Source organism: Catenulispora sp. EB89 (genome assembly GCF_041261445.1).
Taxonomy (GTDB): Bacteria; Actinomycetota; Actinomycetes; order Streptomycetales; family Catenulisporaceae; genus Catenulispora.
Genome location: NZ_JBGCCU010000003.1, coordinates 113993 through 171663 on the forward strand (window position 1 = coordinate 113993; position 57671 = coordinate 171663).

General features: G+C 70.9%; 50 protein-coding genes and 1 tRNA gene (1 of these 51 cut by a window edge). 17 read left to right on the plus strand and 34 right to left on the minus strand.

The features are described 5' to 3' along the window. On the minus strand, window positions 1-650 hold the 5' end (the start) of the coding sequence (locus tag ABH920_RS07415) for a glycine--tRNA ligase (protein ID WP_370348113.1). It extends 733 nt beyond the left edge of the window; 650 of the gene's 1383 nt are visible here — the first part of the coding sequence; the start codon lies at window positions 648-650; its stop codon lies off the left edge, out of view. Between the two features lie 311 nt (window positions 651-961). Between ABH920_RS07415 and ABH920_RS07420 the strand changes: the two genes are divergently transcribed. The 4 genes from ABH920_RS07420 (at window position 962) to ABH920_RS07435 (ending at window position 4553) form a co-directional block, all read left to right on the plus strand. Further along, window positions 962-1909 (plus strand): metal ABC transporter substrate-binding protein, encoded by a 948-nt coding sequence (locus ABH920_RS07420; protein ID WP_370348114.1) that lies wholly within the window; start codon window positions 962-964, stop codon window positions 1907-1909. A 116-nt stretch (window positions 1910-2025) separates the two neighbouring features. Beyond that, entirely contained in the window at window positions 2026-2889 is an 864-nt protein-coding gene (locus ABH920_RS07425; protein ID WP_370348115.1) for a metal ABC transporter ATP-binding protein, read from the plus strand. A gap of 205 nt (window positions 2890-3094) precedes the next feature. Continuing rightward, window positions 3095-4000: a metal ABC transporter permease gene (locus ABH920_RS07430; protein ID WP_370348116.1), complete on the plus strand. Its 906-nt coding sequence runs from the start codon at window positions 3095-3097 to the stop codon at window positions 3998-4000. A gap of 112 nt (window positions 4001-4112) precedes the next feature. Beyond that, on the plus strand, window positions 4113-4553 hold the full coding sequence (locus ABH920_RS07435; RefSeq protein WP_323748192.1) for a Fur family transcriptional regulator: 441 nt from the start codon (window positions 4113-4115) through the stop codon (window positions 4551-4553). 154 nt (window positions 4554-4707) lie between these two features. On the opposite strand, the gene ABH920_RS07440 is transcribed toward ABH920_RS07435, so the two are convergent. From ABH920_RS07440 to leuA, 4 genes are all read right to left on the minus strand, one after another. Beyond that, entirely contained in the window at window positions 4708-5601 is an 894-nt protein-coding gene (locus ABH920_RS07440; RefSeq protein ID WP_370348552.1) for an isoprenyl transferase, read from the minus strand. A gap of 50 nt (window positions 5602-5651) precedes the next feature. Next, window positions 5652-6383 carry a DNA repair protein RecO gene (gene recO / locus ABH920_RS07445; RefSeq protein WP_370348117.1) on the minus strand — a complete coding sequence of 244 codons (732 nt, stop codon included), beginning with the start codon at window positions 6381-6383 and terminating at the stop codon, window positions 5652-5654. Window positions 6384-6468: 85 nt separating this feature from the next. Continuing rightward, window positions 6469-8031, minus strand: coding sequence for a zinc-ribbon domain-containing protein (locus tag ABH920_RS07450; protein ID WP_370348118.1), 1563 nt, complete (start codon window positions 8029-8031; stop codon window positions 6469-6471). Window positions 8032-8124: 93 nt separating this feature from the next. Beyond that, window positions 8125-9858 (minus strand): 2-isopropylmalate synthase, encoded by a 1734-nt coding sequence (leuA, locus tag ABH920_RS07455; protein ID WP_370348119.1) that lies wholly within the window; start codon window positions 9856-9858, stop codon window positions 8125-8127. Window positions 9859-10187: 329 nt separating this feature from the next. Here leuA and ABH920_RS07460 point away from each other — a divergent pair, with 329 nt between their 5' ends. Next, window positions 10188-11255 carry a M4 family metallopeptidase gene (locus tag ABH920_RS07460; RefSeq protein WP_370348120.1) on the plus strand — a complete coding sequence of 356 codons (1068 nt, stop codon included), beginning with the start codon at window positions 10188-10190 and terminating at the stop codon, window positions 11253-11255. A 101-nt stretch (window positions 11256-11356) separates the two neighbouring features. Continuing rightward, window positions 11357-12352 carry a GNAT family N-acetyltransferase gene (locus ABH920_RS07465; RefSeq protein WP_370348121.1) on the plus strand — a complete coding sequence of 332 codons (996 nt, stop codon included), beginning with the start codon at window positions 11357-11359 and terminating at the stop codon, window positions 12350-12352. Between the two features lie 86 nt (window positions 12353-12438). On the opposite strand, the gene era is transcribed toward ABH920_RS07465, so the two are convergent. The 6 genes from era to ABH920_RS07495 all read right to left on the minus strand — a co-directional run bounded on the left by era (window position 12439) and on the right by ABH920_RS07495 (window position 17139). Next, window positions 12439-13566 (minus strand): GTPase Era, encoded by a 1128-nt coding sequence (gene era, locus ABH920_RS07470; protein WP_370348122.1) that lies wholly within the window; start codon window positions 13564-13566, stop codon window positions 12439-12441. A gap of 27 nt (window positions 13567-13593) precedes the next feature. Beyond that, complete coding sequence (locus ABH920_RS07475; protein ID WP_370348123.1) at window positions 13594-13923, minus strand: cytidine deaminase; 330 nt, start codon at window positions 13921-13923, stop codon at window positions 13594-13596. A 58-nt stretch (window positions 13924-13981) separates the two neighbouring features. Beyond that, window positions 13982-14054: transfer RNA gene (locus ABH920_RS07480), tRNA-Gly, on the minus strand. An 83-nt stretch (window positions 14055-14137) separates the two neighbouring features. Then, entirely contained in the window at window positions 14138-15415 is a 1278-nt protein-coding gene (locus ABH920_RS07485; protein ID WP_194915373.1) for a hemolysin family protein, read from the minus strand. A 49-nt stretch (window positions 15416-15464) separates the two neighbouring features. Continuing rightward, window positions 15465-15944, minus strand: a complete 480-nt coding sequence (gene ybeY / locus ABH920_RS07490) for an rRNA maturation RNase YbeY (RefSeq protein ID WP_194915372.1) — start codon at window positions 15942-15944, stop codon at window positions 15465-15467. 4 nt (window positions 15945-15948) lie between these two features. Next, a complete protein-coding gene (locus tag ABH920_RS07495; protein WP_370348124.1) occupies window positions 15949-17139 on the minus strand; it encodes a PhoH family protein in 1191 nt (396 codons plus the stop codon). Window positions 17140-17326: 187 nt separating this feature from the next. Between ABH920_RS07495 and ABH920_RS07500 the strand changes: the two genes are divergently transcribed. Together ABH920_RS07500 and ABH920_RS07505 are read left to right on the plus strand one after the other, a co-directional pair. Then, window positions 17327-18439: a hypothetical protein gene (locus tag ABH920_RS07500; RefSeq protein ID WP_370348125.1), complete on the plus strand. Its 1113-nt coding sequence runs from the start codon at window positions 17327-17329 to the stop codon at window positions 18437-18439. A 34-nt stretch (window positions 18440-18473) separates the two neighbouring features. Next, window positions 18474-19880 carry an adenylosuccinate synthetase gene (locus tag ABH920_RS07505; protein ID WP_370348126.1) on the plus strand — a complete coding sequence of 469 codons (1407 nt, stop codon included), beginning with the start codon at window positions 18474-18476 and terminating at the stop codon, window positions 19878-19880. A 143-nt stretch (window positions 19881-20023) separates the two neighbouring features. Here ABH920_RS07505 and ABH920_RS07510 read toward each other — a convergent pair whose 3' ends face one another. Beyond that, a complete protein-coding gene (locus ABH920_RS07510; RefSeq protein ID WP_370348127.1) occupies window positions 20024-20215 on the minus strand; it encodes a hypothetical protein in 192 nt (63 codons plus the stop codon). A gap of 152 nt (window positions 20216-20367) precedes the next feature. Beyond that, the gene (locus ABH920_RS07515) at window positions 20368-20730 is read right to left on the minus strand and encodes an HIT domain-containing protein (protein WP_370348128.1); all 363 of its coding nucleotides are present in this window, start codon (window positions 20728-20730) and stop codon (window positions 20368-20370) included. A gap of 57 nt (window positions 20731-20787) precedes the next feature. On the opposite strand from ABH920_RS07515, the gene ABH920_RS07520 reads away from it, so the two are divergent. Both ABH920_RS07520 and ABH920_RS07525 read left to right on the plus strand, forming a co-directional pair. Further along, window positions 20788-22275 (plus strand): N,N-dimethylformamidase beta subunit family domain-containing protein, encoded by a 1488-nt coding sequence (locus tag ABH920_RS07520; protein WP_370348129.1) that lies wholly within the window; start codon window positions 20788-20790, stop codon window positions 22273-22275. A 57-nt stretch (window positions 22276-22332) separates the two neighbouring features. Then, window positions 22333-22824, plus strand: a complete 492-nt coding sequence (locus ABH920_RS07525) for a GNAT family N-acetyltransferase (protein ID WP_370348130.1) — start codon at window positions 22333-22335, stop codon at window positions 22822-22824. Here the strand turns inward: ABH920_RS07525 and ABH920_RS07530 are convergent, their stop codons facing one another. From ABH920_RS07530 to hrcA, 4 genes are all read right to left on the minus strand, one after another. Next, window positions 22825-23148: a hypothetical protein gene (locus tag ABH920_RS07530; protein WP_370348131.1), complete on the minus strand. Its 324-nt coding sequence runs from the start codon at window positions 23146-23148 to the stop codon at window positions 22825-22827. A 116-nt stretch (window positions 23149-23264) separates the two neighbouring features. After that, window positions 23265-24008: a 16S rRNA (uracil(1498)-N(3))-methyltransferase gene (locus ABH920_RS07535; RefSeq protein ID WP_370348132.1), complete on the minus strand. Its 744-nt coding sequence runs from the start codon at window positions 24006-24008 to the stop codon at window positions 23265-23267. 55 nt (window positions 24009-24063) lie between these two features. Beyond that, window positions 24064-25185 carry a molecular chaperone DnaJ gene (gene dnaJ / locus ABH920_RS07540; protein ID WP_370348553.1) on the minus strand — a complete coding sequence of 374 codons (1122 nt, stop codon included), beginning with the start codon at window positions 25183-25185 and terminating at the stop codon, window positions 24064-24066. Between the two features lie 70 nt (window positions 25186-25255). Further along, window positions 25256-26287: a heat-inducible transcriptional repressor HrcA gene (gene hrcA, locus ABH920_RS07545; protein WP_370348133.1), complete on the minus strand. Its 1032-nt coding sequence runs from the start codon at window positions 26285-26287 to the stop codon at window positions 25256-25258. A gap of 276 nt (window positions 26288-26563) precedes the next feature. Between hrcA and ABH920_RS07550 the strand changes: the two genes are divergently transcribed. Next, entirely contained in the window at window positions 26564-27415 is an 852-nt protein-coding gene (locus tag ABH920_RS07550; RefSeq protein ID WP_370348134.1) for an MBL fold metallo-hydrolase, read from the plus strand. 10 nt (window positions 27416-27425) lie between these two features. Further along, window positions 27426-28271 carry a DUF3097 domain-containing protein gene (locus ABH920_RS07555; protein ID WP_370348135.1) on the plus strand — a complete coding sequence of 282 codons (846 nt, stop codon included), beginning with the start codon at window positions 27426-27428 and terminating at the stop codon, window positions 28269-28271. Between the two features lie 25 nt (window positions 28272-28296). Here ABH920_RS07555 and ABH920_RS07560 read toward each other — a convergent pair whose 3' ends face one another. The 5 genes from ABH920_RS07560 to ABH920_RS07580 all read right to left on the minus strand — a co-directional run bounded on the left by ABH920_RS07560 (window position 28297) and on the right by ABH920_RS07580 (window position 32989). Beyond that, entirely contained in the window at window positions 28297-28809 is a 513-nt protein-coding gene (locus ABH920_RS07560; protein WP_370348136.1) for a DUF4232 domain-containing protein, read from the minus strand. Window positions 28810-28858: 49 nt separating this feature from the next. Continuing rightward, window positions 28859-29515: an MOSC domain-containing protein gene (locus ABH920_RS07565; RefSeq protein WP_370348137.1), complete on the minus strand. Its 657-nt coding sequence runs from the start codon at window positions 29513-29515 to the stop codon at window positions 28859-28861. A 12-nt stretch (window positions 29516-29527) separates the two neighbouring features. Continuing rightward, window positions 29528-30754: a radical SAM family heme chaperone HemW gene (gene hemW, locus ABH920_RS07570; RefSeq protein WP_370348138.1), complete on the minus strand. Its 1227-nt coding sequence runs from the start codon at window positions 30752-30754 to the stop codon at window positions 29528-29530. Between the two features lie 44 nt (window positions 30755-30798). Next, window positions 30799-31650 (minus strand): SDR family NAD(P)-dependent oxidoreductase, encoded by an 852-nt coding sequence (locus ABH920_RS07575; RefSeq protein ID WP_370348139.1) that lies wholly within the window; start codon window positions 31648-31650, stop codon window positions 30799-30801. 109 nt (window positions 31651-31759) lie between these two features. Next, on the minus strand, window positions 31760-32989 hold the full coding sequence (locus ABH920_RS07580; protein ID WP_370348140.1) for an MFS transporter: 1230 nt from the start codon (window positions 32987-32989) through the stop codon (window positions 31760-31762). Between the two features lie 319 nt (window positions 32990-33308). Between ABH920_RS07580 and ABH920_RS07585 the strand changes: the two genes are divergently transcribed. The 3 genes from ABH920_RS07585 to ABH920_RS07595 are packed head-to-tail and all read left to right on the plus strand — an operon-like array spanning window position 33309 to window position 38395. After that, window positions 33309-33737: a GNAT family N-acetyltransferase gene (locus tag ABH920_RS07585; protein ID WP_370348554.1), complete on the plus strand. Its 429-nt coding sequence runs from the start codon at window positions 33309-33311 to the stop codon at window positions 33735-33737. A 32-nt stretch (window positions 33738-33769) separates the two neighbouring features. Beyond that, window positions 33770-35497: an RNA ligase family protein gene (locus tag ABH920_RS07590; RefSeq protein ID WP_370348141.1), complete on the plus strand. Its 1728-nt coding sequence runs from the start codon at window positions 33770-33772 to the stop codon at window positions 35495-35497. A 6-nt stretch (window positions 35498-35503) separates the two neighbouring features. After that, on the plus strand, window positions 35504-38395 hold the full coding sequence (locus ABH920_RS07595; RefSeq protein WP_370348142.1) for an RNA repair domain-containing protein: 2892 nt from the start codon (window positions 35504-35506) through the stop codon (window positions 38393-38395). Between the two features lie 75 nt (window positions 38396-38470). Here the strand turns inward: ABH920_RS07595 and ABH920_RS07600 are convergent, their stop codons facing one another. Next, window positions 38471-39178 carry a PhzF family phenazine biosynthesis protein gene (locus tag ABH920_RS07600; RefSeq protein WP_370348143.1) on the minus strand — a complete coding sequence of 236 codons (708 nt, stop codon included), beginning with the start codon at window positions 39176-39178 and terminating at the stop codon, window positions 38471-38473. Between the two features lie 37 nt (window positions 39179-39215). Continuing rightward, a complete protein-coding gene (gene lepA / locus ABH920_RS07605; RefSeq protein WP_370348144.1) occupies window positions 39216-41069 on the minus strand; it encodes a translation elongation factor 4 in 1854 nt (617 codons plus the stop codon). 235 nt (window positions 41070-41304) lie between these two features. Between lepA and rpsT the strand changes: the two genes are divergently transcribed. Both rpsT and ABH920_RS07615 read left to right on the plus strand, forming a co-directional pair. Continuing rightward, window positions 41305-41571: a 30S ribosomal protein S20 gene (gene rpsT, locus ABH920_RS07610; RefSeq protein WP_194921886.1), complete on the plus strand. Its 267-nt coding sequence runs from the start codon at window positions 41305-41307 to the stop codon at window positions 41569-41571. 275 nt (window positions 41572-41846) lie between these two features. Beyond that, window positions 41847-43859 (plus strand): protein kinase, encoded by a 2013-nt coding sequence (locus ABH920_RS07615; RefSeq protein ID WP_370348145.1) that lies wholly within the window; start codon window positions 41847-41849, stop codon window positions 43857-43859. Window positions 43860-43935: 76 nt separating this feature from the next. Here ABH920_RS07615 and holA read toward each other — a convergent pair whose 3' ends face one another. The 10 genes from holA to hflX all read right to left on the minus strand — a co-directional run bounded on the left by holA (window position 43936) and on the right by hflX (window position 57306). Next, window positions 43936-44931 (minus strand): DNA polymerase III subunit delta, encoded by a 996-nt coding sequence (holA, locus tag ABH920_RS07620; protein ID WP_370348146.1) that lies wholly within the window; start codon window positions 44929-44931, stop codon window positions 43936-43938. Window positions 44932-45022: 91 nt separating this feature from the next. Further along, entirely contained in the window at window positions 45023-45613 is a 591-nt protein-coding gene (locus tag ABH920_RS07625; RefSeq protein WP_370348147.1) for an HhH-GPD-type base excision DNA repair protein, read from the minus strand. A gap of 144 nt (window positions 45614-45757) precedes the next feature. Then, entirely contained in the window at window positions 45758-47596 is a 1839-nt protein-coding gene (locus tag ABH920_RS07630) for a tetratricopeptide repeat protein (protein ID WP_370348148.1), read from the minus strand. A 132-nt stretch (window positions 47597-47728) separates the two neighbouring features. Beyond that, entirely contained in the window at window positions 47729-47905 is a 177-nt protein-coding gene (locus ABH920_RS07635; protein ID WP_370348149.1) for a hypothetical protein, read from the minus strand. Window positions 47906-47961: 56 nt separating this feature from the next. Then, window positions 47962-50310 carry a tetratricopeptide repeat protein gene (locus ABH920_RS07640; RefSeq protein ID WP_370348150.1) on the minus strand — a complete coding sequence of 783 codons (2349 nt, stop codon included), beginning with the start codon at window positions 50308-50310 and terminating at the stop codon, window positions 47962-47964. A gap of 221 nt (window positions 50311-50531) precedes the next feature. Continuing rightward, complete coding sequence (locus ABH920_RS07645) at window positions 50532-50921, minus strand: hypothetical protein (protein WP_370348151.1); 390 nt, start codon at window positions 50919-50921, stop codon at window positions 50532-50534. Window positions 50922-51128: 207 nt separating this feature from the next. After that, complete coding sequence (locus tag ABH920_RS07650; protein ID WP_370348152.1) at window positions 51129-52253, minus strand: ComEC/Rec2 family competence protein; 1125 nt, start codon at window positions 52251-52253, stop codon at window positions 51129-51131. Then, window positions 52250-53836, minus strand: a complete 1587-nt coding sequence (locus ABH920_RS07655) for a ComEC/Rec2 family competence protein (protein WP_370348153.1) — start codon at window positions 53834-53836, stop codon at window positions 52250-52252. The genes ABH920_RS07650 and ABH920_RS07655 overlap by 4 nt, the downstream gene beginning before the upstream one ends. 4 nt (window positions 53837-53840) lie before the next feature. Further along, window positions 53841-55283: a helix-hairpin-helix domain-containing protein gene (locus tag ABH920_RS07660; protein ID WP_370348154.1), complete on the minus strand. Its 1443-nt coding sequence runs from the start codon at window positions 55281-55283 to the stop codon at window positions 53841-53843. A 514-nt stretch (window positions 55284-55797) separates the two neighbouring features. Next, window positions 55798-57306, minus strand: coding sequence for a GTPase HflX (gene hflX / locus ABH920_RS07665; RefSeq protein WP_370348155.1), 1509 nt, complete (start codon window positions 57304-57306; stop codon window positions 55798-55800). Window positions 57307-57671 lie beyond the last annotated feature (365 nt).

The following is a 57671-nucleotide window of genomic DNA, read 5'->3' on the forward strand; positions in this document are numbered from 1 at the left end:
AAGAACTCCATCTCCATCTGCTCGAACTCGCGGGTCCGGAAGATGAAGTTGCCCGGCGTGATCTCGTTGCGGAAGGACTTGCCGATCTGGCCGATGCCGAACGGCGGCTTCTTGCGGGAGGCGTCGCGGACCGTCTTGTAGGACACGAAGATGCCCTGCGCGGTCTCCGGACGCAGGTAGGCCAGGCCCGCCTCGTCCATGGTGACGCCCAGGTGGGTCTGGAGCATCAGGTTGAACACCTTGGGCTCGGTGAACGTGCCCTTGTTGCCGCAGTTCGGGCAGTTGATGTCGGCCAGCCCGCGCTCGGGGGCCCGGTTGTGCTTGGCCTCGTAGGCCTCGATGAGGTGGTCCTCGCGGAAGCGCTTGTGACAGGACTGGCACTCGGTCAGCGGGTCCGTGAACTCCTTGACGTGGCCCGAGGCCTCCCACACCTCGCGGGCCAGGATGACCGAGGAGTCCAGGCCGACGACGTCCTCCCGGCCGGTGACCATGGCCTTCCACCACTGGCGCTTGATGTTCTCCTTCAGCTCCACGCCGAGCGGCCCGTAGTCATAGGCGGCACGCGTACCGCCGTAGATCTCGCTGGAGGGGAAGACGAAGCCTCGGCTCTTCGCGAGCCGGACGATGGTCTCGATCTTGTCGGCGGCCACAGTCGCTCTCTTTCGTGTTGCCACCGCATCCACGGTGGCGAAGCCCGGCCGGATGCCGGGTTTCGGATGATGGCCCAGCTTAGCGGGTCCGCGGGGGTGATTCTGAATGGTTTCCGGCGCAGGTCGCGGTGGGGGTATCGGGGGGTGGGGCACGCGTCGGCGGATGGCGCGCGGCGGATGGTTCGGCGCGTGGCCGGGGGCGATCCGGGTCGATCGGGATCTATCGGCGCCGAGGGCGGCCCGGGCTGCCGCGACCCGTGTGCTGATCGTGAGAATTGACAATCATTTTCATTTTCAGCGACCATGATCCCATGCCGTTCCGCACCGCCGGGTCCCGCCGCCTGCGGCGCCCGGCTGCCGCCGTGTCGGCTCTGGCGACGGTGCTCGTGATGGCGCTCGTGCTCAGCGGATGTGTGAAGCAGTCGGACCGGTCCTCCGGAGACACCGGCCGGCTGGACGTCGTGGCCGGCTTCTACCCCTTCGCGTACCTCGCCGAGCAGATCGGCGGCGGGCACGTGAGCGTGCGGAACCTCACCAGGCCCGGGGCCGAGCCGCACGACCTGGAGCTGACCCCGTCGCAGGTCGGCGCGGTGAGCAAGGCGGACCTGGCGATCTACGAGAAGGGGCTGCAACCGGCCGTGGACTCCGCGATCGCGCAGAACAAGCCCAAGGCGGCCCTGGACACCGCGACTGTGGTGCGCCTGGAGAACCACGGCGACCTCGGCGAGGGCAACGCGCACAGCGCCGACCCGCACGTCTGGCTGGACCCGGTCGACTTCGCGAAGATCGCCGACGCGGTCTCGGCGAAGCTCCAGCAGATCGACCCGGCCCACGCCGCCGACTACCAGGCGAACCAAGCCGCGCTGGACGGCCGGCTGGCGGCCCTGGACGCCGACTACCGCGCGGGGCTGGCGCACTGCGTGCGCAAGGACGTCGTCACCAGCCACGCCGCCTTCGGCTACCTCGCCGAGCGCTACGGCCTGGTCCAGGTGCCGATCGCGGGGCTGTCGCCGGACGACGAGCCGAGCGCGGCCCACCTCGCGAAGATCCAGCACCTGATCAAGACTGAGGGCGTGACCACGGTCTTCTTCGAGACCCTGGCCAGCCCCAAGACCGCGCGGACGCTGGCGGCGGACACCGGGACCAAGGCCGCGGTGCTCGACCCGATCGAGGGCGTCAAGGACCCCTCGACGCAGGACTACTTCTCGATCATGCGCGACAACCTGGCGGCGCTGCGCACGGCGCTGGGGTGCTCGTGATGGCGCGGCGCCGGGCTTGGGCCCGGACTTCGGCTTGGGCGCCGGGCGGGAGTGGCGCTCGCGACGGCAGTCGCGGTCGGGCTCGCGGACGCGGGCGCGGGCGCGCCACGGCGGCGGTGTCGGCGACGACGGTCGCGGTCAGCGCACCGGACGAAACCCCGGCGCCGGTGGTGGCCGCGCACGCGGTGACCGTCTCGCTCGGCGGCCGCCGGATCCTGCACGGCGTGGACCTGGAGGTACCCGGCGGCCAGACGGTCGCGCTGCTGGGGGCGAACGGCTCGGGCAAGTCCACCCTGGTCAAGACCATCGTCGGCCTGTACCCGGTGGACGGCGGCCGCGTCGACCTGTTCGGCACCCCGCTGCCGGAGTTCAAAGCGTGGCAGCGGGTCGGCTACGTACCGCAGCGCACCACGGCCGCGGCCGGCGTCCCGGCGACGGTCGGCGAGGTGGTGGCCTCCGGCCTGCTCAGCCCGCGCGGCTGGGTGAACCGCCGCACCCGCGGCGACCGCGGCGCCATCCGTGAAGCCCTGGCCACGGTCGGCATGCTGGAACGGATCGGCGACCCGGTGGCCTCCCTGTCCGGCGGCCAGCAGCAGCGGGTGCTGATCGCCCGCGCCCTGGCCCGCCGCCCCGACCTGCTGATCATGGACGAGCCGATGGCCGGCGTGGACCTGGTGAGCCAGCAGGCCTTCGCCGACACCCTGGCCGACCTGTCCTCGCACGGCACCACGATCCTGCTGGTCCTGCACGAACTGGGCCCCCTGGCGCCGCTCATCGACCGCACGGTGGTCCTGCGCGCCGGCACCGTCCGCTACGACGGCGCGCCGATCGAGCACGGCGAGCCCGACCCGGCCCACGGCCAACCCGGCCACGAACACGTGCACCCGCATGCCGCACCCGACGAGGTGCCGGGGACGCCGGAGTGCCCGCCGGGGCACGCTCCGGTGGAGGCGCTGACGCGGAGGGAGGGCGCCGAGTGATTACGCTCACTGGTGGGCGGTATGCCGCCGCGCTCACGACAACAGCGCAGCCCACAAACACGACGCCGCTGCCGACCGCACCGCACATCGCGCTGCCGACCTCGCGATCCTCCGCGCGCCGCACCGAATCAATGTCCGCATCAATGTCCGCGCCGTCGACCATCACAACAGTTCCCACCCGCCCCACCCCGAAGGCAGGCCCCGCATGCTGAGCGACACCATCTTCAGCCTGCCCTTCATGCAGCGCGCCTTCCTCGCCGCCTTCGCCATCGGCCTGGCCGCGCCGGCCATCGGCACGTACCTGGTGCAGCGGCGGCTCGCGCTCATGGGCGACGGGCTCGGGCACGTCGCGCTCACCGGTGTCGGGTTGGGCCTGGTCACCAACACCTCGCCGGTGTGGGGGGCGGTGCTGGTGGCGGTGGCCGGGGCGGCGGCCGTGGAGCTCATCCGGGAGCGGGCCAAGGCCAGCGGGGATGTGGCGCTGGCGATGCTCTTCTATGGCGGGCTGGCCGGCGGGTCGATGTTGATCTCGGTGTCCGGCGGGAACGCGAACCTGAACTCGTACTTGTTCGGGTCGATCCTGTCCACGTCGGTCGGGGATGTGTGGGCGATCGCGGCGCTGGCCGTCGGGGTGCTGCTGGTAACACTCGGGCTGCGCCGTGCGTTGTTCGCTGTGTGCCAGGACGAGGAGTTCGCGCGGGTGGCGGGCTTGCCGGTGCGGGCGCTGAACCTGCTGCTGGCCGTGACCACCGCGGTGACGGTGACCGTGGGCATGCGCGTGGTCGGGGTGCTCATGGTCAGTGCGCTGATGGTGGTGCCGGTGGCGGCCGCGCAGCAGCTGACGCGGGCTTTCGCCGCCACGATGGGGGCGGCCATGGTGGTCGGGGTCGGGGCCGCGTTCTCCGGCGTCACCATGTCGTACTACGCGGACACGCCGCCCGGCGCGTCGATCGTGCTCATCGCGATAGCGGTGTTCCTGGCCGCCAGCGTGGGCGCCGGCCTGGTGCGGCGCAGCCGGGGACGCGGCGGGGCGCGGGCCCGGCCGCGGGCGCCGGGCGCCGACCCCGCGACCGAACAAGAGGTCGGAACCGTCCCGAGCCTGCCACAATGACATCGGGCCGGACATCCGGCGCCCCGCGAACCGCACGAACCGCACATGCCGCACCAGCCGCACCACCGCCGAGACCGCGTCGATCCGCACGCCAACCGCTAGGAGAAGGACAGTGAGTACCGCAGACACCTCCGGCGACCACCACGGCGACAGCGGCCGGGGCCTGCCCGCCCAGGGCCGCTCCACCCGCCAGCGGTCGGCGGTCGCGGCGCTGCTGGACGAGGTCGACGACTTCCGCAGCGCCCAGGACCTGCACGACCTGCTCAAGCAGCGCGGCGAGTCGGTCGGCCTGACCACGGTCTACCGCGCCCTGCAGTCCCTGGCCGACGCCGGCGAGGTGGACGTGCTGCGCACCGGCGACCGCGAGGTGATCTACCGGCGCTGCTCGACCCCGCGGCACCACCACCACCTGGTGTGCCGGGAGTGCGGCAAGACCGTCGAGGTCGAGGGCCCGGCCGTGGTGGAGAGCTGGGCCGCGCGGGTGGCCGCCGAGCACGGCTACTCCGACGTGTCGCACACGCTGGAGATCTTCGGGACCTGCGGAGACCACTGAGCACGCCGCGTTGAGCATGCCGCGTGCTCACGTCGCACGAGCACGCCGCCTCAGCACGTCCCGTCCTCGGCCGGGCACCGCACGGTATTTTGGGAACGCACGAGGGCGCGCCGCGGTCGTCGCATGATCGCGGAGCGCCCTTGTGTCTGTCGCGCTATGCGACCGCGTCGGGGTCCCCGTACTCGGCCTCGTTGTACTCGTACTCCGGCTCCGTCTCCGCGGCGAACTGCTCCTCGTTCGTGATCGCACCGCCATAGCGCCGGTCACGTCCGACGAAGGACTCGCACGCGCGCCACAGGTTGGTGCGGTCGAAGTCCGGCCAGAGGGTGTTGTCGAAGACGAACTCCGCATAGGCCGACTCCCACATAAGGAAGTTGGACGTACGGTGCTCTCCAGAGGAGCGGATGAACAAGTCCACGTCCGGCATATCCGGCTCGTAGAGGTAGCGCGTGACCGTCTTCTCGTTGATCTTCGCGGGATCGAGCCGGCCCGACTTGATGTCCCGGCCCATGGCGGCCATGGCGTCGGCGATCTCCCAGCGGCCGCCGTAGTTGACGCACATGGTGAGGGTCAGGAGCTTGTTGTCCTTAGTGCGCTCCTCAGCCCACTCCAGCTCGTCGATGACGGACTTCCAGAGCCGGGGGCGGCGGCCGGCCCAGCGGATGCGGACGCCGAGTTCGTCCATCTCTCCGATGCGGCGGCGGATGGTGTCGCGGTTGAAGCCCATGAGGAAGCGCACCTCCTCTGGAGAGCGCTTCCAGTTCTCTGTAGAGAACGCATAGGCGGAGATGTGCGTAATACCGCCGAGCTGCACAGCGCCCTCGACGACGTCGAACAGCGACGCCTCGCCGACCTTGTGGCCCTCTATGCGCGACAGGCCGCGCTCCTTGGCCCAGCGGCCGTTGCCGTCCATCACCAGGGCCACGTGCCGGGGCACCAGGTCCAGCGGGAGGTCCGGCGGCAGCTTGCCGTCCTTGTGCGGGAAGGGGTCCCGGTTGACGCCCGGCTGCCGCTTGGCGAGGCGCTCTTCCAGGATCCGTCGGGTCAGTCTCACCGCTCCACCTATCTCGTCTTACGTCTTACGTCGCGTGCTCATGCTCACCGCTCCACCAGCCGCAGGGACCGCAGGCCGCGCTCCAGGTGCCACTGCAGGTAGGCGGCGACCAGGCCGCTGCCCTCCCGCCGGTGCTTGTCGGCGCTGGCGTCGGCGGCCCCCCAGTCCCCCGCGAGCAACGCCCCCAGCAGGGCGAGTGTCTCACGGGCCGGCGCCACCGACCCCGACGGCTTGCAGTCCGAGCACACCACCCCGCCGGCCGGCAGGTTGAAGAACCGGTGCGACCCCGGGTCCCCGCAGCGTGCGCAGTCCTCGAAGGACGGCGCGTAGCCGGCGATGGCCAGGGAGCGCAGCAGGAACGCGTCCAGGACCAGCCCGGCGGCGTGCTCGCCCGAGGCCAGCGTACGCAACCCGCCGACGAGCAGGAGGTACTGCTGCACGGCGGGCACATCATCTTCACTCAACCGCTCGGCGGCCTCCAGCATCGCCTGCCCCGCGGTGTAGGCGGGGTAGTCGGAGACCAGCGTGCCGCCGTACGCCGCCAGCGTCTCGGCCTGCGTGACCAGGTGCAGGTCGCGGCCCTGCTTCTCGAAGATCTGGACGTCGACGAACGTGAACGGCTCCAGCCGCGACCCGAACTTCGACGAGGTCCGCCGCACCCCCTTGGCCACGGCCCGGACCCGCCCGCGATCCCGGGTGAGGAACGTGATGATGCGGTCGGCCTCCCCGAGGTTCCGGGTGCGCAGGACGACGCCTTCATCACGGTGCAGGGGCATTGTCCAAGTGTAGGCGCGGCCACGCACATCGAGGGCCCGCGAGAGGCGAACTGCAACCTCCCGCGGGCCCTGTTGCTGCGGATCGCTAAGGCTGCCGCGGCGGCTGGTACTGCCAGCCGGCCGGACCCTCGTCGGGCCGGGTGACGTGCGTCGGCTCCTCGGCCGGATCGGCGGGCTCGGCCGGCTTCGGCTGCGCGACCTGCGACAGCGGAATGGCCATGGTCTCCATCCCGGACGAGGTGTCGACCAGCGTGGCCGGCGGGGCCGGAATGGTCCCGCGCGCAGAGGCGGGGTCCAGCAGCGTGGGCGGCGGCGCCGGGATGGTCCGCTGCTGCGGCGGGACCGGGATGAGCACGGTCTCCATGCCGGACGGCGGCGGCGGGGCGTCCTGCGCGGCGGTGCCCCAATCCGGAGCCTGCGGCGGGACGGCGGGCTGGGGGCCGGTGGGCGGAGCCGGCTGAGGCGCCTGAACCAGCATGGTCTCCATACCGGAACTGGCAGCCGGAACCTGCGGAGGCACGGCAGGCTGCGCGCCGGTGCCCCAAACCGGAGCCTGCGGGGACACGGCGGTCTGCGCGCCGGTGGGCGGAGCGGGCTGGGGCGCCTGAACCAGCATGGTCTCCATGCCGGAACTGGCAGGCGGAACCGCGTCCTGCGCGCCGGTGCCCCAGGCCGGGGCAGGCTGCGCGCCAGTGGCCGGTGCAGGCTGAGGCGCCTGAACCAGCATGGTCTCCATGCCGGAACTGGCAGGCGGAGTCTGCGGGGTTACTGCGGGCTGCGCACCAGTGGCCGGAGCGGGCTGGGGCGCCTGAATGAGCATGGTCTCCATGCCGGAGCCACCAGCCGGAACCGCATCCTGTGCGCCGGTCGACGAGCCGGGCTTCGGAGCCGGAATCAGCATCGTCTCCATGCCCGCACTACCCGCAGCCGGTGCCTGCGCTCCAGTACCGGCACCAGAGCCCCAAGCCGGAGCCTGCGCCGGGGCCTGCCCCGTGCCCCAAGCCGGAGCCTGCGCCTGGCCGCCAGCCCCCGGCGCACCCGCCACCGCCGCCGGGGCGACCGCGCCGACGATCCCGGCGACGTGCGCCTGGCTCATCCCGAGTCCGGCGCCGACGGTGTCGATCACCGCGCGCTCGGCGGGCTGCACCGGGCCGTCGGCGGCGGCCACCCGGGTCGCGCCGGTGACCAGGGCCTCGCGGCCGGCGTCGGGGAGTTGGCCGGCCAGGCCGGCGAGCAGCTGCGCCAGGTCGGCCGGGACCACCTGCATGTCCTGGGCCAGGACCGCCTCGGTGTAGCCGATCGCGCCGGCGTTGGCGATCTCCTGGACCGCCGTCGCGCGGGCCGCCGGGTGGTCCCAGCCGCCGCGGCGCAGGACGTTGACCATCACCGCTCGGACCGTGTTCTGCAGCAGGTCGGTGAACTGGGCCGCGGTGGGGCGGGAGAGCACGGTGTCGCGGAAGTCGTTCTTGCAGTAGGTACAGCGGATGAACTCGCCGACGGTCTTCAGCGGGATCAGGGGGATGAAGAACAGCGTGAAGAAACGCTGGGCTTTGCGACGTTCGTAGTTGCGGTCCGCACCACAGGTCGGGCAGGAGAACACTCCGCTGCCGATGACCCGGAAGACGGTTTTCCAGCCCCAGATGATCATTGGTACTAGTCCCCTCCGTTCCGCGCGTTACGGAACAGAGGGAATCCTTCCACAACCACCCCGGTCGTTGGATAGGCCGGGTCAGGGGAAACGTCAGCGGAAAGCGCGGTTCACCGCGGAGATGATCGCCTTCAGCGACGCCGTCACGATGTTGGCGTCGATCCCCACGCCCCACAGCACCCGGCTGCCGATCGCGCACTCCACGTACGACGCCGCCTTCGCGTCCTCGCCGGAGGTCAGCGCGTGCTCCACGTAGTCCAGCACCCGCACGTCGATCCCGACGCCGGACAGCAGGTTCGTGAACGCGTCGATCGGCCCGTTGCCGACGCCGTCCAGCTGCGTGGTGTCGCCGTCGACCGCCAGGTCCACGGTGAGCTGGTCCTTCTCCTCGATCGCCGAGGACGCGTGGTGTCCCAGCAGCCGGATCCGGCCCCACGGCGCGGACGGGTTCGGCAGGTACTCGTCCACGAAGACGTTCCAGATCTCCTCCGGCGTGACCTCGCCGCCCTCGGCGTCCGTCTTCGCCTGGATCACCTGCGAGAACTCGATCTGCGCGCGCCGCGGCAGGTCCAGCTGGTGCTCGGTCTTCAGGATGTACGCCACGCCGCCCTTGCCGGACTGCGAGTTGACCCGGATCACGGCCTCGTACGAGCGGCCCACGTCCTTGGGGTCGATCGGCAGGTACGGCACGGCCCAGACGATCTCGTCCACGGTCTTGCCAGCCGCCGCGGCGTCCCGCTCCAGGTGCTCGAAGCCCTTCTTGATCGCGTCCTGGTGCGAGCCGGAGAAGGCGGTGTACACCAGGTCGCCGCCGTAGGGGTGGCGCGGGTGCACCGGCAGCTGGTTGCAGTACTCGACGGTGCGGCGCACCTCGTCGATGTCGGAGAAGTCGATCTGCGGGTCCACGCCCTGGGAGAACAGGTTCAGGCCCAGCGTCACCAGGCACACGTTGCCGGTGCGCTCGCCGTTGCCGAACAGGCAGCCCTCGATGCGGTCGGCGCCGGCCTGGTAGCCCAGCTCGGCGGCGGCCACCGCGGTGCCGCGGTCGTTGTGCGGGTGCAGCGACAGCACGATGGAGTCGCGGCGCTCCAGGTTGCGGTGCATCCACTCGATGGAGTCGGCGTAGACGTTGGGCGTGGCCATCTCGACCGTGGCCGGCAGATTGATGATCACCTTGCGGTCCGGGGTGGGCTGCCAGACCGCGGTCACCGCGTTGCAGACCTCGACGGCGTACTCCAGCTCGGTGCCGGTGTAGGACTCGGGCGAGTACTCGAAGTAGATCTCGGTGCGGGTGCCGTCGGCGCGCGCGGGCATCGCCTCGTGGAACTTCTGGCACAGCTTGGCGCCGTTCACCGCGATCTGCGTGATGCCGGCGGTGTCCTGGCCGAAGACCACCCGGCGCTGGAGCGTCGAGGTGGAGTTGTACAGGTGCACGATGGCCTGCTTGGCGCCGCGCACGGACTCGAAGGTCCGCTCGATCAGCTCCTCGCGGGCCTGGGTCAGGACCTGGATCACCACGTCGTCGGGGATCCGGTTCTCCTCGATGATCTGCCGGACGAAGTCGAAGTCCGTCTGCGAGGCGGCCGGGAAGCCGACCTCGATCTCCTTGTAGCCCATGGCGACCAGCAGCTCGAACATCTTCAGCTTGCGGGCCGGGGACATCGGGTCGATCAGCGCCTGGTTGCCGTCGCGCAGGTCCACGGCGCACCAGCGCGGGGCCTGGTCGACCACCTTCGTCGGCCAGCTGCGGTCGGGCAGCTCGACGGGAGCGAACGGGACGTACTTGTGGATCGGCATACCGGAGGGCTGCTGCGGCTGTACTCGCATCGTGCTCGAACTCCCTGGGTGGTCTCCAACGGATGGGGACGGCCGACGGCGGAAACACAAACTGCCGCGACGAGGGAGCCGGCCTGTGTCGGTGCTTACAGGCCCCCGTCGCGGCTGCTAAGAAGGAGCAGGCCGCACTGGCAGGAGTTGCGCATAGCGTTGCCACGTTATCCCGACCGTCTCACCGGTCGCACTCCCCGTCCGTGATCCGAGACACCAGGGCCCCTCAGCTGCGCTGCCGCACCGGGCTTCACTCGATCAGCGTAATCGCCGCCCGCAGCCCGCGCACAATCGTGACCAAGGTCACGAATCCCGCCATAGTTACCGCTATGACGAGGGCTACGACGAGGACTCCCTTCTGCGGCATCGTCCCGCCGCACCTGCTGTCCCGCCTGGCGGACTCCGACCTCCACGTGGCGGACGCGGCACGCCGCACGCTGACCGCCGACGCCCGGCACCGCCTCACCCGCAGCGCCGTCCCGTGGGTCGGCGAGCGGCACCTGGCGGCGCCGACCACCGTGGAGCGCAGCGACGACCGCTCGATCTTCGACGACCACGACACCGAGAACCTGCCCGGCTCGGAGGTGCGCGCGGAGGGCGGGCCGACGACCGGGGACCCGAGCGCCGACGAGGCCTACGACGGGCTCGGCGCGACCTTCGACTTCTATCTGAAGGTCTACAACCGGTGGTCCGTGGACGGCCAGGGGCTGCCGTTGAAGGGGACCGTCCACTACGGCGTGCAGTACGACAACGCCTTCTGGAACGGCTCGCAGATGGTGTTCGGCGACGGGGACGGCGCGGTGTTCGGCCGGTTCACCGGAGCGGTGGACGTCATCGGGCACGAGCTCACACACGGCGTGACGCAGTACACGGCGAACCTCGTCTACCGCGGGCAGTCCGGCGCGCTGAACGAGTCGGTGTCGGACTGCTTCGGTTCGATGGTCAAGCAGTATCAGCTCGGCCAGGACGCGGCGGATGCGGACTGGCTGATCGGGGCGGGGTTGTTCCTGCCCTCGGTGCAGGGGGTCGCGCTGCGGTCGATGAAGGACCCGGGGACGGCTTACGACGATCCGCATCTCGGGCAGGATCCCCAGCCGGCGGCCATGTCAGGGTACGTCGACACGACTACGGACGATGGCGGGGTGCATATCAACTCCGGGATTCCCAACCGCGCGTTCTACCTGGCGGCTACTGGGATCGGGGGTAAGTCGTGGGAGGGCGCCGGGGCGGTTTGGTACGACGTGCTGACGTCGCCCACGCTGCCGGCCGCCGCGACGTTCGCCACGTTCGGTACGGCGACCGTGCACGCTGCCGAGGCGCGCTTCGGGCGCAGGTCGGCGCAGGCGCACGCGGTGGCGGCGGCTTGGCGGGAGGTCGGGGTTTCGGTTCACAGCTGAGCGCTCGGGGCGTCGGGCTTCGGGCGTCGGGCTTCGGGCTTCGGGCTTCGGGGCGGAAAATCAATCGCTGCCAACGCGGGCCGTGCCTAGCATCGGCTGTGATGACTATCACGATCCGGGAAATCGACCTCGCCGGCGCGGACGCGATGTCCACGCTGCTTCCACTCTTCCGGGCCGCGACGGCGGTCGCCGCGCCGCGCGCGCCGGAACCCTCCGAGTCGTACCTCAGGCTGCAGATCGGCCCGCGCGCGGCCCGCCATATCGCGTGCCTGGTCGCCTATGACGGCGACCGTCCGGCCGGGTTCGCGCGGATGAACCATGGCAAGGTCGCGAACCGGGACATGGTGTACGGCGAGCTGTGGATCCCGGCCGGAGACCGTGACGAGGTGACCGGGGCGTTGGTGGAGGCGTGCCGAGACTACGCGCGCGGGCGGGATGCCACCCGGCTCGTGCTCGACACCAGCGAGCTGTCCGGCTACGACGCCGTCTGCGGTGCCGGCGGCGGCCGGGCGCTGTCCAGCGACTACCGTCGTCAGCTGGATCTCACGGCGATCGACCACCAGCAGTACGCCGCCTGGGCCGCGCCGACGGAGAAGAACTCGCACTACCGGGTCGACATCTGGCGGACCCCCACGCCGGAGCACCTGCTGGGGCCGCTGGTCGTGGCGTACGACGTCATGCGCGACGCCCCGACCGGGGAGCTCGTGATCGAGACCCCGCCACCGGATGTGGATCGGCGGCGGCAGACTGAGGCTGACGATGCGGCAGCCGGGATGCAGATGTATGTCGCTGCGGCGTTCGCCGCGGATGGCGAGAGTGGGAGTGGGAGCGAGATCGCCGGCTTCCACGAGGTGTTCGTCTATCCGGACTATCGGATGGCCGAGGTCGGCAACACCGGTGTGCCGGCGAAGTTCCGCGGGCACGGTCTGGGACTGCGGCTGAAGGCGGCGATGGCGCTGCATCTGCTGGAGTACGAGCCGCATGTGGACATGGTCTCGACGTCGAACGACGCGGACAACGCACCGATGGTGCGGGTCAATGACGCTATGGGGTACGAGGTCGCGGAGGCTTGGCAGGCCTGGCAGTTCGAGGTCTGAGAGCGCTCGTCGATCGCCGGGGATGCTCGCCGGAAGCACCGAGATGCCCGGACCGAAACGGTCCGGGCACCGGGAAAGCCTGACCCCTAGAACCCGAGCTTGGCCAGCTGCTTCGGGTCGCGCTGCCAGTCCTTGGCCACCTTCACGTGCAGGTCGAGGTACACCGGCGTGCCCAGCAGCGCCTCGATCTGGCGGCGGGCCCGGGAGCCCACCTCGCGCAGTCGCTCGCCGCCGTGGCCGATGACGATCGCCTTCTGGCTGGGGCGCTCCACGTAGAGCGTCGCGTGCACGTCCAGCAGCGGACGGTCGGCCGGGCGGTCCTCGCGCAGCGTCATCTCCTCGACCGTCACGGCCAGGGAGTGCGGCAGCTCGTCGCGCACGCCCTCCAGCGCGGCCTCGCGGACCAGCTCGCCGACCATGATCTCTTCCGGCTCGTCAGTCAGCTCGCCGCCCGGGTACAGCGGCGGGGACTCCGGGAGCTGCTTCACCAGCAGGTTCTCCAGCAGCTCGATCTGCTCGTCGCGGACGGCGGAGACCGGGATCACCTCGGCCCACTCCACGCCGACCTCGCGGCCCAGCTCGACCAGGGCCAGCAGCTGCTCGGCGATCTGCTCCTTGGAGGCCTTGTCGGTCTTGGTCAGGATGGCGATCTTCGGCGTGCGCCGGACGCCGGCCAGCTCGGTGGCGATGAACCGGTCGCCGGGGCCGAGCTTCTCGTCGGCCGGGACGCAGAACCCGATGACGTCCACCTCGGCCCAGGTGGCGCGCACCTCGTCGTTCAGGCGCGCGCCGAGCAGGGTGCGCGGCTTGTGCAGTCCGGGGGTGTCGACCAGGACCAGCTGCGCGTCCTCGCGGTGCACGATGCCGCGCACGGTGTGCCGGGTGGTCTGCGGACGCCCGGAGGTGATCGCCACCTTCGCACCGACCACCGCGTTGGTGAGCGTGGACTTGCCGGCGTTGGGGCGGCCGACGAAGCAGGCGAAGCCGGCCCGGAAGTCGTCGGGGAACTCGTAGCGCGGCGGGGAGTCGTCACGGACACCGCGGCCGTAGGCGGTCGGCGCGGGCTCGGAATCCCGGACCCGGTCGGTGGTGACGCGCTTCTCGGCGAGCTTCTGGCTGCGCTTGACGCGCTCCGCCTTCTTCTTGGCCGCCTCGGCGTTCGCCGCCTGGCGGGACCGGGATCGTCCACTCGCGCTGCTCGTCATGCAGACCATTCTCCCTTACTCGGGAGGGTCCGCCGCTCAGAGCTTCGGATCGGCCAGGAACAGCCGCGGCGGGGTGCCGGAGCCCTTGAGGTCGGCGACCACGTCCAGGTCCTCCTGCCGGAACTGCTTCTCCGCGCTGACCAGCACCGCGGCCTCCAGCCCGGTCGCCCCGCCGACGACGGCCATCGCGACCGCGGCCTGCAGCGCGGAGAGCTTCAGCGCCGGCAGCTCGACGGTGGTGGCCACGTAGGTGCGGCCGGTCTCGTCACGAACCGCCGCGCCCTCGGCCGCGCCGTTGCGGGCCCGCTGGGCCTTGGCGAGGGTGTGGAGCTTGGCGTTCTCGGGGTCCAGCTGAGTGTCGGTCATGGGATAACGCTATCGAAAACAAAGAAGGCTCTGGATTTCTCCAGAGCCTTCTTCACCGAGCGGATGACGAGATTCGAACTCGCGACCCTCACCTTGGCAAGGTGATGCTCTACCAGCTGAGCCACATCCGCATTCGTCCACCGGGTTTCCCTGGCGACGAAGAAAACTATAGCCCATGTGCGGGGTGGGTTTGCCACCCGGTTACCGGGACGTGTCAGGCGTCGTCCTGCGGAACGCGCTTCACCAACACGGTCCCGATGCGGCGCCGCCGGCCCTCCGGGGACTCCGCGGTCAGGCGCAGCCCCTCCACCTCGATCTGCGCGCCGGGGATCGGCACCCGGCCCAGGCGCTTGGCCATCAGGCCGCCGACGGTCTCCACGTCGTCGTCCTCCAGGTCCACGCCGAACAGGTCGCCGAGTTCGTCCACGCCGAGGCGCGCGGTGACCCGCGCCGCGTCCGGGGACAGGCGCTCCACCGAGGGCCGCTCCACGTCGTACTCGTCGGCGATCTCCCCGACGATCTCCTCCAGGATGTCCTCGATGGTCACCAGGCCGGCGGTGCCGCCGTACTCGTCGATCACCACGGCCAGGTGGATGTGCCCGGCCTGCATGTCCCGCAGCAGCTCGTCGGCGGGCTTGCTGTCCGGGATGCAGACCGGGACCCGCATCGCGGACTCCACCAGCTCGGTGGTCTCCCCGCTCGGGTGCTCGTGGATCCGGCGCACCAGGTCCTTGAGATACACGATGCCGACCACGTCGTCGGCGTTCTCGCCGACCACCGGGATGCGGGAGAAGCCGCTGCGCAACGCCAGCGACAGCGCCTGCCGCAGGGTCTTGTGGCGCTCGATGAAGACCATGTCGGTCCGCGGCACCATCACCTCGCGCACCAGCGTGTCGCCGAGCTCGAAGACCGAGTGCACCATGCGGCGCTCCTGGTCCTCGATGACGCTGTTCGCCTCGGCCAGGTCCACCAGCGCGCGCAGCTCGGCCTCGGAGGCGAACGGGCCCTCGCGGAAGCCGCGGCCCGGCGTGACGGCGTTGCCGATGACGATCAGCAGCTGCGCCAGCGGCCCCAGGACCGAGGTGAGCAGCGCCAGCGGGCCGGCGAAGCGCAGCGCCACCCGCACCGAGTGCTGGCGGCCGATGGTGCGCGGCATCACGCCGATGAAGATGTAGGAGACCGCGATCATCACGCCGATGGCGGCGAACCCGGCACCCCAGGCGTCGTCGATCCGGCGCATGAACAGCACGGTGACCAGCACCGTCGCCGCGATCTCGCAGGCCACGCGCAGTAACAGGACCAGGTTCAGGACCCGGGCCGGATCGTCGACCAGCTGCTTAAGGCGCGCCGCGCGCGGCACGCCCTCCTCGACCAGCTCCGCGGCCCGCACCCGCGACACGCGGGACAGCGCGGCGTCCGCGCAGGCGGAGAACCCCGCCACCGCGACCAGGACCACGACGGCGACGATCTCCCAGAAGAGCAGGACACTCATGCGGCGCCCCCGGCGACCGAACGAGTGCCCTGCCGATGTCTATGACCGCTCATCGAGCGTCTGACCTGGCCTTCCATCCTCGGAGCAGCTGTTTTTGGAGGCCGAACATCTCGGCCTCCTCCTCGGGCTCGGCATGGTCGTAGCCGAGCAAGTGCAAGATCCCGTGCGTGGTGAGCAGCCGCAGCTCCTCGGCGGTGGAGTGGCCGGCGTCCTTGGCCTGCTTCTCGGCCACCTCCGGACACAGCACCACGTCCCCGAGCAGGCCCGGCACCGGCTCGTTGTCGTCCTCGGCGCGGGCCGGGCGCAGCTCGTCCATCGGGAAGGAGAGCACGTCGGTCGGGCCCGGCTCGTCCATCCACTGGATGTGCAGCTGCTCCATCGCGGCGGTGTCGACCAGCAGGATGGACAGCTCGGCCATCGGATGGATGCCCATCTCGCCCAGCACGTACCGGGCCACCCCGACCAGTTCCTCGGCGTCCACACCCTGCTCGGTGCCGTAGTCGGTCTCGTTGGCGATGTCGATCGACATGGGGTCAGTGCCTCTTCCTGTTGGCGTCCCCACCACGGTCGCGGGCCTCATCATGCTCGGCGTCATACCGTCCGTACGCGTCGACGATGTCCCCCACCAGCCGGTGCCGCACGACGTCGGCACTGGTCAGCTCGGCGAAATGGATGTCCTCCACGCCGGTGAGGATATTACGCACGACCCGGAGCCCGGACTGCGTACCCCCGGGGAGGTCGACCTGCGTGATGTCGCCGGTGACCACGATCTTGGAACCGAAGCCGAGGCGGGTGAGGAACATCTTCATCTGCTCGGGGGAGGTGTTCTGGGCCTCGTCGAGGATGATGAATGCGTCATTGAGAGTACGGCCACGCATATATGCCAGCGGAGCAACCTCAATGACCCCGGCCGCCATCAGCCGAGGAATGCTGTCCGGATCGATCATGTCGTGCAGCGCGTCGTACAACGGCCGCAGATACGGGTCGATCTTCTCGTACAGCGTCCCGGGCAGGAAGCCGAGCTTCTCCCCGGCCTCGACCGCGGGGCGGGTCAGGATGATGCGGTTGACCTGCTTGGCCTGCAGCGACTGCACCGCCTTGGCCATCGCCAGGTAGGTCTTGCCGGAACCCGCCGGGCCGATGCCGAACACGATCGTGTTCCGGTCGATGGCGTCGACGTAGTTCTTCTGGTTGAGGGTCTTGGGACGGATGGTGCGGCCGCGGTTGCTCAGGATGTTCTGCGTCAGGACCTCGGCGGGGCGCTGCCCGTCGACGTCCGCCTCGCCGCTGCGGAGCATCTGGATCGAGCGCTCGACGCCGTCCTCGGTCAGCGGGGCGCCGGTGCGGAGCATCAGGAGCATCTCCTCGAAGAGGCGCTCCACGAGCCCCACTTCGGCGCGGCTGCCGGCGATGGTCACCTGGTTGCCGCGGGCATGGATGTCGACGCCGGGGAAGGCCTTCTCGATCACCCTCAGCAGGCCGTCGCCGGCCCCGAAGACGGAGACCAGGGGGTGCCCGGACGGTATCTCGATCTTGGCCTGGACGACGCCCGGGGCGACCTCTTCGGCACGGGTGGCGCGGGTCCCGGAGACGGGCCTGGAAGGCTCCGAGGACGCGTTCGCCCCGTTCGCCCCCGCGCGGCCGGTTCCGGCCGCCCTCCCGTTGCGGTCCGCGGCGGAGGACTGGCGGCCCTTGCCCGAACGCGGTGCGGTGTTGTCTGCCATAGGAACGGCCGTACGGCCTTTGATCACTCTCCTGTCTTCGTGATGCCTCCATGCTAGCCCGCACCCCCGCGACCAGGGCGGGAGATTTTGCCCGCCACCCCTTTTCGTCATCTTGACGCTATGCTACTCTCGAACCGTTATCGTCAGATGGACGATAACGACGGACGACTTTGAGAAGGCGATGGCGATGGGCAGCGGACGCTGGGACTACAACGCATATGAGGCGGCGGAGGCCTACCGCCAGGCGAACGGCCGAAGCGCCTTCGACTACAACGACCGGGTGCTCAGCAGCACCCCGCGCAACCAGTGGCGCGCGCACCCCGACCTTGAGCCCTACGGCGTGGCGGTCCGCGAGAGCCGGGACAGCGCCGAGCACCCGACCTCGCTGGCGATCTCGGTCCTGTTCGACGTCACCGGCTCCATGGGCGGGGTCCCCCGGGTGCTCCAGACCAAGCTGGCCGACCTGCACGGCCTGCTGCTGCGCAAGGGCTACGTCGACCACCCGCAGATCATGTTCGGCGCGATCGGCGACGCCTACTCCGACCGGGTGCCGCTGCAGGTCGGGCAGTTCGAGTCCGACAACCGCATGGACGAGCAGCTCGGCGAGATCGTCCTGGAGGGCGGCGGCGGGGGCCAGATGCGGGAGTCCTACGAGCTCGCGATGTACTTCATGGCCCACCACACCGCGCTCGACTGCCACGAGAAGCGCGGCAAGCGCGGCTACCTGTTCATCATCGGCGACGAGATGCCCTACCCGAACGTCAACCCGCAGCACGTCTCGCGGATCCTCGGCCAGGGCACCGGCGGCGGCCACGGCACCCGCGGCGGCCGCCCCGGCGAGTGGCCCGGCGAGCGCCCCGGCCGCGGCGGCCTCCCGGCCACCCCGATCGAGGACGTGGTCCGCGACCTGACCCGCAAGTTCGACGTCTACTACATCCTCCCGGAGGGCTCCTCCTACGTCGGCAACGACGAGGTCCTCGGCGCCTGGCGCGCCCTGCTCGGGCAGAACGTCATCCAGCTCGACGACCTGGACGCGGTCTGCGAGACCATCGCGCTGACCATCGGCCTGGCCGAGGACCGGATCGACCTGCACGGCGGTCTGGAAGACCTGCGCGATGTGGGGTCGCGCGCCGGAAGCTCCGTGGAGCGCGCGCTGGGAAGTCTGGACAACCGTCGCGGCGGCGGCCGGCACAACCGGCACCACCCCTCGCCGGACCCGGCCGTCAGGTATCTGCGGACCCAGGGCGCCAACTACACCTACGACTCCGGATACGACAACCGCCCCGAAGGCCGCTGGTAGGCGCTGGTAGACGCGAGCAAGAAAGCACTCTGCAATGGACTTGATCGGTATGAAGCACGCGATCGTGGTGGACCTCGGCTACGGCGACGCCGGCAAAGGCTCGACCGTCGACTGGCTCTGCTCCCCCGGGCACGCCGAACGTTCCGAGCACGCCGCCGCCTCCGGGGCCGCCGATTCCGCCGCATCCGCCGACCGCCGCACCGCCTCACAAGTCCGTGCCGTCATCCGCTTCAACGGCGGCGCGCAGGCCGCGCACAACGTGGTCACCCCCGACGGCCGCCACCACACCTTCGCGCAGTTCGGCGCCGGCACCTTCCACGGCGTGCCGACCCACCTGTCCCGCTTCATGCTCGTCGAACCCTTCGCCCTGGCCGCCGAGGCCGCGCACCTGGCCGAACTCGGCATCCCCAACCCGTTCGCCCTGCTCTCGGCAGACTCCCGCGCGCTTATCACCACCCCCTACCACCGTGCCGCGAACCGCGTGCGCGAGTCAGCCCGGGACCGCACCCCCGGGTCGACCCGCCACGGGACCTGCGGCATGGGGATCGGCGAGACGGTCTCCTTCTCCCTGGCCGTCTCGCCAGATAAGCCACCGCGCGTGGGGGACTGCCGGGACCGCGCCACGCTGGTCAGGAAGCTGACGGCGCTGCGCGACCGGATCGCCGCCGACCTGGAGCTGTCCGGCCTGCACCTGCCCGCGGACCTGCCGGGCCCGGAGTTCTGCGCGGACGTGTACCAGGCGTTCGCGCAGCGCGTGCGGATCGTGGACGAGGAGTGCGACGGCTATCTCGCCACGCTCCTGGAATCCGGGCCCTGCGTCTTCGAGGGCGCGCAGGGCGTACTGCTCGACGAGTGGTACGGCTTCCACCCGCACACCACGTGGTCGACGACCACGTTCGCCAACGCCGAGGAGCTGCTGACGGAGTCCGGCCAGGGCCCCGACAGCACCGTGCGCCTCGGCGTGGTCCGCACCTACAGCACCCGGCACGGCGCCGGACCGTTCGTCTCCGAGGACGCGTCCCTGGCCCCGATGCTGCCGGAGCCGCACAACGAGGCCGGAACGTGGCAGGGGGCGTTCCGGATCGGGCACTTCGACGCGGTGGCACATCGCTACGCGCTCGACGTGTGCGGCGGCGCCGACGCATTGGTGGTCACGCACGCGGACGTCCGAGCGCGCGGCCGCCGCCTGTGCCGGGCCTACCAGGCCTCCGCGGACGTACCCGCGATGGAGAAGCTGCCACGCAGCCTGATGCCCGACCTGGACTACCAGCGGCTGCTCACCAAGACGGTGATGTCCTGCACGCCGGTGTACGAGGACGGCCCGCGCGACCAGCGCGACTGGCCGGACGTGATCGGCGAGGCACTGGCGACCCCGGTCGCCCTGGTGTCCTCGGGGCCGACGTGGCGGGAGAAGGCCGCGCGGCTGCCCTGCGCGAAGTAGTGCGCGTGCAGGGCGGGCGCGCGGCCTGGCGCGCCGACAGCACGGGCCCGGGTGCGCTAGCAGCGCGTGGCCGCGTGCACTGGCAACGCGGGCCGCGGCGCGCCGATTGTGCGGGCCCGGCTGCGCCGACAGCGCTGGGCGCCTCAGGTGTGCAGCGTCACGCAGGCCGGGTCGCCGATGGCCTGGTAGCTGCCGTCGTTCATCTTCTGCCAACCCTGGGAGCAGGCCAGCGTCTGATCCGGCCACGGCTGGTCGGAGGTGCTGTAGCTCCAGTCCTTCACCCAGAAGTGGAAGTGCCCGTAAAAACCGTTCGGCAGCAGCGAGGACCCGCTCATCTGGTCGATGTGCAGGCCCGAGCCGTCAAGTCAGAGGCAGTTCACCCCGTTGCAGTTGCCGTCGCTGGCGACTGCGGGCGCCGCGGGTCCGATCAGAGCGATGGTGATCTTACTCCCCGGAGGGATCCCGATGATCACGAAACCGGCGCGTCTCAGCTCCCGAATGTGCTCAGGAAATCGCCGCCGAGAACATGCGCGTGAACGTGGAACACCGTCTGCCCCGCGTGCGCATCAGTGTTGAACACCACCCGGTAGCCACCGTCGGCGACGCCCTCGGCCTCGGCCACCGCGGCGGCCTCGACCAACAGCGCGGCCGCCAGCTCCGGGGCGTTCGCCGCCAGCTCGACCGCGTTCCGGTAGTGCGCGCGCGGCACGACCAGGTCGTGGACCGGGGCCTGGGGGTTGATGTCCTTGAACGCGACGGTGGTCTCCGTCTCGCGGACCACCGTCGCCGGGATCTCGCCGGCCACGATCTTGCAGAAGAGACAGTCGGGTTGCGGTCGGCCGTCGGCCATCATGTCCTCCTCGGGCGCCCGTCGGTCGGGGCTTTTCCGGCGATAGGCTACGGCACCATGCGCCTCCTCGACGGTTTCGCCCCGACCGCGGCCGCGATCGGTACCTCCCCCGACGTGCCGGAGCTGAGCGACGACGCTCAGGCCGCCGTCAAGGGCTTCGCCTCGGCCACCGCCGTGGCTCCGGGAGAGTCCATCGACTTCCACCTCGATGTGGCCGAGCCGGGGGACGTCACCGTCGAGATCTACCGCGTCGGCGCGTACGAGGACCACCGCTCGGCGCTGCTCGGCAGCAGCGAGCCGGTGGCCGTGGTGCCGCAGCCGGAACCGGTGACGGACCCGGACACCGGGATGGTCACCTGCCTGTGGGAGGCGGCCTGGCGGCTGACCGTGCCGGCGGACTGGAAGTCCGGGGCGTACCTCGCGGTGCTGCGCGCCGGAGAGGGCGCGAACTACGTGCCCTTCGTCGTCCGCGATCTGCGGCGCCGCGCGAGCTGGCTGGTCGTCGTCCCCTTCGCCTGCTACCAGGCGTACAACATGTACCCCTTCGACAACGCCCGCGGGAAGAACCTCTACTACGGGTTCGACGAGAACGGCGAGCAGAGCAGCAAGCTGCGCGCGTCCTCGGTCTCCTTCCAGCGGCCCTACGAGCTGACCGGCATGCCGCGCGAGGCCGAGCGGGTCCACGACTTCATCGTCTGGGCCGAGCGCCAGAGCTACGACATGGAGTACGCGTCGAGCGCCGACCTCAACGAGGGCCGCGTCGATCCGCTGAACTACAAGGGCCTGATCTTCGCCGGGCACGACGAGTACTGGTCGGCCGGGATGCGCAAGTCGCTGGTGAAGGCCCTGGATTCGGGCGTCTCCGCGGTGTTCCTTCAGGCGAACAACGTCTACTGGCACATCCGCTACGAGGGCTCGACGATCACCTGCTTCAAGTCGCGCCAGGACCCGGTCAAGACCAAGCGCCCCGGCCAGACCGTCATGTGGCGCGACCTGAAGCTGCCCGAGCAGGAACTGCTGGGGGCGCAGTACGTCAGCCTCGTCAAGGGCGACGCCCCGCTCGTGGTCACCAACGCCGACCACTGGTTCTGGCAGGCGGCCGGGGTGAGCGACGGCGACACCTTCCCCGGCCTGGTCGGTGGCGAGGCGGACGCGGTCCACGAGAAGTATCAGGAGGCTGACTCGACGGAGTTCACCGTCCTGGCCCGCTCCCCCTACACCGACGGCGCCGACGGCACCCGCGAGCAGCAGACGGTGTTGCACCGCAAGGCCAGCGGCGCCTGGGTCTTCGACGCCGGGACGTTCTTCTGGCCGATGGCGCTGGGCCGCGAGGGCTTCGCCGACGCCCGGATCGAGGCCGCGACCGCCGCGCTGCTGGCCCGCATCGCCGCCGGGGACGGTCTGGCCTCCCGGTCGTCACGCCGTCGCGCCGCCCTGGCCGCGGTCGTGAAGCGCGAGGCCAGCCCGTCGGCGGTGTCCGCGAAGGCGAAGCCGGTGGTGAAGCGCGTGGGCCGCAAGGTGAAGCACACGCTGAAGCGCTCATGAGGCCGTAGGCCGCTGAACCGGCCGGGCAGCGGGACGGCGGGTTATATCTTCTGCGTCATGACAACGAAGCCCACCAGGACCGTACGCCTCGACCCGATGACACCGGACGAGTACGGGCCGTGGCGCGGGACCGTCGCCACCAGCTACGCCAAGGCCCAGGTCAACGAGGGTCACTGGGCCGTCGAGAGCGCGCAGCGGCAGGCCTGGGACGTCGTGGAGGGCCTGCTGCCCTGGGGCCCCGCGACCCCCGGCCAGCACGTGTGGGTCGCCCGCGACCCCGCCACCGAGCAGCGGGTCGGGACGCTCTGGATAGCCATGCGGACGGCCGGCATCGGTGTGGAGGCCTTCATCTACGACATCCACGTCGAGGACGACCTCCAAGGCGGCGGCTACGGCCGCGCGATCATGGAGGCCGCAGCGGACGCGGCACGCACGCTCGGCGCGGCGACCATCACGCTGAACGTGCACGGGACCAACGAACGCGCCTTCCAGCTCTACAAGAGCCTGGGCTACGGAGTCACCAACCTGCACATGCGCTTGGGATTGTGATCAGGCGCCCCATCCGTAGGCGTCGTCGGTCTTGAGCTCCTCCCAGAACGCCGGTTCCGGCTGCCCGGTCGCGTGCACGGCCTGCATCATCGGCCGGATCTCAGCCTCCTGCTCCGAGAAGAAGGCCTCGAAGCTCTGCCGGTCGGGCCACTCGTCGAGCACCATCAGGCTGGACCCGTCCTCGGATCCGTAGAAGCGGTGGGCGATGAGGCCGTGGCGCTTGGCCGCCTCGACGACGCCGGTCAGCCGCTCGTGGTTGTCCTTCGCGTACTGCTCCATCGCCTGTGCGTTCCCAGGGATCCTCAGCGTCAAGAACACGGACATGGCTGCTCCTCTCACGGCGCGCTCGTGATGCGCCAGAATGTTCGAGCCATTCCAGTCGATCCCCTAGACGATCCCGCGGGGCGACTCAATACGCCATCCGGAGGAAGGACCTCCCGCTATCCCCAGCGTCCCGACTTCGCCAGCACCACTGTCGCCGCAGCAGTCCCGGCGGTAGACGTCCGCAACACCGTGGGGCCCATCTTGTAGGCCCGCGCGCCGGCTTCCTCGAAGGCCGCCAGCTCCTGCCGCGAGATCGAGCCCTCGGGGCCGATCACCAGCACCACCGACCCCTCGCCGACCACGTCCAGACCGGCCAGCGGCGTCTCAGCGTCCTCATGCAGCACCAGCGCCTGATCGGCGTCCGCCAGCAGCTTGGCCACCTCGGCGGTGGAGTGCAGCGCCGACACCGTCGGCCACCAGGCGCGCCGCGACTGCTTCGCCGCCTCGCGCGCCGTCGCGCGCCACTTGTTCAGCGCCTTCTCGCCGCGCTCGCCCTTCCACTGCACGATGGACCGGCTCGCCGCCCACGGCACGATCGCGTCGACGCCGATCTCCGTCATCGTCTCCACCGCGGTCTCGCCGCGGTCGCCCTTGGGCAGCGCCTGGACCACGGTGATCCGCGGTGTCGGGGCCGGTGTGCGCACCAGGTCCCGGACGTCCAGCTCCAGCCAGTCCTTGTGCGCCACCGCCACCACGCACTCGGCGACCGTGCCCTCGCCGCCGGCGAGGTCCACGCGCTCCCCCGCCGTCAGCCGGCGGACGAGGGCCGCGTGGCGTCCCTCCGGGCCGTCCAGGCGGACGCGAGCACCGCGACCGGTCGTCTCAGTGTCCTGCCAGAAGAAGACCGGTGCGGTGCTCACGTGGTTCCCTTGTGTCTTTTGTCGTGCTCGCTGCGTACCGTCCCGCGTGCGGCAGTCAACGGGCGTTGAAGGCGTCCCGCAACCGCGAGAAGAGCTTCTGCTGGCCCGGCGCGAACTCCCCGGAGGGGCGTTCCTCGCCGCGCAGCTTGGCCAGCCGGCGCAGCAGGTCCTCCTGCTCGGCGTCCAGCTTCGACGGCGTCTTCACCTCGACGTGCACGATGAGGTCGCCGCGGCCGGTGCCGCGCAGGTGCTGGATGCCGCGGCCGCGCAGGGTGATCGCGTGCCCGGACTGGGTGCCCGGGCGGACGTCGATCTCGGCCGGGCCGTCCAGGGTCTCCAGCGGCAGCTTGGTACCCAGCGAGGCGGCCGTCATCGGCAGCGTCACAGTGCAGTGCAGGTCGTCGCCGCGGCGCTGGAAGATCGGGTGCGGCAGCTCGACGATCTCGATGAACAGGTCGCCGGCCGGACCGCCGCCGGGGCCGACCTCGCCCTCGCCGGCCAGCTGGATCCGGGTGCCGTTGTCCACGCCCGGCGGGATCTTCACGGTCAGCTTGCGCCGGGTGCGGACCCGGCCCTCGCCGCTGCACTCCGGGCACGGCGAGGGGACCACCGTGCCGAAGCCCTGGCACTGCGGGCACGGCCGGGAGGTCATGACCTGGCCCAGGAACGAGCGCGTGACCTGCGAGACCTCGCCGCGGCCGTTGCACATGTCGCAGGTGACCGGGTGGGTCCCGGGGGCCGAGCCCTCGCCGGAGCAGGCGACGCAGATCACCGCTGTGTCCACGCTGATCTCGCGCGCCGAGCCGAAGGCGGCGTCGGCGAGCTCGATCTCGATCCGGATCAGCGCGTCGTTGCCCTTGCGGACCCGCGAGCGCGGGCCGCGCGAGGTCTGGCCGCCGAAGAAGGCGTCCATGATGTCCGTGAACCCGAAGCCGGCGAAGCCGCCCGCCGCGCCGCCGGCGCCCCGGGGGTCGCCGCCGAGGTCGTACATCTGGCGCTTCTGCGGGTCCGACAGGACCTCGTACGCCATGCCTATCTCTTTGAACCGTTCCTGCGTCCCGGGATCCGGGTTGACGTCCGGATGCAGTTCACGGGCCAGGCGCCGGTACGCCTTCTTGATCTCGTCCTGCGTGGCGTCTCGCCGCACACCCAAGACGCCGTAGTAATCAGTCGACACCGACATGCCCTCGCTAGACTCCGCCCAGAAAAACTTGCATCTATTACACACGCTACGTGGTGCTAAGAGCTTAGGTCTCAGCCAGTATGCGCCCCACATAGGCGGCTACGGCGGTGACCGCGCCCATCATGCCGGGGTAATCCATCCGGGTGGGCCCGAGCACGCCGAGGTGGGCGACCACGTCCTTCTCCCCCCGACCGTACCCGGTGGCCACGACCGACGTGCCGACCAGACCTTCGTGCGCGTTCTCGTGCCCGATCCGCACCGTGAGCCCGGACTTCGCCTCTCCGAACAAGCGCAGCAACACCACTTGTTCCTCCAGCGCCTCCAGAACCGGGTAGACCGTGTCAGGGAAATCATGGCGGAAGCGCGCCAGGTTGGCCGTACCGGCCATGACGAGCCGCTCCTCGCGCTGCTCGACCACGGCGTCCAACAGCGTCGCGACCAGCACCCCGATCCAGGTGCGGTCCTCGGCGGCGAAGCGCTCGGCGAAGCCGTCCAGCAGCGTCGGGACGTCGTTCAGGCGCCGCGCGCCGACCTCGGCGTTCAGCCGGGCCCGCACGTCGGCCAGGGTGGCCTCGGGCACCGGGCCGCCGCAGTCCACGATCCGCTGCTCGACCCGGCCGGTGTCGGTGATCAGCACCAGCATGATCCGGGACGGGGTCAGCGGCACCAGCTCCACGTGCCGCACCGCCGAGCGGCTCAGCGAGGGGTACTGGACCACCGCGACCTGCTGCGTTATCTGGGCCAGCAGCCGCACGGTGCGGGCCACCACGTCGTCGAGGTCGACCGCGCCGTCCAGGAAGGAGTGGATGGCCCGCTTCTCGGCCCCGGACAACGGCTTGACCTGCGAGAGCCGGTCCACGAACAGCCGGTAGCCCTTGTCGGTGGGCACCCGGCCGGCGCTGGTGTGCGGCTGGTGGATGTAGCCCTCGTCCTCCAGGGCGGCCATCTCGTTGCGTATCGTGGCCGGCGACACGCCGATGTTGTGCCGCTCGACCAGGGCCTTGGAACCGACCGGCTCCCTGGTGGCGACGTAGTCCTGCACGATGGCGCGGAGCACGTCGAGCTTGCGCTCGTCGAGCCTGCTCTCGGTCGTCACACCCGCCTCCGCATCTCCCGGCCCGGCTCTCCCTTCCCTGGCACTCACCGAGGTGGAGTGCCAAGGCATTCCTTTCAGTGTAACGGCGTGTAGCCGGGAATGGTCCTTCCCCCTGTGCGCTATCGGCTGCGGCCCAGGTCGAAGGCGCCGGTCAGGACGTGGGACGCGGCCGGGCGCCGGACGGCCGCCGATCGGCCGCCCGTTGCTCTGTACCCGCTCTGCCGCCGCGCAGACGCGCCGCGGGCCGACAGGATCGGGAGCTGACAGGATCGGGACATGAGTGCCTGGACCGAGACCGCGGACCGCGTCTTCACACGCCGCTTCGAGCCCGTCAACATCACCGTGACCGCCGTGCTCGGCGGCGACGGCGTCCTGGTCGCCGACACCCGGTGCAGTGTGCAGGAGGGCCGGGAACTGCGCGAGGAGTTGACGAAGCTCACACCGCTGCCGGTCCGCTGGGTCGTCAACACGCACACGCATTTCGACCACATGTGGGGCAACGCGGCCTTCGACGCGCCGCACCAGATCCCGCCGGCGGACTTCTGGGGCCACGAGAACATGCCGGACTTCGACCCCGAATCCCCGGAGTTCCTGGAACTGCGCGACTACATCCTGCGCGAGGGCGGCCCGGAGTGGCGGCCGAAGCTGGACGAGCTGGTGGTGCGCAAGCCCGACCGCCTCGTGGCCCGCGAGCACGTCCTGGACCTCGGCGGCCGGGTCGCCGAACTGCGCCACGTCGGCCGCGGGCACACCGACAACGATCTCGTGGTCTGGCTGCCGGACGCCGCGGTCGCGATCAGCGGCGACCTGGTCGAGCAGTCCGGGCCGGTGGCCTTCGGCAAGGACTCCTTCCCGCTCGACTGGCCGGAGACGCTGACCGCGCTCGCCGAGCTCACCGCCGGGCAGACCACGTACATCCCCGGCCACGGCGATCCCTCCGGCGTCGAATTCCTTCAGGCGCAACAGGAATTCGTCACGTCTGTAGCTCACCGGATCAGGAGCCTGCACGCGGACGGCGTCCCGGTCGAGCGCGCGGTGGAGGTCGGCCCGTGGCCGTACGAGGACGCGTCGTGGTTCGACAACGCCGTCAAGCGCGGCTACGCCCAGCTCGCCGGCGAGCTTTTGTAGTCTGGCAGGCGTGCCAGAGCCCGACTTCCGCAGCAAGCAGTATTCCGGCGACCTGACCCACGCCCGGCGCCGTCCGGTCTCCACGGAGGTGGAGGCGGTCCGCGATCTGGTGGTCGAGGACGTCGAGACCGGCTTCTGCGGCGCGGTGATCCGCATCGAGAAGACCCCCGGCGGCCCGACGGTCACGCTGGAGGACCGCCTCGGGAAGCACCGTGTGTTCCCGCTGGGGCCCGGATTCTGGATCGACGGCAGTCCGGTCACCCTGGTGGCCCCTCGGGCCTCCCAGGGCCCTGCCACGCCGCAGCGGACGGCCTCGGGCTCCATCGCGGTCCCGGGTGCGCGGGCCCGGGTGGCGCGCGCCGGCCGGATCTACGTCGAGGGCCGGCACGACGCCGAGCTGGTCGAGCGGGTCTGGGGCGACGACCTGCGGGTCGAGGGCGTCGTGGTGGAGTACCTGGAGGGCGTGGACGACCTGGCGGCGATCGTGGACGCCTTCCGCCCGGGCCCGGACGCGCGCCTGGGCGTGCTGGTCGACCACCTGGTGCCCGGCACGAAGGAGGCGCGCATCGTCGAGGCGGCGATGCGGTCGCCGCACGCCGAGCACCTGCTGGTGGTCGGCCACCCGTACGTCGACGTCTGGGAGGCAGTCAAGCCCTCCGCGCTGGGCATCGCGGCGTGGCCCCGGGTCCCGCGCGGCCGGCCGTGGAAGGAAGGGGTCTGCGAAGCCCTCGGGTGGCCGGTGGACACCCCGGCGGCGTGGAAGCGGATCCTGCGCTCGGTGCGCGATTTCCGGGACCTGGAGCCGGAGCTGTTGGGGCGGGTCGAGGAGCTGATCGATTTCGTGACCGGGGCGTAGTAGTCCTCTGGTCAGTGTCCTCTGGTTAGTGGGGCGCGGCGTAGGACCCGGTGACCCAGTTCCCTTCGTAGGTGGTGTCGTCCGCGCAATGCGTCGCGCCGCCGTAGGGGACATCGGTGCCCGGCGGGGTCACGCGCACGTAAGCGATCGTGGCGTCGCACGGCGGATTGCCGTCGGTGCCGTAGCCGACGGCCATCGCCGCCGAGCCGCCCGGAGGCAGTCTGTGCGGCGGCACGCTCTGATCGGGACTGAACGCGACCGCGATCGGCCGGTGTTTCGCGTCGAGGTACTGGAGCCGGGGCTGCCCGGGCAGCGTGCAGGTGTTCTTGCCGTGGTTGACGACGACGAGGTCGGTGAACGTGGCTCCCGCCGCGGCGCCTGGCAACGGCACGATCTCGGCCGTGAGCGCGGAGCAGGAGCGCGCGTTGTGCTCGGCGCCGGTCTCCGTCCCGGTCCTCGCCCCGGAATCGGCGGCGGTCAGCGTACTGATGGCGGCCACGGCCGTCAGTGCTCCGGCGGCCCCGGAAATCCGATGCATAGTTCCTCCTGACAGAGATCCCCCTTGCACCGCCTGCCTTTCGGCCTTCTCAGCCGCCTTCCTCTTCGAGTTCCAGCCCGAGCCGCTTGCGGGCCCACTGCTTCAGCGGCGGCGCGAGTTCGTCGACCGCCAGCAGCCGGGCTGCCTCGGCCCGGTCGCGGTGGAAGATCCGGGAGGCGTCGGCGACGGTGAAGCCGTGCTCGGGCCGGGACAGAACCTCGACGGTGTCGCCGGCCCCGACCTCGCCCTCGGCGACCACCCGCAGGTAGGCGCCGGGCCGCAGGGCCAGCTCGAACCGCCGGGTCATGCTCTTGTCCCCGGCCCGCACGCCGAGCTTCCAGCAGGGGATCCGGGGCTGCGCCACCTCGAACTCGACGCCGCCGACCCGCCAGCGCTCGCCGACCACGGCGTGGCTGACGTCGTAGCCGGTGATCGTGAGGTTCTCGCCGACGAATCCGTCCTCGATCTCGCGGCCGAGTTCGGCGGCCCAGAAGTCGAGGTCCTCGCGGGCGTAGGCGTAGACCGCCTTGTGCACGCCGGCGTGGTTCACCTGGTCGGCCTGCCGGTCGCCGTCGACGTGGTGGTCGACGACCTTCACCCGGCCCGGCACCGGGTCCTTGAAGATGGCGGTCTGCTTGATCTCGCCGTTCAGCTCCACATCGCGGGGCTGCCCGACGTTGACGGAAATCAGGCGCGCAGCGGTCATGGCGCCATCCTCTCAGTCGACGAGATCCCGGACAACCGCGTCTGCCAGCAGTCTTCCCTTGAGCGTAAGGACTGCAAACCCCTCGGCCAGTGACCGCGGATCGAGCAGTCCCTCGGCCGCGGCGCCGATCGCGGCCTGGCGTCCGGCGGGATTGAGGATGCTGATGTCGCAGCCGGAGTCCAGCCGCAGTTCCAACAGGATCCGCTCGACGCGGCGGTCCTCGGCGTCCAGCACCTCGCGGGCGTGCGCCGGGGACCGGCCGGCCGCGATCCGCTGCGAGTAGGCGCTCGGATGCTTGACGTTCCACCAGCGCGTGCCGCCGACGTGGCTGTGCGCGCCGGGACCGACGCCCCACCAGTTGGCGCCGGTCCAGTAGAGCAGGTTGTGGCGTGAGCGCCCCTGCGGCGTGGCGGCCCAGTTGGAGACCTCGTACCAGCCGTAGCCGGCGGCGGCCAGGGCCTGGTCGGCGATCAGGTAGCGGTCGGCGTGGACGTCGTCGTCGATCATCGGCAGCTCGCCGCGCTTCACGCGGGCCGCCAGGCGGGTGCCGTCCTCGACGATCAGCGAGTACGCCGAGACGTGGTCGGGGGCGGCGCCGATCGCGGCGTCCAGGGACGCGCGCCAGTCGTCGTCGCTCTCGCCGGGCGTGCCGTAGATCAGGTCGAGGTTGACGTGCTCGAACCCGGCCGCGCGCGCCTCGCGGACGCACGCCTCGGGGCGCCCGGGGGTGTGCCGGCGGTCCAGGATCTGCAACACGTGCTCGCGAGCGCTCTGCATGCCGAACGAGATCCGGGTGAACCCGCCGGCGCGCAGCTCGGCCAGGTACGCCGGATCCACCGACTCGGGGTTGGCCTCGGTGGTGATCTCGGCGTCCGGGGCCAGCCCGAACTCGTCGCGGACCGCGCCGAGCAACGCGACGAGGTCGGCGGCCGGGAGCATGGTCGGCGTACCGCCGCCGAAGAACACCGTCTGCACCGGCAGATCCGCGCCGCCGAGCACCTTGCGCGCCAGCCGGATCTCCTCGATCGCGGTGGCGCCGTAGGTGGCCTGCGAGGCGCCGCCGCCGAGTTCGGAGGCGGTGTAGGTGTTGAAGTCGCAGTAGCCGCAGCGGGTCGCGCAGTACGGGACGTGGATGTAGAACGCGAGCGGCGTGCGGGACAGGTCGGGCTCGGCGAGGGCCTGCGGCGGCAGCGATCCGTCAGTGGGGACGGGTTCACCGTCGAGAGGGACACCTGGCATGCCTTTATTGTCCCTTACCTGTCAGGCCCGCCTGACCGAACCGCTCAGGCGCCGCCGACCCACTGCGCCATCACGGCCTGCACGGCCGAACCGTCGACGTCGGCCAGCTTGCCCCCGACGAACCCGCGGGCCCATTCCGAGGTCTGGACGCGGAACGGCGGCTCCTCGGCCTGCAGGACGTCGACGATCGTCGCGGCGGCCTCCTCGGCGCTCTGCGCGTTGCCGAACGACTGCCGTGCACGGTCGATGTAGGCCTGGAGCGCAGGGCCGTACGGACCGGCCGCGGCCACCAGCGCGGGCACGTCGAGCCGCTGGCTGGCGACGAACTCGCTGGCCACCGCGCCGGGCTCGACCACGCTCACCCGCACCCCGACCGTCGCCGCGACCGACGTCAGCGCCTCCATGAAGCCCTCGACGGCGAACTTCGCCGCGCAGTACGCCTCGTTGAACGGCTGCCCGACCACGCCGCCGACGCTGGTGACCGTGACCAGCCGGCCCTTGGACTCGCGCAGGTGCGGCATCGTCGCGCGGGTGACCTCCACCACGCCGAAGTAGTTGACCTCCATGGCCGCCCGGACCGGGTCCATGCCTGCGACCTCGATCGTGCCGACCACGCCGGCTCCGGCGTTGTTCACCACGGCGTCCAGCCCGCCGTGCGCGGCGGCGGCGCGGGCCACCGTCGACCGGATGCCGGCCGCGTCGGTGACGTCCAGGTACTCGACGTGGATGCGGCCCCCGACGCCCACGGCACCGGCCTCGGCCAGCAGGTGGCCGGCCTTGCCGGGATCGCGCATCGTGGCCACGACGTCCCAGCCGGCACGCGCGGCGCCGACCGCCGCGGCCAGGCCGATGCCGGAGGAGGTACCCGTGATCAGGACGGTCTTCGACGCAGTCATGCGCGGACTCCACATCTGAGGCGTTCTGGGCATCATCGCACCGGACCGCCGGGCCGTCCGCAAGCAGACGGGGCCGCCCGCTCGACGGGCTTGATGCAAATGCCCGGACTCAGACCGCCGGCACCACCGCCACCGCCTGCGCCGCTCCGGCCTCCGCTCCGGCCTCCGCAGCGGCCAGCAGCGCCGGCGGCCGGATCCGCACCGCCAGCGGCATCGCGCATCCGGCGGCCGCGAACACCGCCCCGACCGCGAACCACCCGGCCGGCGCCCAGTCCACACAGGCCAGCGAGTAGATCCCGGGCGCCAGCGACATCGCGGCGCCCGTGATCATCCCGAGCAGGCCCTGGTACTGCCCCTGCGCGTGCTCGGCGGCCAACTCGTACCCGAGCTCGAACACCCCGGCCTGCTGCACGATCTCCCCGATCGAGTGCACCGCGGCGGCCACCACCAGCAGCACCACCGCGGCCCACGCCGGCACCCACCCGATCGACCCGAACAGCACCGCGGCCCCGGCGAAGATCCACCCGGACCGCACCGTCGCCCGCACCCCCTTGGCGACCGTGTCCACACCCCGGCTCATCCGCACCTGCAACCCCGCGACCAGCACCGTGTTGACCACCAGGACCGCGCCAACGGTCCAGCGCGGAGCGTGCCCCAGCTTGGCGATCCACAGCGGCGCCGCGAACAGCAGCACCTCGAACTGCATGCTCATCACGCCGATCAGCGCCGCGCAGGCCAGGAACCGCCGGTCCCCCAGCGCGATCCACCGGTCGGCCCCCGGCGGCACCGGCAGCGGATCCATCCGCGGCACGCGCAGCGCGATCGCCGAGGACACCAGGAACGTCACCGCGTTGAACCCGATCAGCCCGACGTACCAGGCGCGGGTGTCGAAGATCAGGCCGAGCCCGCCGGCCACGCCGCCCAACGCGATCCCGACGTTGGTGACCGAGCGCAGATACGCCCGGAACACCGCCTTCTCCTCGCCCCCGAACCGCGCGATCATCGCCCCGCGCGCGGCCCGGTTGCTGGAGGCGACCAGGTTCTCGACGATCGCCACCCCGAGAAACTGCCAGAAGCCGTGGACCATGGTGAACGCCACCATCACCAGCCCGGACAGCACCCCGAGCACGACACTCACCTCACGCGGCCCGCGCCGGTCCGCGAGGTGTCCGACCGGGACGCCCGCGACGAGTCCGAACAGGCCCGCGACGGTCAGGCCGAGGCCGACCTGCGAGGCCGGCAGGCCGACCGAGCGCGTGAAGTACATGACCATGACGGTCATGTACATGCCGTTGCCGATCGTGTTGACGAACGTGGCCACGGCCATGGTTCTCTGCACGCGATCCTGTGGCAGCAAACGCAAAACACCCTCCCCAGCGGCGATCTCCCCAACGCCTTGACGCCCCGACCCTATCGTCATACCCCCTAGCCTCGAAAGACTATTACCGATGCCGAGCGGTAGACTGTCGTTGCATCTCAAGCCTCCCGGCGTTCCGGGAGGCTTTTCCGTTTTCTGGGCGTCTTTCCGGGAGCTTCTTGTGGCTGATCTGGTCAATGCGGGCGATCTGAGTGATCCGGGCGATCAGGGTGATCCCGGTGATCTCCTCGTGCGGCGCGCCGATACCGCCGATCCCGTCGATCGCGCGGCGTTGGAGCGCATGTGGCTGATGTTCCGGCACGACATGTCGGAGTTCGCCGGGCAGCTGCCGAATCCGGACGGGTCGTTCCGGAGCGAGTGGCTGCAGTCGGCGCTGGAGGACGAGAACTGGGCTGCGTACTTGGCACTCGTGGGCGACCGGCCTGCGGGGTTCGCGTTCGTGCGGGCTCTGGAACAGCCGACTCGGGTGCTGAACAGCTTCTTCATCGTGCGCGGCGCGCGGCGGGGCGGGTACGGGATGCGGTTCGTCAAGCAGGTGTTGGCCGCGCATCCGGGGCCGTGGGAGATCGCGTTTCAGGAGCGGAACGTCCAGGGCGCGAAGTTCTGGCGGCGGGTGGCCGCCGAGGTCGCCGGGGACGCGTGGCACGAAGAGGTGCGGCCGCCGCTGACCGGCGGGACGGTGCCGAACGTGTGGGTCGTTATTCCGTAGAGACGCGCCGGATCGATGCCTACAGTGGCGCCATGCGAGTCCACTATCCCCGTACGCCTCATCTGCCGTGGTCGCCTGGCGCCACCGCGGATGATGTGCGTGCGCGGGATCTGGCAGGGCTCGTAGGGCGCCGCGTCGTGGTCACCGAAAAGATGGACGGGGAGAACACGACGCTGTATGGGGACGGGCTGCACGCGCGGTCTTTGGACTCGGCGCACCATCCGTCGCGCGCTTGGGTGAAGGCGTTGCATAGTCGGGTGGCGATGCGGATCCCCGAGGGGTGGCGGATCTGTGGGGAGAACCTGTTCGCCGAGCATTCGATCTCTTATAGCGAGCTGGACGGGTACTTCTACGGGTTCTCCGTATGGGACGGCGAGCGGTGCCTTGACTGGGCATCCACGGTGAGTTTCCTCCAGGGGCTGGGGATCCCGACGCCGCGTGTCCTGTGGGCCGGGACCTTCGATGAGAAGGCGATCCAGAAGCAGCTGAAGCTGGATCTGAGCCGGCAGGAGGGGTACGTAGTACGGGCCGCGGAGGAGTTCTCCTATAAGGAGTTCGCGGAGAGGGTCGCCAAGTGGGTTCGGCCGTCGCATGTGCAGACGGACACGCACTGGATGCACGCTGAGGTGGTGCCGAACGGGCTCGGGGCTCAGGCGCCGTTCTGGGCTGTCCGGAGCGGCGTGGATGTCGATGCCGAGGAGCTTTCCGCGGCGCTCTCTATAGGAGCTCCCAAGAAGGACGACGTACTGGCTGACGCCTATGTGCGTCTCGACTCCGCAGGCTGTCACGGGAACGCGCGCCTGGTCGGCGCCGTCGCCGCACTGACGCATCGCGAACCGCGCGCAATGCTTATGGCGAGCCTCGCAGCGTCTCTGGAGATGCCGACTGTGCGACGCATCGCTGATGTCGTCGGGCTCGCTCCTCGTCTGCAGATGTCCTTCGATGATGAACACCGCCGGGCAGGGCTCGCGCGGATGTCGTTCGGTGCTGACTTGGCGGTGCTTCACGCTGTTGCTGCCGCTACGGCTGCGGACAAGGCTGCCACTGAGAACGTCGCGTGGTCGGTCTTGTTCGCAGAGGACTCAGGGCTGCTGCCGGAATCCCCTATAGAGGCGCTACGCATAGCGTGCCGAGAAGCGTTTGCCGAGCTCTCTGCGCGCGCCGCTGATCGCTGCTGGGGCGAAGCACGTCAGCTGTTCGCGGAGGGGCGTCTCGCTTCTTCTGAAGAAGCTGTGGCGGCGACGTGGAGATGGCGGGACGGTGCGTTTCCCAAGGTGCTCCATATGGTCGGGGTATCCGGTAGCGGCAAGAGTTCTACGGCGACTGCGCTTGCCGGTCGCGAGAACACGGTGCTCGTCAGCCTTGACGATCTGCGCACGGAGCGCGGATCGCGGTCTGATCAGTCGGCGAACCAAGAGGTGCTGACGGAGGGACTGCGGTTGCTCGACGAAGCGCTGTCGCAGGGGACGGATGTGGTCTGGGACGCGACTTCTCTTACGCGGCAGCAGCGGGGTTTGGTGGGTGGCGTCGCACGACGCCGCAATGCTCTGACGGAGTACGTGGTGCATCTGGCGCCGGGTTCGGTGCTGGAGAAGCGGAACGCGGGGCGTGCGCATCCTGTGCCGGCGAAGGTGTTGGCCGCGCAGGTGCGTCGGTTCGACCCGCCGTATCCGGGCGAGGCGCATCGTGCGGTGTACGTCGACATGGTGGGCGAGGACAGTGCGTTCGACGTGCTCGGCTCCTCGGTATGGGAGGGGTGAGCGGGGATGCGGACCAGTCAGGAGATCTATCACCGGGTGCGGTGGGACGCTCGGTTCGACGCGTCGCGGTTCGTGGTGGGGGTGGAGAACCGGGGGCGAGAGCCGAAGCGGGTGCCGCTGCCTTCGTTCGATCCGCAGGGCGATATTCCGTGGCACCGGGTGTTGTTCTTCGAGGCTGACGGTCAGTTGGTGTGGGACCGGGCTTCGGGCGTGGATGCCTTGGACGCGTCCGGGGCTGGGCTGGCGCAGCGGACGCGGTTGTTGGCCGCTCCGTTCTTCGAGCCGCGCACTCCGCATGCTTTTACCGACGGCCGCTGGCAGCCTTACTCTTCCGCTGCCTCTCCGTCCTCTCCGGTTATCCGCCCCGATCTACAGGTCCTTACGTGGAACACGCTGTGGGACCGGTACGACAAGGAGCTCGTCCGGACTGCCGAGCGTCGGCCGATGCTGCTCGCTGCGTTGCGCGACGCGGACGTGGACGTGATCGCGTTGCAGGAGGCCGAGCCCGCGCTGGTGAAGATGCTGCTGGCCGAGGAGTGGGTGCGTGCCGGGTGGACGCTCGGCGGGGATCCTCGGTCTTCGGACGTCGCGGAGAGCGGGTTGTTCCTGCTGAGCCGGCTGCCGGTGGTCGAGGCCGGGTGGCACGCGCTGGGGCGGTACAAGGCGGTCACGGCGTTGGTGGTGGAGGGCGCGGCCGGACCGGTCGTCGTCGCCAATACGCACCTGAGCAGCGACCACTCGACGGACGGCGCGGGGCTGCGGCGGGAGCAACTCGCGCAGCTGGCCGACGGCCTGGGGGACATCGCGTCGGTGCCGGTGGTTCTCGTCGGCGACTTCAACGACGACACCGAGGCGCCGGCCGCGCGGCTCGGGATGACGGACGCGTGGACGCAGGTGCACGGCGCGGCTGATGACACGGCGACGTTCGATCCGACGGTGAACCCGCTGGCGGCGGTGTCGTCGCTGACCGGGCAGGCCAAGCGCCTGGACCGGGTGCTGCTGCTCGGCGCCGAGGCCTCGGCGGCGCGGCTGGTCGGCGATGCTCCGGACTCGGGCGGCTTGTTCGTGTCCGACCACTACGGGATCAGCGCCGTGGTGACGCCCCAGGCCACCGCCGACCCTGCGCCGGCCGCCACCCTCCCCCTCGCCGCGGCGCCGATCGACGCGACGCCAACCGCCCGCACCGCCGTCGCCTGGATCCCTCCGACCTCGGCATGGGAGCCGATCCAGGAGGTCCGCCGCCGCCTGGACCCGCAGGTGCTGCGCTGGCCCCCGCACGTCAACCTCCTGTTCGGCTTCATCCCCGAGTCCGAGTTCGACGCCGCACTCCCCCTGCTCAGCAAGGCCGCAGCCACCACCGGCGCCTTCGAGACGCAGCTGGCCGAAGTCCGCCACTTCACCCACCGCAGCGACAGCACCCTGTGGCTCCACCCCACCGGCGCAGCCTGGCAGACCCTGCACGCCGCGCTCACCGAGGCATTCCCCACCTGCCGCACCCGCGAGTCGTACACACCACACCTGACCCTCGGCAAAGTAGCGGACCCGACACGCACACCAGCCAAGATCGCCCCAACAACAGCCACCGTCACCGAACTCGCCCTCCTCTCCCGCCGCGCCGACGGCCCCATGCAGGTGCGCGCAATCATCGAGCTCGGCACCGGCACGATCCGCTACGCGAAGGACGCGGCCGGCGAGGACGCCGACGCCCACTCAGCCGCCACGCCCTCGGCCCCATTCGGCCCCGGCGGCTGCCTACTCCCGGACACCGTGGTTCCCTCATCCGCCACCGCCGCCCTCGCCGCGGAACTCGCCGCCGCCACTCGCAGCACCAGCACCACTCCGGCCGCCGCATCCGTGCCCGGCACCGCCGCACCCGCCACCGACCGCCCCGCCGCCACCCTCACCGCCCGCATCACCGAAGCCCTCCCCGAGGCCGTCATCCACCTCGTCGGTTCCCGCCGCACCGCCACCCACCTCCCCGGCGCCGACCTGGACCTCGTCGCGGCCGTCCCGGGCGCCCCCGACATCGATGCGCTCGAGCGCCGCGTCGCCCGCGCTCTCGGCGGGGGCCACCGGGTGCGGCAGCTCGTCGCCGCGCGGGTTCCGGGCCTGCGGATCGTCACGCCGCGGCTCAGTGCCGATCTCGTGCTCGCTCCCACTGGCGACATTCCGCCGGCCGAGGCTGTCGCGCGGCGCGCCGAGCTCGGCGAGAGCATCGCCAGTTCGCTGTCCGCCGTGTCTGATGCCGAGGCGATTCTCGCGCTGCGCCCGGGTCCGCACGTGCGGGTCGCCAAGGCCTGGGCTCGGGCCCGGGGCCTCGACGCCGCGCCGCTCGGCGGGTTGCCGGGACTCGCGTGGGCGCTGATGGCGGCCCGCTGCGGCGACCTCACCGAGTTCTTCGAGACCTGGGCCGCGCACGACTGGCGCGAGCCGATTCCCACCCCCACCGCGCCGGTCCGCGACCTCACGATGCACCTGACCCCGGCGATGCGCGACCTGGTAACCGAGGAGCTCTACGACGCGTGGGAGACCGTCACCTCCACCCGCGACCCGCTGCCGGCGCTCCTCGCGCCGCCGCCGATGCACCGGCGCCATCGGCGCTGGGCCGTGCTCACCCTCACGACGGACGGCATCGATCAGCGCGACGTCCTGGAAGGACGCGTCCGAGGCCGTGCCCGCAGCCTCCTGTCAGCCCTCGACGAAGCCGGCGTCCCCGACGCCCACGCCTGGCCGCGTCCCTTCCACGCCACCGACACCGAGCTGCGCTCCGCCATCGGCCTCGGCCGCACCCCGCCGACCCGCGACAAGCTGGCGGAGATCGCCAAGCCGTGGCTGCGGGGGCTGACCGGCGTCACGCTGGAACTCGCGGCGAACGGCGACGTGCCGACCCTGAGCTAGGCCCTGAACTAGGCCCTCAGCTAAGCCCTCAGCTAAGCCCTCAGCTAAGCCCTGAGCTAGGCCCTGAGCCAGGTCCTAAGCCGTCCCCCCGACCGTCACCGTCCGCATCCCGTCCCCCGCCACCCGCCCGCCGATCTCAGCCCACCCCGCGGCCTGAGCCGGCCGGGCCAAGATCTCCGACCCCCACCCCTGCCGAATCACCAAAGGCCGCCGCAAAGCCCCCACCTGCCGCATCGCCGCGGACCCGGTCGCCTCGTCCTCGTCGACCCCGCTGTCGGCAGCGAACACCCGCGCCCGCATCACGCCCTGCGGCTCGTCGACCCACGCCCAGAACTGGTGGCGCCGGTACTCCGGCCCCGGAGGCACGGCCAGCGTCTCCACCGCAGCCTCGTCCCTGACCTCGACCAGGCCCCAGTCCGGCGCGTCGTCGATCCGCCCGCGGATCCACGTGCGGCCCTCCTCGGCCCAGGTCGGGACCTCTGCGGCCTTCTGCGGCCGCAGCGTCGGCACGTCGCGCCCGCTCAGCCGGGACAGCAGCCAGGCCGTGCCGACCAGCGGGTGCCCCGCCAGCGGCAGCTCCGCCGCCGGGGTGAAGATGCGCAACCGGGCCTGTTCGACGTCGTCGACGAACACCACCTCGCTGAACCGCAGGTCGGAGGCCAGTTTCTGGCCCGCGGCGGCGTCCAGGTGGGCAGCGTCGAGCACCACGCCCAGGTTGTTGCCGAACAATCCGTGCGCATCGGTGAAAACCCGGACTATATGGACCTCGGCCATCACGCTCATGGGCACAGGCTACTGCCCGCGCCCGGCTGCGTGACCGTTACTTCTTCGCCTTGTCACCCGTCTCGTTGGTCAGCGCGGCGATGAAGGCGTCCTGCGGCACCTCGACCCGCCCGACCATCTTCATCCGCTTCTTGCCTTCCTTCTGCTTCTCCAGCAGCTTGCGCTTCCGGCTGATGTCACCGCCGTAGCACTTCGCGAGGACGTCCTTGCGCATCGCCCGAACGGACTCGCGGGCGATCACGCGGGAGCCGATCGCGGCCTGGATCGGCACCTCGAACTGCTGGCGCGGGATCAGCTCGCGCAGCCGCTCGGTCATGCGCACGCCGTACGCGTACGCCTTGTCCTTGTGCACGATCGCGGAGAACGCGTCGACGGTCTCGCCGTGCAGCAGGATGTCGACCTTCACCAGGTCCGCCTGCTGCTCGCCGGTGGGCTCGTAGTCCAGGGACGCGTAGCCGCGGGTCTTGGACTTCAGCGAGTCGAAGAAGTCGAAGACGATCTCGGCCAGTGGCAGCGTGTAGCGGATCTCGACGCGGTCCTCGGACAAGTAGTCCATGCCCAGCAGCGCCCCGCGCCGGCTCTGGCACAGCTCCATCACGGCGCCGACGAAGTCGTTCGGCGTCAGGATGGTCGCGCGCACCACCGGCTCGTGGATCGCCGTCACCTTGCCCCCGGGCATCTCCGAGGGGTTGGTGACGATGTGCTCGGTGCCGTCCTCCATGTCGACCCGGTAGACCACCGACGGCGCGGTGGCGATCAGGTCCAGGTTGAACTCGCGGTCCAGGCGCTCGCGGATGATCTCCAGGTGCAGCAGACCCAGGAAGCCGACCCGGAAGCCGAAGCCCAGGGCCGCCGACGTCTCCGGCTCGTAGACCAGGGCCGCGTCATTGAGCTGCAGCTTGTCCAGGGCCTCGCGCAGCTCGGGGTAGTCCGAGCCGTCGATCGGGTAGATGCCGGAGAACACCATCGGCTTGGGCTCTTTGTAACCGCCGAGAGCTTCCAGGGCGCCCTTGTTCTGGGTGGTGACGGTGTCGCCGACCTTTGACTGGCGCACGTCCTTCACACCGGTGATCAGGTAGCCCACCTCGCCGGCGGCCAAGCCCTGCGAGGACTTCGGCTCCGGGGAGATGACGCCGATCTCCAGCAGCTCGTGGGTGGCGCCGGTGGACATCATCTGGATGCGCTCGCGCTTGTTCAGGTGGCCGTCGACCACCCGGACGTAGGTGACCACGCCGCGGTAGGAGTCGTAGACCGAGTCGAAGATCACGGCCCGCGCCGGGCCGTTCGGGTCGCCGGCCGGGGCCGGGACCCGGCGGACCACCTCGTTGAGCACGTCCGGGACGCCGATGCCGGACTTGGCGCTGACCCGCAGCACCTCGTCGGGCTCGCAGCCGATCAGCCGCGCCATCTCCTCGGCGTACTTCTCCGGCTGCGCGGCCGGCAGGTCGATCTTGTTCAGCACCGGGATGATCTGCAGGTCGTTCTCCATGGCCAGGTACAGGTTGGCCAGGGTCTGCGCCTCGATGCCCTGAGCTGCGTCGACCAGCAGGAGGGTGCCCTCGCACGCCGCCAGCGAGCGCGAGACCTCGTAGGTGAAGTCCACGTGCCCGGGGGTGTCGATCATGTTCAGGATGTAGGTCTTGCCGTCGTCGGCCTGCCAGGGCAGCCGGACCGCCTGCGACTTGATGGTGATCCCGCGCTCGCGCTCGATGTCCATCCGGTCCAGGTACTGCGCGCGCATGGCGCGCTCGTCGACCACACCGGTGAGCTGGAGCATCCGGTCGGCCAGGGTCGACTTGCCGTGGTCGATGTGGGCGATGATGCAGAAGTTGCGGATCAGCGCCTGGTCGGTGGTCGACGGCTGCGGGATGTTCGGCGGCAGGGCGGGCACTCGGCGGTCCAGTCTGTCTGGGTACGACGTGATGGGGAACGAGGTAGTGGTTTATTACACTGCCCCTATCGTCCCATGACCCACGGGGTTACCGGGAACGCTATATGGCGACGTCATGAGCCACACGCCCGGTTTGGGCCCGCGCACGCCCGCCTGTTAGTCTGGTCCCTTGCGTGGCGCGTGCGTTGCCTCGCGCCCACCACCTTCTATCTCACCAAAGCAGAGGCATCTTTCAGTGGCGAACATCAAGTCCCAGATCAAGCGGATCAAGACCAACGAGAAGGCGCGCCAGCGGAACAAGGCCGTCAAGTCCTCGCTGAAGACCGCGATCCGCAAGACCCGCGAGGCCGTCGAGTCCGGCGACGCCGCGAAGGCGCAGGAGCTGGCCCAGGCCGCCTCCCGCGAGCTGGACAAGGCCGCCTCGAAGGGCGTCATCCACGCCAACCAGGCCGCGAACAAGAAGTCGGCGCTGGCCAAGAGCGTGAACGCCCTGCAGGGCTGACCCTCTTCCCTGCCATGCGGTCCCTCTCGCCGCGGTAGAGAAAACCGAACTCCCGATCGGCGCGACCCCTTCCCCAGGGGTCGCGCCGATCGTTTTCGTGCGCTGGTTCGTGCGCTGGTTCGTCTGCTGGCTCGTCTGCTCGTTCGTGCGCTGCTTCGCGTGTTGCTTTGTGTGTTGCGTGCTGCCATACCGCGACGTGGCGACCGGAGCCATAGCGCTACGCTGAGCGCGGGGCAGCACCGCACAAGAGAATCACTGGGGGTGGGGACGACTTCATGGAGCCGCTGCGATCGGGCGATCCGAGACGGATCAGCAGCTACGAGATCCTGAACCGGCTCGGCGCCGGGGGCATGGGGCAGGTGTACCTGGGACGCTCGCCGTCCGGGCGCCGCGTGGCGGTGAAGGTGATCCGCCCCGAGCTCACCAACGACCCCACCTTCCGCCAGCGCTTCCGCCGCGAGGTCACGGCGATGCGGCAGGTCTCCGGCTTCTTCACGGCCCCGGTGGTCGACGCCGACCCCGACGGCGACCCGGCGTGGCTGGCCACGGCGTTCGTGCCCGGGCCGTCGCTGGAGAGCGCGGTCGCCGACGGCGGCGCGATCCCGCACCAGGACGTGCTCCTGCTGGCCGCGGGCCTGGCCGAGGCGCTGAACGCGATCCACCGCGAGGGCCTGACGCACCGCGACCTGAAGCCGGGCAACGTCCTGATGGCCGACGACGGCCCGCGGGTCATCGACTTCGGCCTGGCCGTCGCCACCGGGGCCACCAACCTGACGCAGGCCGGCACCGTGGTCGGCACCCCCGCCTTCATGTCGCCGGAGCAGGTCTCCGGCCACAACGTGGGCCCGGCCTCCGACGTCTGGTCGCTGGGCGCGGTCCTGGCCTACGCGGCCACCGCCGCCTCCCCCTTCGGCGACGGCACCACCATGGAGACGATGCTGCGGGTGATGAACGGCGAGCCGGACCTGTCCGGCCTGACCGGGACGCTGGCGCAGCTGGTGACCGCGTGCATGGCGAAGGACCCGAACGCGCGGCCGACGCCGGCGCGGATCCTGCAGGTGCTGTCGGAGGGCGCCGGGGTGCAGGCGACGATGGCGATGGACGTGCAGGTTCCGGGTGCGGGGGCGGCGGCTGCCGCGGCTGCGCAGGCCGGTCAGCCTGGACCGACGCCGACGCCACATCCGGCTCCGGGTCCGACTGCGGCTCCGAACCCGACGCCGACGGCGCCCGCTTGGGGCTCGGGTCAGCACGCCGGTCCGGTTTCCGGTTCGACTTCCACGGCACCTGCCTGGGGCTCCGGCCAGAACACCAATCCGCCGCCCGCCACCCCGCCCCAGTCAACGGCACCGGCGTGGGGCGCCCCTGCCCCGTCACCGCAGTCATCCGCCCCGGCCTGGGGCTCCGGCGCCGCTCCCACCGCGCCCACGCCCGCCTGGGGCGCGCCCGGTCCGATGTCCGGACCCTCCACCCCGCCCCAGCCGGTACCGTCCATGCCCGCCAACCCCTGGCCGCAGCAGACCTCGGGCCAGCAACCGTCGCCGATGTACCAGGCCGCCCCGCCGACCCAGGCCGCGCAAGCCGCGAGCCCCTGGATCCAGCCGCAGCCCGCGCCGCCCTACGGCGTCCCGATGCCCCCGCCCGCGCCGCCCAAGAAGAACCGCAACGGCCTGATAGCGGCGGTCGGCATCGCAGCGGTGGTCGTGGTCGGCGGCGGTATCGCGATCGCGGCCTCCGGCGGCGGCTCCGGCGGCTCGTCGGGCGGCACCGGCGGCGGCACCACCGGAGGCACCCTCGGCGGCACCGGCGGCATCGGCGCGCTGACCCCGATCCCCGCCACCTTCCCGCTGTCCAGCCTGGTCACCGACGCGGACGCCGCGCAGTACCTGCACACGACGCCCACCGCCTCGGCCCCGACCGACGACTCCACGGACGACCCCACCACCTTCGACAAGGACTGGCTGGTCGACTCCTCGAGCTCGGAGCTGCGGGTCCAGGCCTCGAACTACAAGAGCGACAGCCAGCAGGCCGAGTCCGACTTCGTCAACCACATCTCGACCCTGGCGACCGACGCCCAGTACCAGGACGAGGGCGCACTCGGCAACTCGGACAAGACCGAGATCCAGGTCGCCACCGACCAGAGCAGCGGCCTGCAGCACTGCAAGATCGAGGTCCTGCGCGGCGGACTGGACGTGACGGTGACCTTCGTCGAGTCGGGCTCGGCGGCCAACGCGCAGACCGACGTGCTGAACCTCGCCAAGCTGGTCACCGGCCGACTGCCGGCGAAGTAGAACGCAGCGACACCGACACCGCAGTCGCGGCCGCGCCGAAGACCTCTGACGCGCGGCTGCGGCCGGTTTGGGGTCCTCAGCCCCGAACGCCCTGCCCCCGCGCCCGACACACCGTCACCACGCACCGCTCCAGCGCATAAGCCGGATCGTCCCCGCCGCCCTTCACCGCGGCGTCCGCCTCCGCGACCGCCAGCAGCGCGGTCCCGATCCCGTCCGGCGTCCAGCCGCGCACCTGCTGCCGCACCTTGTCGATCTTCCACGGCGGCATCCCCAGGTCCCGCGCCAGGTCCGCCGGCCGCGCCCCGCGCGGCGCCGAGGCCACGCGCGCCACCGAGCGCACCCCGGCCGCCAGCGCGCTGGTGATCAGCACCGGGGCGGTCCCGGTCGCCAGCGCCCAGCGCAGCTGCTCCAGGGCCTGCGCGGTCCGGCCGTCGACCGCCAGGTCGGCCACGGTGAAGCCGGACACCTCCGCGCGGCCGCTGTAGTACCGGGCGACGACCGTCTCGTCGATCGGCGCCTTGCCGTCCTCGGTGGTGTCCGAGATCAGCTGCGACGCGGCGGCCGCCAGCTCCCGCAGGTCGTTGCCGACCGCGTCCAGCAGCGCCCGCGCCGCCTCCTCGGTGATCTGCCGCCGGGCCGCCTTGAACTCGTCCCGCAGGAAGCCGATCCGCTCGGCCGGCTTGGTCACCTTCGCGACGTCCACCCGCGCCGCCCCGGCCTTCTCGACCGCGGTCAGCAGCGCCTTGCCCTTCACGCCGCCGTTGTGCACGACCACCAGCGTGATCTCCTCGGCGAGCCCGTCCAGCACGCTGGTCAGCATCGCCGCGTCGTCGGCGGCCAGGTCCTGCGCCGACTGCACCACCACGACCCGGCTCTCGCCGAACAGCGACGGGCTCACCAGCTCGGCGAACGTCCCCGGGCTGAAGTTCCCCGGCGTCAGGTCCCGCGTCTCGGTGTCCGGATCGACGGCACGCTTCGCGGCCACGATCCGCATCACGGCACGGTCGACGAGCAGTTCCTCGGCCCCCACGACGAGGACGAGCTGGGGCGGGGCGGCGACTTGAGCTGACATCGGGTCAAGCATGGCACGGCCCGGTGACAAGTCCCTATTGCCCGGCCTGTCTCACCCTTGCCCGGCCTGTCTCACCCTTGCCCGGCCTGTCTCAGCCTTGCCCGCCGTCCTTGGCCTTCGCCGCGGCCTTCATCTCCTTCTTGAAAGCCCGCACCTTCACCAGGCTCGCCGCGTCCACGACATCCGCCACCGACCGCGTCGAGCCCTTCACGCCGTAGTCCCCGGCGGCCTCCCGCCAGCCCTTCGGCGTCACCCCGAACTGCTTCCCCAACAGCGCCACCAGGATCTGCGCCTTCTGCTTCCCGTACCCGGGCAGCGCCGCGACCCGCTTCAGCAGGTCGGCACCGTCCTTCGCGCCGGTCCACACGGCCGAGGCGTCGCCGCCGTACTCCTCGGCCACGGCCCGCGCCAGCTTCTGCGTCCGCTCGGCCATCGCCTTCGGGAACCGGTGGATCGCCGGCACCTCGGAGAACACGGCCACGAACTGCTCCGGGTCGTAGCCCGCGATCTGCTCCGCGTCCAGCTGCTCCACCCCGAGGCGCGTGGCCAGCACATAAGGCCCCGAGAACGCCTTCTCCATCGGGATCTGCTGATCCAGAAGCATCGCGGTGAGTACCCCCAACGGATCCTGCGCGAGGAAAGCGTCGGCGTCGGGGTCCTGGGCCAGATGCAACGTCACCATGCCCCAAGCCTGACAGAACCGCCGCCGCGCCACGGACGGTTCTGGTCCGTTCGAGGCACCGAATCCCGGGGCCCGAGCCTTGGCGCCCCAGTTCCCGCGCCTCAGCTCGCGCGCCCTAGTCCCCGCGCCCACGGCCCTCGTGCCTCAGTCCTCGGACTCCATCCGCGCCAGCACGTCGGCGATGAACTCCCGCCCCTTCGGCTCCAGCCACGGACACGCCAGCACCAGGTGGCACATCGACCCCAGCACCGTCACCGCACGCTTCTCAGCCACCTGCATGAACAGGCTCAGCCGGTTCAGCAGCCACTCCAGAACGTCCTCGCGCGCCTCCGGGAACGCCCACGCCACCGCCACCAGCGCCATCCCGGCCGCCTCACAAACCCAGTCCTCCGGACCGTTCAGCAGCTCCACCAGGATCCGGCGCCGCTCCGACCCCACCCACGGCTGGTCGGCACGGTGGTGCGCGATCCCGACGCAGGCGATCGTCTGCACCGACCGCACCCAGTAGTCCGGCACCTCCATCGCGAACCCGTCCGGCCACGGCGCGTCCTGCGGCGCCGGCGGGTACACCAGAACGCCAAGCAGGTCCGCGACCGGCACGCCGGCCAGCGCGACCGCGTGGTCGTACAGCGACGTCGGCCCCGGCCAGTTCGGCGTGACCAGGTCCCGCACCAGCGCGAGGGCCTGCGCGGACGGCGGCCCGACGGCCGGGACCGCGTCGCAGTCCTCGTACCGCCACACGGATATCGCGACGTCGGCGGCAGGCAAGCGCGGGTCCGGGTCGCCAGTCTCCAGGAACCCGACGTGCAGCTCCGGGATCACCAGCCGCAGGGTGCCGATCGCGCTCGGCGGCTCGATGATCGACAGCGACATCTCCCCCGACATCGTGAGGTTGTCCTGCTCGACCAGCTGCCGCAGCACGTTGATGCAGGCCTCGGTGCCGCCGGTGACCCGGCCCAGCCACGGCAGCCGCTGGACGTGGTGGCCGACCAGGTAGCGCGCGTAGTCGTGCTCGGGGTGCGCGCGGTGGTAGTCGGTGAGCTCCAGCAGGTGCGCGGTGTCGCCGTCGGCCTCGAACCGCATGCCGAGCAGGGCCGGCATGGCCTTCTCGTGCTCCGGCTCGACCGCGACCAGCTTCTCCAGCAGCGCCAGGCCCTCCGGGCGCCGCCCGGCGTAGGCCAGCAGTTCGGCCAGGTCGACCACCAGGTACGTCTGCGACGGGTCCTGCTCGACGGTCCGCGTCCACAACGCGATGGTCTCGTCGACCCGGCCGGCGCGCCGCAGGGCGTTGCCGAGCATGATCGCCCCCATCGCCCCGGCACCGTCCCGGATCGCCGCCTCGCCCCACTCCACGGCCAGCTCGGTGTCGCCGAGCCGCCGGGCCAGGCCCGAGGCGACGGCGGCGAGCTGCGCGTCGTCGCCGCGCGCCACCACGGCCTGCACGACCACGTAGAAGTGGACCAGCGCCGCCAGCTCCTCCTCCGACACCGGGTCGCTCAAGCCCTGGCACAGCCGCAGCACGGCCTGCGTCAGCGACTCCGAGCTCAGCCGGGACGGCAGCTCCGGGTCGGCCATCCACGCCACCGCGGCCCACGGCCGCGCCGGCGCCGCACCCATGACGCCGGCCAGCAGCAGCACCGCCTCGTCCAGGCGGCCGAGGCCGGCCAGCAGGCTGGCCCGGCACGCGAGCTCACCGGTGTAGCGGGAGTCGGCGGGGAACAGCTCCAACGCCGCGACCGGACCGCCGACCCGCGCCACCAGCTCAGCCAGCACCTCGTGCGCCTCGGGCAGCGAGGGGTCGGCACCGATAGCGCCGGAGACGTGGTTGGCGGCGTGGCCGGGGTCGCCGCCGTCGAGGATCAGCCGTGCGACCGCGACCTCCCCCTCGGCCTCCAGGCGCTCGCAGCAGCCGGTGTCGCAGGCATTGGTGTGGGTATGGGTGTGCTGGTCGGCGTGTTCGTTCTGAGTGCCGTGCGCGTCCATGAGCCGGCTCCCCTCCAGACTCGGCGTCGGATAGGGGCAGAAGACTATCCACAAGCTGCGACACGCGGCGACAGCGCTTTGCTTCTCCTTTCCGTTTTATGACCATCCGTGGCAAGTGGCTGAGGGTAGCGGCTAGTGGCGCATCGCCACCCGCAGCCGACCCGCGGTGCCGAAGAGCACGACTTGCCCGTCCTGATCAGTGCGGAAGTCACGCGCCCCGGCACCCGAGGCCAGCGCGACGGTGCGCGGCGCCGGATGGCCGTAGGTGTTTCCTTTGCCGACCGAGATGACGGCGACCCGCGGATGCACGGCGGCGCACAGGCCGACCGCCGCCCCTGCCGCGCTTCGTGCGGTTCGCGGCCTGTTCAGCCTTCTCCGGGATGAGCGCCTTTGGTGACACGCGACCTCAGGCGCGCGAGTTGGCTTCTGGCTTCCTGGGTCTCCGGGGCGTTGAGGTCCTCGAAGATGGCGAGGGCTTGTTCCAGATATGGGCGCGCCTCGTCGAGATCGTTGAGGCCATCGAGGGCTAGGGCCATCCCGTACAACGCTCCTGCTTCGCTGTGGCGTTCGCCGAAGCCGCGGGCTACGTCCAGGGCCTCCTGAAAGGTGGTGAAGGCGTCGGCGTGCCGGCCGGTTTGGTTGCAGGCCGAGCCGATGTTGTGCAGGGCGAGTCCCAGGCCTCGAAGGTCGCCGTCTTGGCGGTGCATCTGGAGTTTGGCTTGGAAGTACTCCAGGGCCTCGTCCGTGCGGCCCAGTTCTCCGAGGCAGCAGGCGACGCTGTTCAACGCTGCGCATTCGCGTCGGCGGTCGCCGGTTCGGCGGGCCAGGTCCAGTGCCTGTCGGGCGTAGTACAAGCCCGACTCGAGTTGGTCGGCGTAGGCGTAAAGGCGGGCGAGGTTGCCCAGGGTCGCCGCTTCGCCACTGGTGTCGCCGAGGTCGCGGCGCAACTGTAGGGCGCGGGTGAGGTGGTCGGCGGCCTCGTCGAAACGGCCCAGTTCCGTCTGGGCGATGCCGAGGTTGCTCAGGGTCCAGGCCTCGCCGGCCAGATCGGCGGAGGCTGTCGCGGCGGACAATCCGAGCTGGTGCAGCTGCTCCCACTGCGGCCAGCTGCAGGTCAGATGGAGGTAGGTCGACATGGCGACGGGCAGGCGCCAGGCCAGATACGGCGACGGACTCTGCGCGGTTGCGAGGACGGTCGCCGCCAGGTTGGCGCGTTCGGCGTCGCACCAAGCCATCGCCTCGGCGCTGCTGTCGAAGGTGACGTTGAAACCCGCCGTCTCCTCGGGGCGAAGAGGCTCGCAGTAGCGCGTGGGCATGATCGCCTGTGCGGCGGCATCGGCGGCGACGGTGTACCAGGCCGCTGCGCGGTGGAGTGCCTCGGCGCATTCCTTGGGCGATTCCAGTTCGGCGCGTTCGGCGGCGTAGGCCCGCAGCAGATCGTGCAGTTGGTAGCGGCCGAAGTGTTCTTGTTGTGCCAGATGTTCGTCGACGAGGAGTTCCAGGCCCTGTTGCGCTTCGTGGGCAGTGATCCCGGCCATCGCGGCGGCGGCCGGGACGCTGATGTCCGCCCCCGGGCTCAGGCCGACGGTGTGGAAGATCCGGCGCGCCTCAGGGGCCAGTCCTCGATAGGAGAGGTCGAATATGGCGGATAAGCGCCGGTCGCTGCCGGGAGGTTGACCTGCCTGAAGGTGTTCCGCCAGGTGCGCCAGGCTCCAGGCGGGGCGCGAGCGCAGGCGTCCGCCGGCCAGGGCCACCGCCAGCGGCAGGAATCCGCACGATTCGGCGATCGCCGCGGCCGCGGCCGGTTCGGCCTGGACCCGCTCGACCCCGGCGATCCGTCCCAGCAATTCCACGGCCTCGGTGGCTGTCAGGACATCGAGTTGGTGCAGAAACGCGTCCTCCAGCCCGGCCAGATGGCGCCGGCTGGTGATCAGGACCAGGCATCCCGGCCCGGCCGGGATAAGCCGGCGCACCTGCTCCTCGCTGGCGGCGTTGTCCAGCACGATCAGGGCGTCCTTGTCATGCAGACGGTCCCGGAACATCGCCGCCCGGGCCTCGAGGTCCGTCGGGATCTGTTGGGCCGGGACCTCCAGCGCACGCAGGAAGGATTCGAGCACCGCCGACGGATCGGCCGGCGGCTGGTCCGGGTCGAACCCCCGGAGGTTCACGAACAGCTGCATGTCGCGGTAGCGGCCCGCGCGTACCAGCTCGTGCGCCGCGTGGACGACCAACTGCGTCTTCCCGACTCCGGCCATGCCTTCCAACGCGGAGATCACCACTGTGCGCGCCGCGCCGCGTGCCGAATCTATGGCCCCGACTAGTTCCCGCAGATCTCTGTCCCGGCCGGTGAACGTGGCCAGATCGGCCGGCAGTTGCCGGAAGACACCGACCGCGCCACCCGACTTCGCCTCCGCGTGGACCCGTACGCAGGCGGCGCGCCAGCGATCCACCGTCCGCTCCTCCAACCCCAGAGCCCGCACGATCCCGACCACGAGATCCGGATCCAGCCGGCGCCGGCGGGACTGGAAGACGTCCCCGATGGTCGACTGGGACAGCGTCTGCGGCGGCCGCAGCAACGGGCCCACCTTCTTGGCCAGCGCCCGGTAGGACGGAGAGCCCGCCCAGATCCGAAGACACCGCAGCCGCTCGATGAACTCGGGCAGATCGACCGCCTCACCGGGATCCGGACATGCTTCCCCACCTGCTACGTTCACGGTCCCGCCTCGTCCATGCCTTGGCTTCGTCAGCACGTACGAGTCTAGGTGGCCGAAGGGGACCGAAAACCCCGAGGAAGATCACAATATGGGCAGCCGCGGCCGACCCGCCGCGAGAGCGTTCCGCTCGGTGTCCCCCGATCAGCCAAGGTCCGGGCCTGGGCAATCAACACCGATCATGAACGCTCTCGCGGCTGGCTGGCTGGCCGGCCGGCAGCCGGTCAGCTCTGCCAGTCGGTGCAGCTGGTGACTCCACGCTCATTGATACAGATCCGCAGCTGATTGTTCGCATTGTGCGTGTAGACGTCGGCCGTGGGCGTCTGCTCGCCTTGCGGTCCCATGACTCCCGACAAGAGGACGGACGTGGTGCCACTGGACACGTTCCACGCCTGGAACGACCAGGCGCAGCGTACGTCGTTGTACATGTTCAAGCCCTCGGCAAAGGCACGGGTGGAGGTGTTGAAGTCGACCGAGGCGTTGCAGAGCTTGTCCGGGGACTCGACCGTCTCGGTGACTCCGGAGATGGCGAAAGCGTTCGCCGTGGAAAGCGCCAACGCACCTGCGACACCGATGCCGAGGACCGCCGTCTTGAGTTTCCGGCCAGTTTCCATGCTGCCTCTTGCTTTCTGGAGAGTTTGTCTGTGCCTCGACTATGAACCGGAGCTGAAGTCGAACTCCAGTACTCCGGTCAAGTCCGGTCAGCGGCGGGCGGCCCGGACGGGCGATCACAAGGAGTTGTGGGTGCGAGCCCGGCTCAGGACCTGCAACCGCCGGATCGGCGCCGGCGGCTCGCACAAGCCGCCGGAGCCTCGCCCGAGCTACCTTCGTAACGCGACTCTCAGCGTCCGCGCCGAGCCGAAGACGACGATCTGGCCATCGCGATCAGTCCGAAAGACATGTGCACCGTCAGATCCCGCGAGCGCCAGCGTGTCACGTGCCGGATGACCGTATGTATTCCCTGCGCCGACAGAGACGATCGATACTCGTGGTCTAACAGCCCTGAAAAAATCTTGGTCCTGAAATCGGCTGCCGTGATGCGGCACCTTCAGAACGTCGGCGGCGAGATCCGGATGCGCGGCGAGGATCGTGGCCTGCGACGGCGGCTCGATGTCGCCGGTGAGCAGCAGCCGGACCGGGCCGTCCCTCGTCGCGACCGTCACCTGGAGCACGACGCTTGAGTTGTTCGGGGCGGAGCCTTCCTCGCCGCCTCCGCCGCGACCGCCGCCACGACCGCCGCCGCGTGGCGAGCCGCGGGCCTGGCGGCGGCCTTTTCGGCGGCTCTTGCGGACGGATTCGGGCGGCGGCGCCGGCGGGCTCGCGTTCGGGTCGGGCCACAGGACGTCCCAGGACACCGGGCCGAACTGCCGGTGCTCACCGGCCGTCGCCACCGACGTAGCGATGCCTGCCGCCGTGGCCCAGGACGCGACTTCGGCGGCACCCTTGGGCTGGTCGGGATCGTTCGTGGTCTCGATCTCGGTGATCGTGCGCCCCTTCAGCACGCCGGGGACGCCGTCGATGTGGTCGGCGTGGAAGTGGGTCAGGACCACCAGCGGGACCTTGTGGATCCCGAGCAGCGTCAGGCAGTGGTCGGCCTTGGCGGGATCGGGGCCGGTGTCGACGACGACGGCCTCGGCCGGGCCCACGGCGAGCGCCAAGGCGTCGCCCTGGCCGACGTCGCAGGCTGCGAAGATCCAGTTGGGCGGCGGCCAGGCGGCGGTGCGGCCGCGGATCACGTACACCGCGACGCCGATGGATATCAGCACCAGCAGAAGGGCCGCGGCCGCCGCGATCGCTCGCCCGCCGGGGCGGGTCGGGCCGCCCCGAAAGCCATCCCCTCCGCGGCTTTCGGAGCTTTCCAGGCCGCGCCAGCCGGGGTCGTACCCGCGACGGCGTCCTCCGTCCGGCCAGGAGCCGGGCGATATCCAGGGGCCTTGCTCGTTCATGACGCTTCCTCCTTGTGGTGGGTCACCGCAGCCGAGATCAGGAAGACGAGCGCGTAGACCGCGAGCAGCACCAGCGCCCCGGCCAGCCCGTCGGGCCAGGCGACGGTCGCGCCGGGCAGCCGGGATCCGTAGCGCGCGACCGCCACGATTCCGTCGGTCGGCCACTGCGCCAGCCACGCCACGGCCCGGCCCAGCGGGAGCCAGACGGACGCGGCGAGCAGGGCCGCGGCCCCGAGCACGGTCGCCGGCCCGACGCAGAACTCCGCGAGGAGGTTCGCGGGCAGCGAGAGCGGCGTGATCGCGGCGGTGAAGGTGACAAGGATCGGCAGGCAGAAGGTCTCGGCGGCCGCGGTGCAGGCCAGCGACTCGGCGATGCGGTGCGGCACGCGCCGGTCGGTGAGCGCCTGCTGCCACCCCGGCGCCAGGACGAAGAGCCCGGCGGTCGCGGACAGCGAGAGCGCGAAGCCGTAGGAGCGCGCGAGCCAGGGGTCGAACAGGAGCAGCAGCGTCCCGCCCGCGCAGAGCAGCGGCAGGCCCCGCGCGCGGCGTCCGACGGCGGCCAGGAGCAGGCCGAGGACCGCCATCACGCTGGCGCGCACCATCGAGGGTTCGGGGCGCGCCAGGACGGTGAAGCCGATGACGACGGCCAGGCCGGTGAGGGTCAGGAACCTGCCTCGGACGCCGGCCAGGCGGGCGATCGGCATCGCCGCCGTCAGCACGAAGACCAGATTTTCCCCGCTCACCGCCGTCAGGTGCGTCAGCCCGGTGTCGCGGAAGGCGGCGGCCAGGCTCTCCGGCTCCTGCGACACGTCACCGATCACGAGGCCCGGCACCAGCCCGCGCGGGTCGGCGGGCAGGTGCGCGCAGGCGTCGCGGAGGGCTTGGCGCAGCCGGCCGGCAAGCCGCTGGAGCCGGTCGGGCCCGGCCAGAACCTCGGGCGGGCGGTGCACGGAGAGGGTGGCGGCGTCGGGGGTGTCGTCGTGCGCGGGGCGCAGGCGCCCGGTGATGCGCAGGCGGGTGGAGGGCAGGAACCGCCACGCGTCGGGCTCGGACGCGAGCGCGGTCGCGGGCAGCCGCGTACCGAACTCGTCGACGCGCTCGACGCGCAGCGGCACGACGGCGAACGGCCCGCGCACGGAGGTCGCGGTGTGCGGGTCGTCGGTGACGACGGCCTCGACGGTGACGTGGGCGCGCGCCGCCGCGAGACGCGGGAGCGGCCCGGTGTGGGTGGCGATGGTGCGCGTGGTGGCGGCGGTCCCGGCCCCGGCCGCGACGAAGCAGGCCGCGGCGAGGGTGCGGCGGCGGGTGCGGGTACGAGTTTGGGTTTGGGTTTGGGTTCGGGTTCGGGTTCGGGTGGTCGCTTGCACGCGTGTGGGCGCCGCCCGACGCCGAATGCCGCTGCGCAGCAACAGTCCGGTGCCGACCCCCGCGCACCCCGCCCAAAGCAGAAGCGCGGCCCGTGAGGCGAATCCGCTGCCGACGAAGGCAGCGACGTACGCAGCCCCCAGGATCGGCACAAGCCGCAGGTCACGACGCGGGCGGTGGTCGTGGTCGACGGAACGGAAGGTGACGGTCAGGCTCATCGCGTCACACCGTCACCGAATCGCGCATGTCCGCGAACTTCCGCTCACCGATCCCCCGCACCTGCCGCAACTGCGACACCGAAGCGAAGCGCCCATGCTCGGCCCGCCAGTCCAGAATCCGCTGGGCCAGCGCCGGCCCGACATCCGGCACCGCCTCCAGCTGCTCCAACGTCGCAGTATTGAGATTCACCGGCTCCGCAGGCTTACCCCGCTTCCCCCGCGAACCACCACCCACCGAAGCCTGCGGCAACCCCACCACCGGACCCGGCGCCCCCGCGATCCCCACCCGCAACTGCTCCCCATCAGCAACCGGCCGCGCCAAATCCAGGGCGGTGACATCCACCCCCGGCAACGCACCCCCAGCCGCAGCCAGCGCCTCATAGACCCGCGCCCCAACCGGCAACATCTGAACGCCGGGATGCGCAACCTTGCCCTCGACATCCACAACCACCGCACTGGCCGACGCGGCCCCAGCCAACGCAGGGCTGGTAGCCATAGCCGCATGCGGCGAGCAGGCCTTCGCAGCACGGACAGCCATCGCCACGACATAGCGACGCACGATCGGCGCCGGGTACCAGCGACCCATGGGAGTGACAGCGAGGATCCCCGCCCGCTCGACCTGGGGCCAGCCGGGCGCTCCGACCGGCCAAAGAACATTCGCCGGCCTGCTCAACGACACTTCAGCCAGCTCACTGGGTGGGACCAGGACACTGGCCTGCTTGGCAAAGGACCAGCCGGACAGCGAGCTGGCAAGCCCTGCAAACGGCGAATGTGCACCAGCTCGCGCCTGCTCGGACGGGTACCAGCCGGACATCATGCTCGCCGCCCGAACAGGCGCCAAGCCCGCACCCGCGTGCCCTGCGGACCGCCAGCCAGCCACCGCGCCAGCCGCCTCGGAAGATGGCGCATTCGCACCGTCGGCCGGATACCAGCCGGACAACGTACTCGCCGCCCGAACAGGCGCCATGTCCGCACCCGCCTGCCCTACGGACCACCAGCCAGCCGGCGCGCCGACCGCCTCGGAAGATGGCGTTTGCTCGGCCGGATACCAGCCAGCGAGCGCCATGCGCGCACCAGCGCGTGCGGCAGGTCCACTCCCCCGCTCGGCCGGCGGCCCGCTCTCCAGCGTGCTGCCGTCAAACTCAGCCGGCACGACCCTCAAAACACGCGCATTCCACCCCGTCGGCGCGTCCGGCACCGCACGTGGCGGCCCCGAGTTCCACGCATGCTCGCGGCATGCGCCGTCGTGCCCCGCCGCGGTGCCGCCTGGCTTGCCGCCGCGTGGGTCGCCCGGTGGTGCGGCGGTGTCGGCGGTCGGGGTGATGTGACTGTCGTCGGGTGGTTGGGAGGTCGATGCCGCTTCTCCCGCCACGTCGACGACCGTGCCCTGTGAGCGTGTCAGGTACCAGCCGCCGGCGGCTGCGCCGGCGACGGCTACCAGTGCCACCGCTGTGGCTGCTGGGAGGCTGAGGGCCCAGCGGCCTCGGAGGGTTGGCGGGACGCGGTGTTCGATGGACTGGGCCGCCCGGCGCCACCAGGGGCGGTTTGCGTGGTGCCGGGCGGCCAGCGCCTCGGAGAGAGGCATGGGGCCCTGTGCGGCAGGCGACCAGTGCCGCGGTGGGTCCCCTTGGAGCGACGCCAGTCGGTCGCGCGCCGATGGCTGCGGGCTGCGGGGTTGGGCGCTGCCGTTCGGTGCGGTTCCCGGTGTGGTTCGTTCCATGTCTGCGACGGTAGATCTTCGCAAAGTGCGCATACCAGTCGCGGGTTGGGGCCTGTGGATAACTCGCTGTGCGGGTGGGGGCTGGTCACTCTTTCGGGCTAGCGGTACGCGGGATCACAGCACAGATTCAGGGAGAGACAGGTTCGGGCGGAGACAGGGCGAAGGAGCGGGGCAAGCAAAAGGCGGCCGTCTCTCGTGGAGAGAGACGGCCGCCTGAGCAGGCCGAGACTACGGACGTGAGCTAAACCGCCCCCACCGTCCGGAAAGGCTCCAGCTGAGCCGCCAGATCCTGGTGGATCAGCGCCCGGACCAGCGTCCCGTGGTCCGTGTGCTCCTCCTTCAGCATCTCGCCCTCCGCGTGGATCCGGGCGACCAGGTCGCCCCGGTCATACGGCACCAGGGCCTCCAGCTCCACGCCGGGGCGCGGGAGGTCGCGCTCGATCGCGGTCAGCAGGTCGTCGATGCCTTCGCCGGTGCGGGCGGAGACGACGATGCTGTGCGGTTCGCGGCGCAGCAGGCGGGACAGGACCTCGGGGTCGGCGAGGTCGGCCTTGTTGAAGACCAGCAGTTCCTTGACGTCGCCGGCGCCCATGTCGGCGAAGACGGCGCGGACCGCGGAGATCTGGCCTTCGGGGTCCTCGTCGCTGGCGTCCACCACGTGCAGGACCAGGTCGCTTTCGCCGACCTCCTCCAGCGTCGAGCGGAAGGCCTCCACCAGCTGGTGCGGCAGGTGCCTGACGAAGCCGACCGTGTCCGACAGCGTGTAGGTGCGGCCGGTGGCGGTCTCCGTGCGGCGGACGGTCGGGTCCAGGGTGGCGAACAGGGCGTTCTCCACCAGGACGCCGGCTCCGGTGAGGCGGTTGAGGATGGAGGACTTGCCGGCGTTGGTGTAGCCGGCCAGGACCACCGAGGGGACGGAGCCTCGGCGCCTTTCGGCGCGCTTGGTCTGGCGTCCCTTGCTCATGTCGCCGATTTCGCGGCGGAGCTTGGCCATGCGCTCGCGGATGCGGCGGCGGTCGGTCTCGATCTTGGTCTCACCGGGTCCGCGGGTGGCCAGGCCGCCGCGGCCACCACCCATCTGGCGGGACAGGGACTGGCCCCAGCCTCGGAGCCTGGGGAGCATGTACTGCATCTGCGCCAGCGCGACCTGGGCCTTGCCCTCGCGGGACTTGGCGTGCTGGGCGAAGATGTCCAGGATCAGGGCCGTGCGGTCGATGACCTTGACCTTGACCACGTCTTCCAGGTGGATCAGCTGGCCGGGGCTCAGCTCGCCGTCGCAGATCACGGTGTCGGCGCCGGTGGCGACCACGATGTCGCGCAGTTCGGCCGCCTTGCCGCTGCCGATGTAGGTCGCCGGGTCCGGCTTGTCGCGGCGCTGGACGACGCCCTCGAGCACCTCCGAGCCGGCCGTCTCGGCCAGCGCGGCCAGTTCGCGCAGCGACATCTCGGCGTCCGCGGCGGTGCCGTCGGTCCACACGCCCACCAGCACCACGCGCTCCAGGCGCAGCTGCCGGTACTCGACTTCGGTGACGTCCTCGAGCTCGGTGGACAGTCCGGCCACGCGGCGCAGCGAAGCGCGCTCCTCGAGGTCGAACTGCTCGCCGTCGTGCCGGGATTCGGCCCACCGGTTGCGGTAGAGCGGGGCCGGCGCGTCGAAGGCGTCCTCGGTGTCCCACTCGGCTTCCGGCGTGTCGTGGTCGTTCAGTGCGTAGACCTCGTCGCGGGCAGCGTCCTTGTGGGATTCCGTCATGTGATTCCTCTTCATCTGTGGTTCATCAGTGCTGACAGTCGCGGCGCGAAGACGCCGCGAGGCGGGGAGATACGCTCTCCCCGCCTCGATGGTGACACGTGCTCGCCGATCACCGACACCAGATTTTCTTCCGGCACAGCATCACCGGCCGGTCGGTGAGGGCAGCCGAGGCGTGCCGAAGGTGTAGGGGTTCTCCGGGCCGGGCAACGGCGAGCCGGGGACGTAGGGCAGGGCACCCATCGGGGGCTGCGGTCCCAGGGCCGGGCCGAGGCCGGAGGCGGCCATGCCGGTGGTGGTCCCGAGCGCCGCCTGGGGTACCGCGCCGGACTTCGGCGCCACCCGGGGCGACCCGGAGGCCGGTCGGG

Coding starts and splice junctions, on each gene's coding strand:
- ABH920_RS07420 (WP_370348114.1), top strand. CDS start 962: ATGCCGTTCCGCACCGCCGGGTCCCGCCGCCTGCGGCGCCCGGCTGCC.
- ABH920_RS07430 (WP_370348116.1), top strand. CDS start 3,095: ATGCTGAGCGACACCATCTTCAGCCTGCCCTTCATGCAGCGCGCCTTC.
- recO (WP_370348117.1), bottom strand. CDS start 6,383: ATGCCCCTGCACCGTGATGAAGGCGTCGTCCTGCGCACCCGGAACCTC.
- ABH920_RS07450 (WP_370348118.1), bottom strand. CDS start 8,031: ATGATCATCTGGGGCTGGAAAACCGTCTTCCGGGTCATCGGCAGCGGA.
- leuA (WP_370348119.1), bottom strand. CDS start 9,858: ATGCGAGTACAGCCGCAGCAGCCCTCCGGTATGCCGATCCACAAGTAC.
- ABH920_RS07460 (WP_370348120.1), top strand. CDS start 10,188: ATGACGAGGGCTACGACGAGGACTCCCTTCTGCGGCATCGTCCCGCCG.
- ABH920_RS07465 (WP_370348121.1), top strand. CDS start 11,357: ATGACTATCACGATCCGGGAAATCGACCTCGCCGGCGCGGACGCGATG.
- era (WP_370348122.1), bottom strand. CDS start 13,566: ATGGTCTGCATGACGAGCAGCGCGAGTGGACGATCCCGGTCCCGCCAG.
- ABH920_RS07475 (WP_370348123.1), bottom strand. CDS start 13,923: ATGACCGACACTCAGCTGGACCCCGAGAACGCCAAGCTCCACACCCTC.
- ABH920_RS07485 (WP_194915373.1), bottom strand. CDS start 15,415: ATGAGTGTCCTGCTCTTCTGGGAGATCGTCGCCGTCGTGGTCCTGGTC.
- ybeY (WP_194915372.1), bottom strand. CDS start 15,944: ATGTCGATCGACATCGCCAACGAGACCGACTACGGCACCGAGCAGGGT.
- ABH920_RS07495 (WP_370348124.1), bottom strand. CDS start 17,139: ATGGCAGACAACACCGCACCGCGTTCGGGCAAGGGCCGCCAGTCCTCC.
- ABH920_RS07500 (WP_370348125.1), top strand. CDS start 17,327: ATGGGCAGCGGACGCTGGGACTACAACGCATATGAGGCGGCGGAGGCC.
- ABH920_RS07505 (WP_370348126.1), top strand. CDS start 18,474: ATGGACTTGATCGGTATGAAGCACGCGATCGTGGTGGACCTCGGCTAC.
- ABH920_RS07510 (WP_370348127.1), bottom strand. CDS start 20,215: ATGAGCGGGTCCTCGCTGCTGCCGAACGGTTTTTACGGGCACTTCCAC.
- ABH920_RS07515 (WP_370348128.1), bottom strand. CDS start 20,730: ATGGCCGACGGCCGACCGCAACCCGACTGTCTCTTCTGCAAGATCGTG.
- ABH920_RS07520 (WP_370348129.1), top strand. CDS start 20,788: ATGCGCCTCCTCGACGGTTTCGCCCCGACCGCGGCCGCGATCGGTACC.
- ABH920_RS07525 (WP_370348130.1), top strand. CDS start 22,333: ATGACAACGAAGCCCACCAGGACCGTACGCCTCGACCCGATGACACCG.
- ABH920_RS07530 (WP_370348131.1), bottom strand. CDS start 23,148: ATGTCCGTGTTCTTGACGCTGAGGATCCCTGGGAACGCACAGGCGATG.
- ABH920_RS07550 (WP_370348134.1), top strand. CDS start 26,564: ATGAGTGCCTGGACCGAGACCGCGGACCGCGTCTTCACACGCCGCTTC.
- ABH920_RS07560 (WP_370348136.1), bottom strand. CDS start 28,809: ATGCATCGGATTTCCGGGGCCGCCGGAGCACTGACGGCCGTGGCCGCC.
- ABH920_RS07565 (WP_370348137.1), bottom strand. CDS start 29,515: ATGACCGCTGCGCGCCTGATTTCCGTCAACGTCGGGCAGCCCCGCGAT.
- hemW (WP_370348138.1), bottom strand. CDS start 30,754: ATGCCAGGTGTCCCTCTCGACGGTGAACCCGTCCCCACTGACGGATCG.
- ABH920_RS07575 (WP_370348139.1), bottom strand. CDS start 31,650: ATGACTGCGTCGAAGACCGTCCTGATCACGGGTACCTCCTCCGGCATC.
- ABH920_RS07585 (WP_370348554.1), top strand. CDS start 33,309: ATGTGGCTGATGTTCCGGCACGACATGTCGGAGTTCGCCGGGCAGCTG.
- ABH920_RS07590 (WP_370348141.1), top strand. CDS start 33,770: ATGCGAGTCCACTATCCCCGTACGCCTCATCTGCCGTGGTCGCCTGGC.
- ABH920_RS07595 (WP_370348142.1), top strand. CDS start 35,504: ATGCGGACCAGTCAGGAGATCTATCACCGGGTGCGGTGGGACGCTCGG.
- ABH920_RS07600 (WP_370348143.1), bottom strand. CDS start 39,178: ATGAGCGTGATGGCCGAGGTCCATATAGTCCGGGTTTTCACCGATGCG.
- ABH920_RS07615 (WP_370348145.1), top strand. CDS start 41,847: ATGGAGCCGCTGCGATCGGGCGATCCGAGACGGATCAGCAGCTACGAG.
- holA (WP_370348146.1), bottom strand. CDS start 44,931: ATGTCAGCTCAAGTCGCCGCCCCGCCCCAGCTCGTCCTCGTCGTGGGG.
- ABH920_RS07625 (WP_370348147.1), bottom strand. CDS start 45,613: ATGGTGACGTTGCATCTGGCCCAGGACCCCGACGCCGACGCTTTCCTC.
- ABH920_RS07630 (WP_370348148.1), bottom strand. CDS start 47,596: ATGGACGCGCACGGCACTCAGAACGAACACGCCGACCAGCACACCCAT.
- ABH920_RS07645 (WP_370348151.1), bottom strand. CDS start 50,921: ATGGAAACTGGCCGGAAACTCAAGACGGCGGTCCTCGGCATCGGTGTC.
- ABH920_RS07650 (WP_370348152.1), bottom strand. CDS start 52,253: ATGAACGAGCAAGGCCCCTGGATATCGCCCGGCTCCTGGCCGGACGGA.
- ABH920_RS07655 (WP_370348153.1), bottom strand. CDS start 53,836: ATGAGCCTGACCGTCACCTTCCGTTCCGTCGACCACGACCACCGCCCG.
- hflX (WP_370348155.1), bottom strand. CDS start 57,306: ATGACGGAATCCCACAAGGACGCTGCCCGCGACGAGGTCTACGCACTG.